Genomic DNA, 53,308 nt, shown 5'->3' on the forward strand with positions numbered 1-53,308 from the left:
CTGACGCGAACACCCATAGTCTTCAAAGTCTGGTGCAGCATGCGGCAATAGCCGCAATGGAAATCGCTGAAGACAGTCACGTGCGGGCCCGCTCCGCCCCACTCGATGGCCCCTGATGCTGGAAGTTCGGTCACCGAAACCTTCTGCGCCGGGCTTTGCACAGGGGATGGGGTTGTGCCGCTGCGGGGCTGGGGGGCATAGGCGGCGTCTTCGGCCGAACCATGGACTGATGCCGCACCGCCAAGAAGCAGATCCGGGTTGATTTCGAGCAACCTAGCCGCCGTAATGTCCTGGCGGGTTTCCATGTCATAGACCCGTCCCACGATCAGATATCGAGCGGACGGATCGACGTAGAAGACGTTGCTGCCTGCCTGCACCTCGCAGATGCCGGGTATCTTCGCACAATCCACATTCGAGACCTGCGTGCGCGGCAGCCGCGCGGCTATCGCGTGACCGACCGCCTGCGCGTTCATTGTCCCGGCCAGGTTCGGTCCAGCAAGACTCGGTGACGAATGCGTTGCCAGTGCGGCAAACGCGGTGAGGCCAAGGAATTTCAAACCTGTCATGGCAAACTTCCCTCAGTTGCGGATGAACACGCCGTCGAGGAACACCACCTCGACATCGAGGCCGGTCGGCATTTCGACGACTGGCTGGTACTGCTCGGCGCGCTCGATCAGATATTTGGAGACCATATCGGCGGACTGGGCGACGCCCTGGCCGAGGCCGCCTTGGGCGATGTCGGTCGGCGACAATGTCGAACGCTGTCCATTCACATTGACCGAAGGCGCGGTCAGAAGGCTCTGCGAATTGGCGGAAAATCCGCGCCCGAAACCGCCAAGTGCACCGGCGACAAAGGCCTGGGTCACGAGGTTGCCCGATCGGCTCACAACCCGTCCGCGTACGCCGGTCTTGCCGCCGAAGGCGATGAAGCCTTTGACCTCGCTCACCGCCACACGCCCGCCTGGCTGCGGGCAGGTCATGCGCTGGAGCTTCACGTAAACCTTCTCGGAGCTGAGGTCCGCCATGGCGGCGCCATTGACCATGCAGCCAACGATATTGGTCTTGAGCAGCTTGCCCTGCGCATAGACTGACCTGGCCTGCCCGGTGATCCGCAGGACCACCGGCAAGGGATCGGTCTGGCTCTTGGTGTTGGCCGTCGCATCGACGCCCACCACCACTTTTGCCGTCGCGATCGAGTTCGGCGGCAGATAATTCTCGCTGTCGGTGAACTGCGTGGTTTTCGCAGGGACCATGCGCGTGGCCGTTCCCGACGCATCACCGCTAAATGCGATCAGCCGGACTTCGCTTGCTCGCGTTGCCGGCGAAGCTGCCAATGGTTCCGCGCCCGCGGCTGGACCCCCGGGCCCTTGTGGCGCAGTACCAGCACGCTGATACGTGCCGGGCGCACCAGCACCATAGAGCGACGTCGGCCCGGCAGTTGCACGCTGCATTTGCGTCGAGAGCGCAGAAATTTGGGAGCGCAATTGGTCGTTTTCGGTCTGGTAGGCCGAGAGAACCTTCGTGCCGTCGGTCTTGAGCGACTGGTTCTGACCCTGAAGATCCTGAATCTGCTTTTGCAGTTGGTCGATGCGAGTGCTGTCGCTCTGGAGCGATTTGATCTCGGACCCTTGGGTGCTGATCTGGTTTTCCGAGAGCGCCATCCACTCCTTGTCGGCCATGGAGCGATTGACCATGTCGTCGGTGGAAATCTTCACCGACTTCGTCTGGTCGGTTTGTGCCGTCTGCGTCGGCTCGCTGGACGGCGTGCCAGTAATCCACCAGATGCCGGCAAGAACGAGTGTCCCGCCGAGCGCATACATCGCGATCCGCTGGCGCTTTCGGGTAACCGCGTTGCGATCGAGATCATCGCTTACCGAGGGCGCAGCTGTGTCGGCCAAACCTTTTCCGAGAGAATTCTTCATGGCCGATCTCCCGAACCGGCAGAGCGGACGATGACGAAGGCGGTTGTTTCCTGGCCTGCCTCAAGTTTTGGATTGGTGATGCTTACCGCAACCGCGTCGGCGGGTGCGACTTGATCTTCGCTCAGCACAATCGGTTTGCCGCTAGTGTTGGCAATTTTGAGCAGCTTGCCGGTGAACGAGGCCCCGGCATATTGCCCAACCAGTTGCACCTTGGTCGCCCCCATATTGACAGGGGCAAGCACGCGCCACGTGATGTCGTAGCCTTCGACGGGCTTCTGAGCATACATCGCCGCGATCAGCCGCGCTGCCGTCTCTTGAGCGGAAAGGTTGGCAGGCCAACGCTCACCGATGGATGCCGGCTGTTCGCTATCGGCATTGGCGACGAAGACCTGTTTGGCGTCAGCACCGGCAACGGTGCAGACGAATTTGTAGACGAAGCCTTTGCGCGTGGTGCCGAAGAACGAGATCGACGGCTTGGAGAAGCCCGAGCCCACCGACAGATAAATGTCACCGCGCAGCGGCTCGTTGACGACCTGGAAATCCTCGGCGGGATTGCCAGTCTGAACCTTTGATACCGAAGCGAACTGATCATCCTTCAAGGTGACGCGCGTCAGATCCTTGAGCGACGCATCGCAATGGACGGTGCCATTGTCTGCGGCGAGGACATTCTGATCGGCAAAGGCGGGCTCTGCCATTCCGCCCAAACCCAAACCCAATAGCGACACACCGATCAGGCTTGCGCGACACTTGACCCGGGCGGCAAGCGCCGTTCCGGCAGAAATTTCCAGCGATGCCATGAGGTTCAACCCTTGTGCGGTTCCGGCCGTCATTTTGCCGGGTCCGCCTTTGCAATCATGCCGAAGCCGACGAGTTTCAGGGACACGCCGTTATAGGACCAGGTGAAGCGGAAGGTCCGATGCGCGTTTGTGACCTCCTTGGAGGCAACGACAGTATGCACGGTGCCGCCCACGTCGCTTTGAAGATGGGCCGGGTCGACTTGCAGCATATCCGGTGTGAAAAACTGGGTGATTTGTGAGCCTTGTTGCTCAGCAACGATCTTCATCAGGTCCTTCTTGACCTGCCCTCGCGCCCGCTCGTCGGTCAGATCGAGGATGGAATTCATCCACCAGGCCAGCGATTCCGGCGAGCGGTTGAGCGCAACCGCGGCGACGTCCCGGGTGACCATCTCAAGGTATGCGGGCGAAACCGCCACGCTGCTCAGCGTCACCGGCGTGCGTAAGGTTGGCACCAGCACAATCTCACGGTCGCGCCGCTGCGCGACCACGAATGTCCCTGCCAGCAGCAGGCCGAGAGCGAGCGCAGCCACTGCCAGTGCATTGCGTTGCCGCAGTACGCGCTGTGCATGGCCGTGGGCGAGATCGAGATCCATGGCTCAGCCGGCCAGGACGCGAAGATGTGACGGGGGCAAACACTTCAGGCCGAAGAACTCACCCGGCAGATGCCAGTACCCAAAATGCAGGATCCAGGACATCGACCTGCCAGCTCGTAGCTTGCGATAACCGAACCAGGCCGCGGTGGAGATGATCAGCCCGATAACGATATGCTGGGCCATGATCCCCCAGACAAAGGGGATGACCATCACGAGGAATTCATCAAGCGTCCAGAACCCGATCAACTCGGGATCATCCAGATGCTTGGGAATAGCATAGCGTTCCATTGCTGCCCGCCGTCACATGAGTTTCGTGGGGGAAGGTGAGCCCGGTCCAGCCTCTGGGGGGGAAGGCGACTGGCCGGGCTTCTTGTCAGATGGTGGCAGTCACCATGGCGGTGACGATCGGCACGCCGGTGCCGGCAGCGACACCAGTGCCAACGGGCACGGCAACTTGGCCGAGCGAGAAGCGACCGGACGCGAGGCCCACGATGCCCCCGGCGAGGCTGAGCACAGTGATCACCTTGCCGCCCGAACCCGAAAGGAAGTTCGTGAACTGGGTGAGCGCGGTGCCAAACGTGGTGTCGGTGCCGGCATAGGCCGCCGGCGCGATCATGACTGCCGCCACAACGGCAGGCACGAGGTAGCTCAGGAGCGATGCGCGATTTCGCGCATCCAAAGACGCAGTCGACATGGGAATGTCCTTTCGGGGTTGAATGGCGGCATCACTCGTCTGCCGATCCCGAAATTCCGTTCGCCCGTGCCTATCCGGCAAGGTCGTGAGTCCTATTAAGATAATTATTTCGCCGAAAATTGTAGGATAAGCCTTCAACTGCTCGACTCGGCCCACCGCTGCGCGCGTTGCGCGCAACTCTGGGCGATGAGGGCCACCAAGGGCGCGCATAGCGCCCGCTACTGGGCGCAAAGCGCCCACCAATGGGCAGAAAAGGCATCACACGAAACAACTGGGCAGAGGCGTATGGGAAAGGGTGTTTCGAACGCAAAATCCCACGCGGCGGCCCCAGCCCAGGCGACACATCGCGTGCACGTAAACGCGCTGACATTTCGGGCACTCAGCGAAGCGCTGTTCAATATTTCCGTGCATGAGCATGTCACGTGTTCCCCACGACGGTTGCTCACCAAGGTTCTGACTGATCCCGACAATCACATTTTCAATCTGTCGGTCAATGAGTTGGAGGACATTTGCAATGCTGATGCGCTCATCGGCACGATCCGCCTCAACATTCGAATCGATTCCATCGTCAACGATCGGCTGCGCGAATTTCGTGAATATGCCGAAGCGCAACTTGGCCGCCCGGCCAGTGTGCTCGAAGCCATCAATGCCTGTATCTACGTGACCAACCGCAACTGATATTTGCTGCGAATATGGACCGTTAACAGTCTTGACAGACCCGTCACGTGATCCCGACTTTGGCTCACGGGGCGAGGAGGCGAGGGGTTTTATGGGCGAAGACAGACTGCCTGATTCCAAAAAACATACTATAGTATGCAATGAAGCCGAAACGCACAGAACGCCAGATGCGCGAGCCGATGCTTACCTTGCCCTGATCAATCACCATGTCGAGAAAGACCCTCGGCCGCATTGCGAAATTGCCGAGCTGCTGGGCGTCAGTCGGCGACAACTCGGGCGTATGCTTGGCGGTCAACGGCCGTTGCGACTTGCCGAACTGAAGGCCCTGACCGAGATGTTCGAGATAGATCATGCCCGCGCCACGATTGCCATCGAGGTGATGGGCGATTGGGAAAGCTATGACGACCCCGCCCTCAGCCTCGTCATCCGCCTGCTAAAACCCGTCGTGCTGAAACTTGGCGAGCGGGCCGATTTCCCGGTCGAGCCATTGACCAACCCGGCGCAGGACACGCTATCGGACTGGCTCGCGAACACGATCATCGCCAATGAAGAACAGATCCGCAATCGACGCGATGGCTTCATCAAGCTGCCGGAAATCTAGCCATCCGCCTAACCGCGACCACTTTGCGAACATGGATCCGTCATCATGGCCGGATGTTCAAGAGGTTGCGATCGCCGCCCTCGAGCCGACGCCTGAACTGGTCGCGCATGGTCATAAGAATGGACGAGACGTAATTTACGGTCTCCCGAATGTGAGGTACCTGGCGAGCAGCACGCACCCGGGCTTCGCCGGCGTTGTAAGCGGCAAGTGCCAGATCATATCGGCCGAATTCATTGAGGAGCGCCCGCAGATAACGAGCGCCGCCGCGCATATTCTCGATGGGATTCCACACGTTGCGCACGCCTAATATGTGCGCACTCGATGGCATCAATTGCGCCATTCCTGCTGCGCCTTTTGAGCTTGCCGCCACAGGATTGTAGCCGCTCTCCTGAATGATGAGGGCGTCGAACAATGCCACGGGAAGGCCCGCTTCGCATGATACCGAAGCCATGGCGGAATACCACGTCGCCCGGCGGCGTTCTGCCGCCATTGAAAGGGCAGGGTTGGGCATGTATTCCTCATTCGGGCAGCCGTCGGACCACGCCGGTGCAGCCAAGGGCATGGCGTATGCCTGCACCGCCAGATTGCGTTGGCGCGGCCGAACCGTGTCGGGCAAAAAGTTTGACGATGGCTCGGACGCAGGAACCGGTTGTTGGGCCGATTCTTCGCCCATCGCCACGAATTCTGTGGTCAGATCATGGTCACCACGGACGCGTATGTCCGGTGCTTCATCTGATTGAGGCGGCGTGCCAAGCACAAAGCTCGATCGCTTTAGCTGGCCAAAGTCCTGATATTCGACTCCGCGCGCATCGCTCATAATCGGCCAGGCTGCAGCAGCAGCCGCAAATCCTAAAATCAGAGTTTTCACGTCGTCAGTCCCGTTCTTGCGACCGGGCCTGGCTCAGTTATCGCGCAGCCACTGTTCTCCAGATTTCCAGGCTGCACAAGGGCTGGTGTTTTGGCGGGTAATAGGCGCGACTGATCAACGGGAGCCAGCTGGGCTGTTAAGGCGAGCTGTGAGCCGACCTAAGCCGCCAGTACCCATTCTGCCGAAGCCAATCCCTGCGGATCGATAATCAGCCCGGGTCCAGAAAACGAGTAAAGCGACCGGATGCACTTACCGTCCCATACGAAGCGGAAGTGATCGCCCTGGACCGCGCGTGCCAGTGCCCCCGCGTTGAGAATAGCGAAGCACTTCGCGCTCGGTCGCTCTGGGGGATTGTATAAAAGCCCGTCAATCGGTGTCGTTATATCTGCAATACGGCGGCCGACGGCAATACGCGCGTCGCGATCCAGATTGGGATCGAGATGTCGAAGGTCCGCGAACCGACCCGTGACCTTTCTGCTGAGAACACGCATATCGAGGTTGGTTCTGGCCTCGTCTGTACGGGAGAGGAAGGTTTCGCGCTTGCGTACGGAAATAGCGAGCGCGGTCTGCAGATCGTCTGCCAGTTCCAGAACCGCGGACTCTGGGCCGAAATAGCGGCTTCCCTCCGGATTCCGATAGGTGAACGGCGCGTGATTCCAGTTCTGGTATCGGGGCGCCGTCACATCGACGGCTTCGGTCTGCAAGGCGCGCTGACGATCGCGGAGGCGCGGGTTTGTGATTGTTTCGATCCGGGCGACGGCCGCGCCCTCGTCGTCGTTTGCGATCCGCTCGAAGAGGTCTATCGGCGGGAAACGGGAGGGAATGAGAGTATAACAGGTGTCGTCAATGTCGACGATCTCGATATCATCCGCCTCGCTGAGCATCGACATACTCCCGAACCTTGAAGAGATCGACTACCTGACCGCCCATCATCACGTCCAGTGCCGACCGTTCGCCAAAGTAACGATTTGGTCGTTTAATCCACGAGTTCGCGCTTTCCGGGTTGGGAAGAAGGATCTCGAGCGCCTTATAGATGCCGAATATGTAAGAAAGGCGTTCCAAGGTATCTCTCGGCGCGGATGACACCTCCTTTTTCCATTTGAAGAACGTCGATCGTCCTGGGGATCCCAGCAGACGGATCTGCTCGTCGGTGTTCAAACCCCACGCATCCGCTAGCCTGAAGAAGACGTCGAACGCGGTTTGAATCGGCATCGGCCCCTCGCCGTCTTCGACGAGTGGCTCACGGTTGGCCATCATTGGTCTCCTAGTCCAGAATCAACCTTGATTGACGCTATTGGTCCATATATGGATGATCCATATCGAGACTCATTCCTCTTCCTAGTCCCCGAATCGAGGGCGCGCAAGAGTCGGCGGGTCGGGCATGAGGAGTGAATTACGATGGCGAAAAACAGTAAGTTCGAATTCGAAGTCGAGGGGGTGGACTACCTGACTGGCGATCCAAAGGTGAAAGGGCGCGATATTCGCACGATGTCGGACCATAATCCGGCGGCGAAGTACCGTCTGATCGAAGTGATGGACCGCTACACGACCTCGGTCGGCCTTGAAGATCCGATTGAGTTCGTGGAGGGTGAGAAGCGGATCTTCCGCATCGCCGAAGGCGATCGAGATTTCGATTTCACTGTCGAAGATCTCGGCTGGGAATGGTGTAGCGGCTCGATCAACGAGGCGGATGTCCGCAAGTATGGTCGTATTGCCGACGATCGCGAACTGTTCATCGAGGGCCCCGTCGAACGCGTGGTACCGCGCGGTGGAACCGTCGACCTGACCGGTGACGACGTCGAGCGCATCTATTCGCGCCCGGCGGCGAAGCCGACCCATATCGAGGTGACCTTCATCATCAACGGCGAAGGTCATGCAGTGAAGGCGATGCCCGATGATCGCCTTGTCGACGTCCTTAACGAAGCGTTAAAGGAGACCGAGAACACGGGCCGTCCGGTGACGGACTGGATCGTGACGACTCAGCCGGGCGCAGTGCTCGACGTCGAGAAAACCCTCACCGAGCTTGGGATCGTCGACGGAACGTTGCTAGTTGCCAGCCTCAAGACGGGAGAGGCGGGTTGACCCAAGTCGCCGATCCGGCGGTGAGCCGTCGCAAGTTCGATGCTGAGGTCGGTAATCTCCGCGCCAACCAGGCCATGATGATCGACCGCGGCATCTGGATCATGAACGCTACCTTCCCATACGTGAAGGTAGCGTTCGCGACCGTGAACATGAAGCCGCGCATGATCGCGACGACGATCAAGGTCGACTTCACCGACTATGATGCGCGCCCTCTGTCCGTGAAGTTCGTCGATGCGTTCGAGGACCGCGAACTGATGTTTGGCGAGCTGTTGACGAACCTCCCGAAGAGGGCGCCATCGCCGATGCCGCAGATAATTGGTCCCGACGGTCAACCCCAAATTCAACTGACGACGCTCTGTCAGGCCTACGGCCCTGACAAGCCTGCGTTCCTTTGTCTGCCCGGCGTCCGCGAATATCATGATCACCCTGGGCATTCGGGCGACGCCTGGGAGCTGCATCGCGCCTCCGGCGAGGGCAGTCTGTTTTCGATCATCGACGTCGTATGGCGCTACGGCTCATCTCCGATCAATCAGCTCGGTATCCAGACGATGATCCAGATCACGCAAGCAGAATATCCGGCATGAGGCCGTCGCTGACGCAGGTGTCGTCGGTCGGCGTGCCGAAACCGGTCGCAGACGCGACGCACGCCGCCCTGTTCGCCGCCGGGCGCCGCGGTCTGGAGGGCATGGCTCTCTGGGCCGGCACCCAGGACGGAACAGCCTTCCACGTCCGAGAGGCGATCGTTCCGCAACAGAAGGGCATCCGGAGCGACCACGGTCTCGCCGTCATGGTGGATGCGCCGGAGCTCCAGCGGATCAATCTCCACCTTTACCAAGCCGAACTCCGCCTGCTCGCCCAGATACACAGCCATCCGACCCATGCGTTTCACAGCGAGATGGATGATGAATACGCGATCACGACAGCCTTGGGGTCGTTCTCCATCGTGGTGCCGGACTTCGCCGTGGATCCGTTCTCGATCGCCCGTTGCGCGACCTACCGGCTCTCGCCACGGCCTTGGTGGAAGCCCGGCTCGCGGCCCTATTGGGCTTCGGTCTCCGCGCGCGCCGCAGCGTCCATGATCACAATTTTGAAGGACTGATCCAATGGCTCTCGCACCCTTCTTCGACCGCGCCCGTCAAAGCGCTTCCCAGGTGATGCGGCATTTCGACGCGCAGGCCTTCGAGCGCCGGCTGTCCGAAGTCGTAGTGACCATAGCCTTCGACGCCACTGGCGAGGAGTCGATCGAAGGACAGTGCGCCCTCGATATGGCCGCGCGGCTCGTCGCCAGGTTGTATCCGAGGGTGGCCATCGTTCCGCTCTCCGGCACCGGGGAGCTGTCCGGCCAGTTGGCCGACTTGATGCGGTCTATCAATCCTGAGATCGAAATCTTCGCCGAAGGCGATGCAAGACATGGAGTCGCGCTGGTGGTGGGCACCACCGCGTTCAACGCCGACACGTTGATCTACATTGGCTCGGACAGATGGGTGGCCTCGGTATCAACGACTGCCCCTCGCGGATCCGGGAACAGCAACAATCCGCTCGGAGCGGGGGCCGCCGCATGCATCGGCACGGCCAACGTGTTCCGCGCAGTCTTCGCCGACTGCGTCGATCGGCCTGAGTTGGACCAAGACGCCAGGCTCTCGCTGCTCAACTTTGAGACGGGGTCGCGCTGCGCTAACGCCGATATGCCTAGAGCCGTCGACATGGGACTCGTTCAACTCGTAGGCGCTGGCGCGATTGGCAACGCGTTCGTCTGGGCGATGGCGCGCGCACCCAACCTGACCGGGACGCTTCACGTTATTGATCACGAACCGATCGAAATGACGAACCTGCAACGGTACGTGCTGGCATGCATCAAGCACGACAAGGCGTCCAAGGTCGAGCTAGTGGCGTCGACGCTGGCGCAAACCGGGATCGTCGTCCATCCGTTCCGGTGCACATGGGCCGGGTACGTGCAGGGCATCGGACACCACAGGTTCGAGCGCGTCGCGGTAGCATTGGATACTGCGCGCGACCGGATACAAGTCCAGAGCTCGCTTCCGCACCGAATCTACAATGCCTGGACGCAGACAGGTGATCTCGGCGTTTCCCGCCACGCCTTCGATGGCAACCACGCCTGCTTGGCATGCCTCTATCTTCCTGCCGGCAAGCGCCGGAGCGAGGACGAGATCATCGCGGAGGAGTTGCGTCTCATCGGCAAGGCCAATATCGAGCGGACTCGCGCCATGTTGTATCATGGCGAGCCCGTTGGGGAGGCCTTCGTCCGCGAGATCGCGGCTACAGCTGAAGCGGACGTCGACAGTCTTCTAGCCTTTGCCTCGCTTCCGCTGCGGGCGTTTCGCCAGCGCGCTATTTGCGGGAACGCCATATTGAAGGCGCACGACGGTAACGGATCCGACATCCAGGTGCCGATGGCTTTTCAGTCAGCGCTCGCCGGCGTAATGCTCGCGGCCGAAGTCGTCGCCTCGAGTCCCGGCGTTCGGGCGACAAAGCCTGGTACACGGACGGTCGTTGATCTCATGCGCCGTGTGCCGAGCTATGTGACCAGCGAAGTCCTAAAGGGCATCCCAGGACAGGCTCGTTGCATCTGCGAAGACGCTGTCTGGCAAGACATCTATCACGGGAAATTTACCATGGCGTGAATTCGCCAAGTGCATTTAATGAGTTATCGTTATCGGGATAGGTGATGCCTAGGGATGAATTGCCGCTAGTGCGATCGATGCCGAAAGTCCGTTGATCCGCGCGATCATGACCGGTTTTGTTAGTAGAAGATGTTCAAGTGCCGAGGGCCGAATGGTTTAGACTGGTCGATTCCGGCCAAGCAAAGCGGTGAAACAACTGTGTCCTGCTTTGCACCTACAATGTTTTCTTACAAAGGGATCAACAGTCTGCAGTCCGGCAGTTGAAATTTGGAGATTTCCCCAGGCGAACCTCCCACCGGCCGAACTCCTGTTCGGCTTGATCGACCAACCAAAGCGGTAGGAGCAAAGAGGCAAAGAGGGAGGCTGTGGCTTTGACCTCGAAGAGGCAGAAAAAGTAAGCTGCGGCGAGCGCGAGAAGCGTCAGGCCGGCTGCGCCGAGAGAAACGACCTTGGCGAACGCGATATAGCGAGGGATCAGGACTTCGCGAAAATTGCGGAGTTCATCAACTCGGCGCTGTCTGCATTCGAGTTCCAAATTGGCCTGCCGAACCTCGTGCCGTAGCGCAAAGCGTTCCGTCATGAGCTTTTCAAGCGGCGGGTTTACGGCCTGCATTGCTGCCAGGATGCGGACGTCGACGACCGAGATGTCAGAATTGTCGTTCATGTCATGCACTCAGGGACAGAAGCTTGTCGGTCATCGCGTCACTGATGTCGCCATGTTCGATGAGGTATTGAAACAGCGCGCTGCTCAGCTTGATCAGATTGTCCCGCTCGACCTCATCACCGCCGCGGGTGAGATAGGCCCAAGCGATATGGATCGACCGACTGTGTAAGTCGTCCAGACTGTTTTGCTCCGGACGACCTTCGCCCAGCAGCAGCCAAGTCGGATTGACCCCGTAGGTCTTACTAAAAGCGATGACCGCCGACGCTGGCGGCTCCCGGCCTTTTTCATAATTGACCAGCGCTCCGTGGGAAATGCCGATCGCAGCCGCGACGTCGACCTGGTTCAGCCCCCTGGCCTTTCTGATCTCTAGAAAACGGGCGCCGATGCTCACGCGGTACCTGCACAAGAATCCGCCTTGACGGAACTCACAAACATGAGTTACTCCAATGATCGTGAGTTTCAGTCGAACTCGAACCCTAAACTACTACAGAGGTGCTAGTCATGCAATTGCTGACCCTCCCAAAACTGGCCGCGCAAAGTGGCTGGCCGGAATCTCGCGTCCGTCGAATGGTCGCGCGTGGCCTGCTGTCGCACATCCGCGTCAATGGCCGGCTGCTACTGCCTGAAACTGCGATCGAGGATTATGTGGCGAACCATTTCGTCAAGGCGGCAGGGCGGTCAACACCGATGGGGCGGCTCATACTCGCCAATCCGGGGCAGGATCCAGAACCGGCGCGCTGAGAGCGGGGAGCTTTTGAAATGGCTGTTCTTTCGACCATCCTCGATTCCGGCAAACCACCCAGTGAATGGGTCGAACTGCTGTCCACACGAGGTTTGATCATCTCCGAGCGCTCACTGCGGGAAAAGGCGAGCCGTATCGGCGCCTGCCACCGGCTTGGCCGGACAATGATCATCACCGCCGATCAAATCGATCAAATTCTGGAAAGTCGCAATCCATGCCCCTCGAACCGTTTCGCAGAGGCCCAACCTGGTGGGCTCGCGGGCGCGTCGAATATTTCGGCGCCGCCATCACCGACTACTATCGATGCAGCACTGGCGCATCTGAGGAAGCGGGCGCTTGGGACTGGTGCCGCGCCGAAGAGGAAAGGCAGATTCGGCGCCACGTCCTAGGCGATGAACCGGATGCTCAACCCGATGCAATTTTCAATTTTGCCGACGCGGTCCTCATTTACAAGCCAAGCGCAGCCGACGCCGGGTATCTCGTGCCGATTCTTACAAAGCTCGGATCATTGCCGGTCGCCGCTATCACGCCGAAACTGGTACGCGACCTTGGCCAAGAGCTTTACCCTGACGCTTCAACCGATACCTGGGTACGCCATGTCGTCACACCTGTGCGGTCAGTAATCAATAACGCTCACGATCTCGGCCACTGCGCGCCAATCCGCATCAAGGGCTATTCGAAGGAAGAACGGGTCGCGCAAGATATCAAGCGCGGTCGAAAAAGCCGGGTCAAGAAGACCCCCGGAAGCTGGGAATGGCTCCTCAGATTTCGCCAGCATGCGCCCAAGCGTCACGCCGCCTTGGCAATGTTCATGTTTATGACCGGTGCACGCATCAGCCAGGCGGTGGCGATGCATCCGGATCGGCACCTGAAGCTTGATGAGATGCTGATCTGCATTCCTGCAGCGAAGGGTCACGATGATCGATGGATATCGGTCCCGCAGGAACTCGTCACTGAACTTGCGTCTCTCCCGCGGATCTATCCGCGAGGGTTTGACCGGACAGCAGAAAATTTGCGCGTCTTCGGCTTTGCGGATCGTTCAAGTCCAAGGAAAGGCTGGGCACGCGCGTGCAAACTGGCCGGGATCGACCTCCTGCCGTTTCACGCCGCCGGTCGCCACGGATTCGGTCAGGAGATGAATGTGCGGCAGGGCATCGATGAGAAGGCTGCCGGTGAATTCGGCGGTTGGTCCGATACGAGCCTGATGCGCAGAACTTATACCCACGCTGAGCAGACGGCTGAGAAAATTCACGAGGCCCAAATACGCGGTCTTCGCGCGGCCGAGCAGGCAACCAAGCTGACCCTGTTCAGTTCGGCAGAAGGCGAAAAGAAGGGGAAGGCATGATGTCCGTGTACGGGTTTTGTACGAGCGGGACGCGAAATGGGGCGTTTGTTCCCGTTATTTTCCGCATCGAAAAATTTGGGCCTCAAATGGGTCACCATAAAAACCCTATATTTCTGAGGGTTTTATGGTGGGCGCGGCAGGGATTGAACCTGCGACCCCACCCGTGTGAAGGGTGTGCTCTACCGCTGAGCTACGCGCCCGTCCGGTCGGACTTGCCTGTTGGACAGGGGCGGGCCTCTATCGCGACAGCGCATGATTGACAAGTGGGGGCTGCAAGATATTTGCAGGCGGCATGACCGATCAAGAATCTCCCTCGCCCGAAGCAACTTCGCCCGCCGTCGTCGCGGCTGCGGCCGACGTGCCGCCCGACCGTCTGGCGATCAATCCGCGCAGCCCCCATTTCGATGCGGATACGCTGCAACGCGGCATCGGCATCCGGTTCAAGGGCGTGGTGCGCAACAATGTCGAGGAATATTGCATTTCCGAAGGCTGGGTGCGGGTGCAGGCGGGCAAGACGCTTGATCGCAAGGGCAATCCGCTGACGATCAAGCTGTCGGGCCCGGTCGAAGCCTGGTTCGAGGATCTGGGCGAAGACGCGCCGGTTGCCAAGGCCTGAGGATTTTTACGCCACAGGCTGGGTGACATTCGTGGGCGTGCGGGTGGCCACGGCTTCGAACCGGTCGTGGTAACGCGGGTGCTCGGTGCCCATCCAGCGGTCCCACCAGGTGAAATAGAGCCCGTAATTGTAGCGACCTTCGCTGTGGTGCAGATCGTGGTGCGTGGTGGTGGTCAGCCAGCCGGTCCACGGGTTGCGGGTAAACCCGCTCCACGCCAGTTCGTGCCCCGAATGGCCGATCGCGTTGCGCGCGATCTGGTGGCCCAGGAAAATGAACACTGCCAATTGCTGCACCGGGGCCAGCAGGGCGATGATCAGGAACATCGCCGGAATGACCAGGGCCTCGGTCACCGCTTCGCCCGTGGCAAAGCTGTAGGCGGCCCACGGCGTTGGCGTGCGGCTGCGATGGTGGGCCAGGTGGGTCAGCCGGAACAGCGCACGCGTGTGCAGCGCACGATGCATCCAGTAGAACCACGCATCGTGCAGCACGATCAGCGCCAGCACTTGCCAGCCGACCGCGAAGGCATCGGCAGGGCCTTTGGCAATGCGGATCACGCCTGTCATCGCAAGTGCGACGGTCAGCAGGTCGACCACCGCGAACACCATGATCGTCCATAACGACTGGCGCAGTTCGCGCGCCACTTCGGCGGCTTTGGCGCGGCGGGTCTGGATGCGGCGGTGCGCGATCAGGCGCCCGGCGAGCCACACCACCATGGCCACGCCGCCGGCCCCTGCCAGATAGCGGATCAGTTCGATCTGCACCCCACCGGCCATATGGTGGGCAAAGCGGATCAGCAGCGGGGGTACGGCGGGGTAGCTGGGCATGCGGGACTCCATCGGCAAGCGCGAGGTCTCCCCCATGGCAGTACGGCCTCCGGCATGCTGCGCGCGCCCGGACAATGCCGGTCGTTTTCGGAATCGATCAGCTTATTCGATTGTCGGCAAACGCGGCCCGACGAAAATCGGTGGGGGTCTGCCCGGTCGCTTCGCGAAAGGCGCGGTTGAACGGAGCCAGCGAGCCATAGCCGAGGTCCATCGCGATGGTCAGCACGGGCAAGGCAACATGGTTTGGATCGGCCAGCCGCGCCTTGGCCTCGGCGATGCGATGCCGGTTGAGGAACGCCGAAAAGTTGCGATAGCCCAGCCGCTGGTTGATCAGCGCGCGCAGGCGGTGTTCGGGCACCCCCAATTGTGCGGCCAGATCGCCGATGGTCAGGCTTTGCTGCAACCACGCGCCAGCCGCCATCGCCGCGATCAGCCGGTCGCGCAACACGTGTTCCGCCGGGGCCAGCGCTGCGTCATCGATTGCGGGCGGCTGGTCCGGCACTGCACCGCCGATCAGATCGGCATCGGCTTCAAGCAAGGCGCCGCCGACCACCAGTCCCGCCGCCATGATCAGCAGCGCCTGGGTGATGCGCAGCGTCACCGGTTCTTGCGCATAGCCAAACCATGCCTCTGCCAGCACGATCACCAGCGCCTCTGCCGCCACGATCGCCACAAACGCCAGCGCAAAGCGGCGGCGTTTTTCGCTGAGGTCGTCCGACCGGCTGTTGACCGCCACGAGCACGGCATCGATCGCCAGCAGCGCCATCACCAGATGGCCCAGCCGGTCGAGCCATGGTCCGATGACCAGACACCACCCCCCGATCGCCGGCGTGATCACGCTGGCCAGCAGGATCGCCGTGGCGCCTGTGGCGATTCGCCGGTCGGGCGCACGCTCGAACAGCACGTGGGCAAACAGCCACAGCGCCAGCGGTGTCGCGGTCGCGCCGATCACGGCGACAAATCCCACCGGGGTTGCTGCGGCCAACGGCCCACCGACGGTGTGCGCCAGATAGGCGATGACACAGGCCAGCAACAACACGGTGCCGCGCCGGATCGCGGCACTGGCGCCGCTGCGTGCGACGACCAGCGCCACCATCAGCATTTCGCCAACTGCGATCAGGCGCAAGGCCCCGTCCAGGGGCGAAAGGTCGATGGATGCCATGGTCATCCCGACATTTATGGCCAAACCTGCCCGCGCCGTCCATTGCGCACGGTGCGCAGTTTTGTCATGGGCCGTGCTTGATGCATAGGAATGCTCTCAGGAATTCACCATGACCCAGTTGTTCAGCCTGACCGAAGACCAGATTGCCATCCAGGACATGGCGCGGCGGTTTACCGCCGATGCGATCACGCCCTTTGCGGCGGCGTGGGACGAGGATCACACGTTCCCGCGCGAAACGATCCGCGCCGCGGCGGAACTTGGCTTTGCGGCGATCTATGTCAGCGAGGAATCGGGCGGGATCGGGCTGGGGCGGCTTGAATCCGCGCTGATTTTCGAGGCATTATCGTATGGTTGCCCCGCCACGTCGGCGTTCATTTCGATCCACAACATGGCCTCGTGGATGATCGACCGGTTCGGCAGCGCCGAGGTGAAGGCCAAGTACCTGCCGCGCCTGGTCAACATGGAGCTGATCGCCAGCTATTGCCTGACCGAACCGGGCAGCGGGTCGGACGCGGCGGCGCTGCGCACCACCGCAGTGCGCGACGGCGATCACTATGTGGTGTCGGGCACCAAGCAGTTCATTTCGGGCGGCGGGGTGAACGATATCTATGTCACGATGGTGCGCACCGGCGAGGCGGGGCCCAGGGGCATTTCGTGCCTGGTGATCGAGCGCGATATGGCAGGCGTGTCGTTCGGCGCGCCCGAGCGCAAGCTGGGCTGGAACGCCAGCCCGACCGCGCAAGTGAACCTCGACAATGTGCGCGTGCCGGTGGGCAATCTGGTCGGCGCCGAGGGGCAGGGCTTTGCCATCGCGATGGCCGGGCTGGATGGCGGGCGGCTCAATATCGGCGCCTGTTCGCTGGGCGGGGCGCAGCGCTGTCTGGACGAGGCGGTGGCTTATGTGAAAACGCGCGCGCAATTTGGCCGTACCATCGCCGAGTTTCAGAACACCCAGTTCCAACTGGCCGACATGGCCACCGATCTGGAGGCGGCGCGCGCGCTGCTTTATCTCGCCGCCGCCAAAGTCAGCGCCGATGCGCCCGACAAGACCCGCTTTTCGGCGATGGCCAAGAAGCTGGCGACCGACAACGGGTCGTCGATTGTCGATCGTGCGCTGCAGATGTTTGGCGGTTATGGCTATCTGAAGGACTATCCGATCGAGCGGTTCTGGCGCGACTTGCGCGTGCATCGCATTCTTGAAGGCACCAACGAAGTGATGCGCATGATCATCGGGCGGGACTTGCTGAAATGACCGACGAGATTCTGGCCCGTATCGCCGGGCGAGTGGGGCATCTGTCGCTCAACCGGCCCAAGGCGATCCACGCGCTGACGCTGCCAATGGTGCGCGCGATGATCGCCGCGCTACTGGCTTGGCGCGACGATGCAGCGGTGGCGGCGGTGCTGATCGACCATGCCGAAGGGCGCGGCTTTTGCGCGGGCGGCGATATCGCGTTTTTGCGTGACTCTGCGCTCAACGATGGCGGCGCGTCGGGGCGGCAGTTCTTCTATGAGGAATATCAGCTCAACCACCTGATCCTGACTTATCCCAAGCCGGTGATCACCGTGATGGACGGCATCACCATGGGCGGCGGAGTGGGCATTGCCGGCCCGGCGACCATCCGCATCGCCACCGAGGCGACGCGGCTGGCGATGCCCGAAACCGGGATCGGCCTGTTTCCCGATGTCGGCGGTGGCTGGTACCTGTCGCGGCTGGCGGGGCGGCTGGGGCACTATATGGCGCTGACCGGCGCGCGGCTCGACGGGGCGGATTGCCTGTGGACGGGGCTGGCCACGCATTACCTGCCGTCCGCCGCGCTGGCCGAGGCGAAAGCGGCGCTGTTCACCGATCCCGATCAGGCGGCGGCCATCCTGCACCGGCTGGCGGCGGTGCCGCCCGAGGCGAAGATCGCCGCGCAGGCCGATACAATCGACCGCCTGTTCGCGTCCGACCGCTATGAAGATATCCTGGCCGCGCTGGCCGCCGACGGCGGCGACTGGGCCAGCGCGACGCTGGCGACGCTGGCCACCAAGAGCCCGCAGACCTGCAAGGTGGCGCTGCGTCAGTTGCACGACAGCCTGCATTGCGAAGACTTTGCCGCCAACATGGCGATGGAATACCGCATCGGCGCGCGCGTGCTGGTGCGGCCCGATTTTGCCGAAGGCGTGCGCGCGGTGATCATCGACAAGGATCACGCGCCCCGCTGGAACCCGCCCACCCCCGAGGCCGTGACGCCGGATCTGCTCGACGCGATCTTTGCCCCGCTGCCCGCCGATGAAGAATGGAAACCGCTATGACGTTTGAAACGATCCTGGTCGAAACCCATGGCGCGGTCACGCTGATCACGCTCAACCGCCCGCAGGCGCTCAATGCCCTGAACAGCCATGTGCTCGAAGACCTGATCGCCGCGTTCGCCGCGTTCGAGGCCGATCCGGCCCAACGCTGTGCGGTGCTGACCGGTTCCGGCGAAAAGGCCTTTGCGGCGGGCGCCGACATCAAGGAGATGGCCGACAAGCCCGCAGCCGATTTCTATGCACAGGACTTCTTCGCCCGCTGGACCAGCCACCTGGTCAAGACCACGCGCAAGCCGTGGATCGCGGCGGTCAACGGCTTTGCGCTGGGCGGCGGGTGCGAACTGGCGATGATGGCCGATTTCATCATCGCCTCGGACAACGCCAAATTCGGCCAGCCCGAAGTGAAGCTGGGCGTGGCCCCGGGCATGGGCGGATCGCAACGCCTGACCCGCGCGATCGGCAAGGCCAAGGCGATGGAAATGTGCCTGACCGGGCGCATGATGGACGCCGCCGAGGCCGAACGCGCAGGCCTGGTCGCGCGGGTGGTGCCGCTGGCCGATCTGCTGGCCGAAACGCTCAAGACCGCCGCCGCGATCGCCGCGATGCCTCCGCTGGCTGCCATCGCCAACAAGGAAATGGTCAACGCCGCGTTCGAAACCACGCTCGATCAGGGCCTGCTGTTCGAACGCCGCGTGTTCCAGGTGCTGACCGCCACGCAGGACAAGGCCGAAGGCATGGCCGCCTTCATCGAAAAGCGCCCCGGGGTGTTCACCGGGCGGTGAGCGCAAGCCGCCAAGGTGGATGACCCTACAACGCAGCGGCCTTGCGCAAGGCATCGTTCATGCGCGATTGCCAGCCGGGGCCGGTGGCGCGGTAGCTGGCTATGATGTCCTGATCGAGACGCAAGGTTACGCTGACTTTGCGGGCATCGGATTTGGGGCGTCCCCGCGTGCGGCGCTCGGTTTCCAGCTTTGCCGCAAGCTCGGGAAAGACATCGGCAAAGGGGCGTGCCCTGGCACGGTCCTGTTCGGTCAGTTCGGGACTATCCGAAACCGCGTCGAGGTCGTGCCGGGTGAATTTCTGTTCGGTCATCGCCAGATGGTCCTTTCCTTGCGGCTCGCCGGTCGGGCCGAGATGATCGAGATCGCTTCGCTGCCCAGGGTGGCAAAGATCACCACGATGACGCCATCGAGTTCGCCGATGGCCGTCCATCGGGCGTCTTTTGCAGGGACGATCTGTGCCGACAGGAAGAACTCCGGCCCGATCATCGCAAAGTCGATCCCGTGCTTGACGATATTCGCTTGCCGCTTCGGCTCGTCGCACACGATTATCATGATTTAATGTAGCTACCGAAAATAGCACTGTCAATATTTTTGTAGTTACAAAAATTGACGCTGCGGCAAACCGTCGCGTCGCGCTTGCTGGCGTGATAGGCACGGGCCAATGAAAATCTGGTTCGATGGCGGGTGTCGGCCCAATCCGGGCGTGATCGAAACGGCGGTGGTGACCGGCGGGCGGGTGTGGCACCGGGGCGATCATGGGCAGGGTGACAACAACGATGCCGAATGGCTGGCGCTGCTCGATGCCATCGCGGTGGCGCGCGATCTGGGGCTGCGCGATGTCGTGCTGTTGGGCGATGCGGTGATGGTGGTCGATCAGGCGTCGGGGCGCGCGCGGCGCGTGCCGGAACGGTTTCGCGGCTATCTGGCGCGGTTTCGGGCGCTGGCGGCGGGGTTTGCGCGGGTGCGGGTGCGCCATGTTGCGCGGGCGCACAATCTGGCCGGCATCGCGCTGCAAAAGGGGCATGCATGACCCGGCTGATCGCGTTCAACAAACCGTTCGGGGTGTTGTCGCAGTTTACCGACGGTGGCGCGCGCCCGACATTGGCGGGGTTTGTCGCGGTGCCGGGGGTCTATCCGGCAGGCAGGCTCGATCGCGACAGCGAGGGGCTGCTGCTGCTGACCGATGACGGGCGCCTGCAGGCGCGGATCGCCGATCCCCGGTTCAAGCTGGCCAAGACCTATTGGGTGCAAGTCGAGGGCATTCCCGAACCGGCGCAACTGGCGCAGTTGCGCCACGGGGTCATGCTCAACGACGGGCCGACTTTGCCTGCCGAAGCGGACATGATGGCCCCGCCCGCCTTGTGGCCGCGCGATCCGCCGGTGCGGTTCCGCAAATCGGTGCCCGATAGCTGGATCAGCCTGACCATCCGCGAAGGGCGCAACCGCCAGGTGCGGCGGATGACCGCGGCGGTCGGCCTGCCGACCCTGCGGCTGGTGCGCTGGCGGATCGGCGACTGGACGCTGGACGGGTTGCCCACCGGCGAATGGCGCCAGATCTGATCAGTCGTCGGCGTGTTTCATGTGTGCGGCGATGATCCGGCCGATCGGATCGTTACGCAGCGCAGGTGCGGTGGTGGCAGGCGTCGCGCTGTCGCGGTCTGCCGCCCGCGCAACCAGCCAGGTGCGGCGCGGGGTCGTCGTTGCAGCGCCCGATTCGGGCCGGATGCCGGCGAGGAAATTGCTGTCGATGTGCGATGGCGTTGCCGCATGATACGACAGTTGCGTCACGCGCGGGGCGTTTGCGCTGGCCAGGTGAATGCCATCGGGGGCCTCGCCCTTGCGCGGACGGGTCTTGTAGATGAAGCCGTTGACCGGCCAGCGCGTGGTGCCCAGATCGCCGATCGGGGCATACCATACGCGCACTTCGCTCCAGTCGTTGTCGGGCGAGACATCGACCGCGCGCACGTCGAGTTCGACATTGCCGCGCCGTCCGTCGATCGGCGACCAGTTGGCATGGCGCAGCAACACGGTGCGATCATCGATCACTTTGCTGACCATCGCGACGTGGCCCAGCGTCATCGGGCCATGCGGGCGAAAGCTCATCACCGCGCCCACTTTGGGTTCATGACCGCGCGCATAGTGCCCGACGGCCTGGTCCCACCAGGTGTGTGCATCGCCATAGAGCTGAATGCCCGACACCTGGCGCGCAAACGGCACGCATTGGCGATAGGGCAGCGCATCGTCATCGTCGCTGTCGTCCCCGGCATCGGCGGCAGGGACAAAACCCGCCGGACGCGCCTGCGCCGTGATCGGAGCAATCTGGGCTGATAAGGCCAGCACAGTTGCGAGCTGCCATCCCCCGGCTTTTAATACGGTCCATCCCTGCATGGCCGTTTACTTGCACGCACGGTGGTTAAGGCGCGGCGACGCAGCACGGTTAACGGCAGGTAATTGGATGTTGCGGGAGTGTGAAGACAGGCCCTGTGCCGCGCAATTGCTTGCCTTTCTGCCCGTAAACCGGCACGGCAAAATCCATGTCTGCCCCGCAATTACCCCAAGTTGTCATTATCGGTCGGCCCAATGTGGGCAAATCCACGCTGTTCAACCGGCTGGTGGGCAAGCGTCTGGCGCTTGTCGATGACCAGCCGGGGGTGACCCGCGACCGCCGATTCGGTGAGGCGGACTTGCTGGGTCTGGCGTTTACCATTGTGGATACGGCTGGCTGGGAAGACGATGATCCCGCCACGTTGCCGGGCCGCATGCGCATGCAGACCGAGGCCGCGCTGGCCGGCGCAAGCGTGGCGCTGTTCGTGATCGATTCGCGCGCCGGGCTGACCTTGCTTGACGAGGAAATCGGCCGCCATCTGCACGAATCGTCGGTGCCGGTGATCCTGGTCGCCAACAAGGCCGAAGGTCGCGCGGGCGACGATGGCGTGTTCGAAGCCTTTGCGCTGGGCTTTGGCGAGCCGATCGCGCTGTCGGCGGAACATGGTGAAGGCCTGAGCGATCTGTTCCAGGCGCTGCTGCCGCTGATCGGAGAGCCCGAGGAAGCGCCCGAGCGCGACCCCGACGAACCCGAATACGATCCCGAAAGCATCTTGAAGCTCGCCATCGTCGGCCGCCCGAATGCGGGCAAATCGACGCTGATCAACCGCATTCTGGGCGAAGATCGCCTGCTGACCGGGCCCGAAGCCGGGATCACCCGCGATTCGATCGCGGTCGACTGGACCTGGCACGATCCCGCCGGGGGCAGCCGGCCGGTGCGCCTGATCGACACGGCGGGCATGCGCAAAAAGGCGCTGGTGGTCGAAAAGCTGGAACGGCTGGCGGTGGCCGACGCGCGCCACGCCGTCGATTTTGCCGAAGTGGTGGTGCTGTTGCTCGATGCCACGCGCGGGCTCGAACACCAGGACCTGAAGATTGCCTCGCTCGTGCTCGAAGAAGGCCGCGCGCTGATCATCGCGATCAACAAGTGGGACATCGCCGAAGACCCCAGCGGGCTGTTCAACGGCGTGCGCGCCGCGCTTGAGGAAGGGCTGGCGCAAGTGCGCGGGGTGCCGTTGATCGCGGTTTCGGCGCGCACCGGCAAAGGTATCGACGCGCTGTTGGGCGCCGCGTTCGAATTGCGCGACGCGTGGAGCAAGCGTGTGCCGACCGCCGCGCTCAACCGCTGGTTCGACTCCGCGCTGTCGGCCAATCCACCACCCGCGCCGAGCGGTCGGCGGATCAAGCTGCGCTATATCACCCAGGCCAAGACCCGGCCGCCGGGCTTTATCCTGTTCGGCACGCGGCTCGACCAGTTGCCCGAAAGTTATCGCCGTTATCTGATCAACGGCATTCGCCGCGAACTCGGGTTCGATGCGGTGCCGATCCGCTTGACCTTGCGCAGCGCCAGGAACCCGTTCGACGACAAGAACGACAAGAGCAGATGACCCCCGACTTGCCGCAAACGGTGTGGGCGGCAATGCGCCGGGGGTTTACCGGCAAATGCCCGCGCTGTGGCGGGGCGCGCCTGTTCGCGCGGTTCCTCAAACCGGTCGATCGCTGCCCGTTGTGCGCGCAGGACTGGACCTTGCACGCCGCCGACGATTTCCCGCCTTATGTCGCGATCATCATCACCGGCCATGTGATGGCCCCGGTGATGATCGTGCTGGGCAGCGCGACGGCGATCCCGATGTGGGTGACCGTGGTGATCGCGGTGACACTGGCGGTGGTGATGCTGATGAACCTGCTGCAACCGGCCAAAGGCGCGATCATCGCGCTGCAATGGTGGATGGGCATGGCAGGATTTGCGCCGCGACCGGGGAAGGTTGAGGCGGGGGTGGAGTAGGTAGAACCAACCCTTTCGGGGGGCGGGTCCGGGGGTGCGATGCCTGCGCGTTGCGCGCTTTGGCGGGCTTCGCACACCCCTCCCCAACCCCTCCCCTGAGGGGAGGGGCTTTATAAAGTCAGAAGATTTCGAACAGGCCTGCGGCACCCATGCCGCCGCCCACGCACATCGTGACGACGGCGTGCTTGGCGCCGCGCCGTTTGCCTTCGAGCAGGGCGTGGATCGAACAGCGGGCGCCGGTCATGCCATAAGGGTGGCCGATCGAGATCGAGCCGCCGTTGACGTTGAGCAGTTCATCGGGGATGCCCAGCCGGTCGCGGCAATAGAGCACCTGCACGGCAAAGGCTTCGTTGAGTTCCCACAGACCGATGTCGGCGATGGTCAGGCCGAACCGGCTCAGCAGCTTGGGAATGGCATAGACCGGGCCGATGCCCATTTCGTCGGGTTCGGTGCCTGCGACGGCCATGCCGACATAGCGACCGAGCGGGGTCAGGCCCTTCTTGGCGGCGACGGCGGCTTCCATGATCACCACGGCGGCGGACCCGTCGGACAACTGGCTGGCGTTGCCGGCGGTGACGATCCCTTCGGGCAGCACGGTCTTGAGTGAGGCCAGGCCTTCGAGCGTGGTTTCGGGGCGGTTGCCTTCATCCTTGGTCAGGGTCACGTCGCGCATGCTGATTGCGCCGGTTTCCTTGTCCGCGACGGCCATCTTGGCGCTGACGGAGACGATTTCATCGGCAAACAGGTTGGCGGCCTGCGCGGCGGCGGTGCGCTGCTGCGACTGCAGGGCATAGGCGTCGCAGGCTTCGCGGCCGATGCCATAGCGTTTGCTGACCACTTCGGCGGTCTGCAGCATCGGCATATAGACCGCCTTGTGCATCGCCTGCAGTTCGGGATCGGGCTGCACGCGCATGTCCTTGGTCTGGACCAGGCTGATCGATTCCTGCCCGCCCGCAGCGACAATGTCCATGCGATCGAACACCACCTGTTTCGACGCGGTGGCGATCGTCATCAGCCCCGATGAGCACTGGCGATCCATCGACTGGCCCGCCACCGTCACCGGCAGCCCGGCGCGCAGCGCAACCTGCCGCGCGATATTGGGCGTTTGCGCGCCTTGCTGCAGCGCCGCGCCCCACACCACGTCATCGACTTCGCCGCCTTCGATGCCGGCGCGCTCGATCGCCGCGCGCAGGCTGTGGGCGCCCAGCGTGGCGCCGCCGGTGGCGTTGAAGGCGCCCTTGTAGGCGCGCCCGATCGGGGTCCGCGCCACTGCCACGATTACTGCATCACGCATGGTATGGTGTTCCTTCTTTTGCGAATTCTCAAGAAAAAGCGTGGGTTACCGGATTGCCGCCAAAGCGGTCGCGCAAACTTCGTTTCAGCACTTTGCCGATCGCGCTGCGCGGCAGTTCATCGACTACCGCAATCGCGCTGATCCGCTGGGTCTTGCCCAGATGCGCGTTGGCTTCGGCCAGGATCGCCGCCGGATCGGCGGTTGGATCGGCCAGCACGACCACCGCAAACGGGGTTTCGCCCCATTTGTCCGACGGCACGCCGATCACCGCCGCCTCGCGCACTGCGTTCTGGCAGGTCAGGTGTGCTTCAAGATCGGTGGGGAAGATGTTGAACCCCCCCGAAATGATCATGTCTTTCGACCGGTCCATCAAGATCAGGAAACCGTCTTCGTCGAACCGGCCCACATCGCCATGGCGGATATAGCGGCGACCTTCGGCATCGAACCATTCGACCTCGCGGGTCTTGGCATCCTGGCGGTGATAGCCGTTCATCATCACCGGCGAATGGCCGACGATCTCGCCCACTTCGCCCTGCGGCAGTTCGCGGCCATCTTCGTCGATGATCTTCATGATATGGCCGGGCGAGGGGCGCCCGACGGTGTGCAGCTTGTCGGGGAATTCGTGCGCGACCAGAATGGTCGAGGCGCCGCCTTCGGTCATGCCATAGGCATCGAGCAGCCCGCCCGGCCAGCGTTTGAGCACATCGGCCTTGAGCCAGGCCGGAAACGGCGCCGAAGTGCTTGATTTGAGCACATAGGACGACAAGTCGAAGCTGTCGAAATCGGGCAGTTCCATGATCCGGCGATATTGCACCGGCACCAGAATGGCATGGGTCACGCGTTCGGCCTGCGACAGTTCGAGAAACCGCCGCGCATCGAATTTGGCCATCAGCACGACTTTGCCGCCGCCGGTCAGCGCGGGGAAGAAACTGACCAGCGTGGTGTTCGAATAGAGCGGGGTGGAACTGATGATGCAGGTGTCGTCGCCATAGCCGCCCGACAGCGTGCGCCGGGCATATTCATGGCGCATCTTGTGGCTTTGCACGATGCCCTTGGGCGTGCCGGTGGTGCCCGACGAATAGATGATGTTGAACGGATCCTCGGGCGCGATATCGACCGGGGCGGCGCGCGTGCCGGCCGGCGGCAGCCACCCCGACAACGCGATCCCGGCATCGCTGTCATCGACCGCGATACGCAGGACATCGTCGGGAAACGGCAGGTCGGCAATCTTTTCCGCGATTGCCGCATCGAGGAACAGCACGCGCGCGGTGCTGTCGGCCAGCATCGCCATGACCGTGTCGCCCGCCGCCGACGATGTCAGCAGCGCCGCCGCCGCGCCCGCGCGCAAGATGCCGGTGAAGGCCAGCGCCGCCTCCACCGAATTGGTCGCGGCCAGTGCCACCGGGTCACCCGGCGCCACGCCCGCTGCCTGCAACGCGGCGGCCACCCGCTCGGTCAGATCGCCGAGCTCTGCCCAGCTTATCCGGTGGCGTTCGTCGGCCAGCGCGATGGCATCGCCGCGCCGGGCGGCATGCGCGGCCAGAATGGTGGGCAGCGGCAGGAACTCTGCCGCCACCACATCGGCGATGCTGATGGCGTGGGCGGCCATGTCAGTTGAACGTTTCGCCTGCCGCCGCCTTGGCGGCCAGCAACGGGGCGACCGGCTGGCCATGGCGGTTGAGCCCGTCGACCACGGTGGCCAGCCCGATATGGTCGGCCCAGTACATCGGCCCGCCGGTCCACGCCGGCCAGCCATAGCCGTTGAGCCACACCGTATCGATGTCACCCGCACGCTGGGCAATATGTTCGTCGAGGATCAACGCACCTTCGCTGATCATCGGATAGAGCAGGCGTTCGCGGATCTCGTCCTTGCCGATCGTGCGCTGGGGCTTGCCTTCCCTGGCGGCGAATTCGGCGATTATCGCGCTGACTTCGTCCGACGGCGTGCGCTGGCGGTTGTCGTCATAGTCGTAGAAGCCCTTCTTGGTCTTCTGCCCCCAGCGGCCCACCGCGCACAGCGCATCGCGCAAGGTTTCGATGCGCGCGGGATCGCGGTGCCAGCCGATATCGACCCCGGCCAGATCGGCCATCTGCCATGGCCCCATCGGAAAGCCGAATTCGAGCAGCGCCTCGTCGACATCCCAGTACTTGGCGCCTTCCATGATCAGCGCATGCGCGGCGGCCTGGCGCGGCGACAGCATGCGGTTGCCGATAAAGCCGTGGCACACGCCCGACACCACCGGGATCTTGCCGATCTTGACCGACAGCGCCATCACCGTTGCCAGTTCCGCCTTGCCGGTCGCCTTGCCGCGCACGACTTCGAGCAGTTTCATGACATTGGCGGGCGAAAAGAAATGCATGCCCAGCACCGAGGCCGGGCGGCCGGTCACCGCGCCGATCGCATCGACATCGAGATAGCTGGTGTTGCTGGCCAGGATCGCGCCGGGTTTGGCAATCGCATCGAGGCGGGTGAACACCTCGCGTTTGACATCCATGCTTTCATAGACGGCCTCGATCACCAGATCGGCGCTGGCCAGCGCGCCGAAATCGAGCGTCGGGGTCAACAGCGCGACCGCGCGTTCGGCATGCGCGGCGTCCATCTTGCCGCGCTTGACGGTGGCTTCGTAATTGCGGCGGATCGTGGCGACCCCCCGGTCGAGCGCGTCCTGGCTGGTTTCGACAATCGTCACCGGAATCCCGGCGGTCAGGAAATTCATGGTGATCCCGCCGCCCATCGTGCCCGCGCCGATCACGCCGACCGATGTGATGGGGATCAGCGGGGTGTCGGCGGGAATGTCGTCGATCGCGGCGGCGGCATGGCGGGCGGCTTCGATATGGTCGCGGGCGCCGGGGATCGGATCGGACATGGCAGTCTCCTTTGCAAGGGTCACGCGCGGCTCTCGCTCAGCGCCGCATAGATCAGGGTTTTCAGTTGCTCGCGGATGGGGAACACCACGCTCGGGAACACCTGGGTCAAAAACACCATCGACAGGCCTTCGACCGGGTCGATGAAGAACTTGGTCGAATGGATGCCGCTCCAGAAATATTCGCCGGCATTGCCCGGTGTCAGCGTGCGCACCGGATCGGTGGTGACGGCAAAGCCCAGGCCAAACCCGGTGCCCGCCTGCCGCGCATCGGCAAACAGCCCGCGCGCGATCTGCGGCAAATCGCCGGGGAGATGGTTGGCGGTCATCAGCCGCAGCGTCGCCGGGCTGATCAGCCGCACCCCGTCGCTGGCACCGCGCCCCACCAGCATGCGGCAGAACCGGTGATAATCGGCCATCGTCGAAACCAGCCCGCCACCGCCGCTTTCAAACCCGGGTTCGCGCAGCACGCTCGATTTTTCCGCCGGGTCAAACAGCTTTGGCGTGCCGCCGGGCACATGCATCCAGCCATCGGCCAGCCGCTGCGCCTTGTCCGCGGGGCAGTAGAACCCGGTATCGTCCATGCCCAGCGGGCCGAAGATATGCGTGCGCAGAAAGTCGCCGAGGCTCTGTCCCGACAGGCGGCTGATGATCACCCCCAGCACGTCGACCGACACCGAATAATGCCATGCCTCGCCGGGCTGAAACGCCAGCGGCAACTTGGCCAGCCCGGCAATGAAGGCATCGTTGCCGGCGAGGCTGGGATGCCCGTCGAGCCGCCCCTTGCGATAGGCGGCGTCGAGGTTGTCGCGGTTCTGGATGCCATAGGTCAGCCCCGAACGGTGGCTGAGCACATCGACCATGCGCATCGGCCGGGCACGCGGGCCGGGCACAAACGGCGCATCGCCGCCGCCGCCCGCATAGACCCGCAGATCGGCGAATTCGGGCACGACTTTGGTCACCGGATCGTCGAGCGCGACCAGCCCTTGTTCGACCAGCATCATGAACGCCACCGACACGATCGGCTTGGTCATCGAGGCCATGCGGCAGATCGTATCGGGCGCCCAGGGCGTGCCGTCGGCGCGCATGTGGCCCATCGTGGCCCGCCACACCGGCACGCCATCGCGCGCGATCAGCACGTCTGCGCCGGGAAAACGCCCCGGGCCGACATAATCGCGCTGAAGAAAATCCGCGATCCGCGCCAGCCGCGCAGGGTCAAAACCATGGTCGATCGGGTTTGCCAGTTCCAAGCTCTGCATCCTCTCCAGCCCCGTTGCGGGGTCTGTCATCATCCAAATATCGCCACCGACTGCAGGCCACGCATCACTTCGACCCCCTCGGTGTTCCACGCCCGCAGCGTTTCGCTGGAAAATCCGTCCGCCATGTGGTTCGACGCGGTTTCCAGCAGCCACCAGCCGTCGCGGGTGGTGATAGCATGGCCGAGCAATGTCAGCGACCAGTTGATCGAACTGATCGGGCCGCGTCGTTCCATCGCGCGCATCGATCCGGGCGGCAATGCATCGCCGATCGCGATCAATTCGGCCACCGGGTCAAGCCCGTCGCGGTCCCTCAGCCGCACCCAGCGGCGTACCACGGCGGATTGGCGGGGGCCTGCCGGATCGGCATGGCGCAAGTCCATGCGTTCGATAAAGGCGGGCGCATGGATATGTTCCCTGACCGGGCTGGCGTCTTCGGGCGGGGTGAACGCCTCCAGCCGGTCGGCGGCACGATGCCCGTTGCCAGGGCGCGCCGATCCGAACAGCCAGGTTGCGCGGTGGACCAGCGCATCGTCGCACCACAACGTGGTTTCGACATGGCTGACGCTCTTGCCGGTGCGCAGCATCGTGGCGCGTGCGGTCAGATCTTCGCCCACCGGGCCGATGAAACCGATCTGCGCCGCGCGCAGCGGGGGCAGATCGGGAAAGGCGCGCGTCGCAGCGATAAAGGCAATGAACGAGGACGCGCCGCCATACATCGTGCGCCCCTGCATCCAGCCCGCCGCGCCGTGGAGCGTGAAGCGATCGCCTGTCTGCTCCAGCCGTTCGGTCAGGTGTGTCAGCGTCAACGGCGCTGCCTGTTGTGCGTCCTGCTCCATCTGCGCGTGCATTCCCGACTCCATTTAACCGGTTGGTTAGGGGATTGGCGGGCGCTCGGAAAGGGGCTTTACGCACACGTAAACCCAACAATTTTGCAATGCGGCGCGCAACCGCGCGCTTTCCGTTACGGCATGGCGGGGGCGATCAGGCTCTGGCTGTCGGGCCCGGTCCAGTCGTGGGCGCCGACCATGCGCCAGACTTCGCGCCCTTGCGCATCGTAGAGCACGCTGGTCGGCAATTCGCCCGAATTGTAGAAGAACCCCAGCGTGTTGTCGGGGTCGAGCCAGGGGTGCAGGTGCCCGCTGCTGTGCGCCGCCAGCGCAGTGGCAACTTTGCCTGGCTGGCCCATGTCCTGCGACGCGGTGACGACCGTCAGGTGGCCGCTTTCGCGCGCAGCCAGCGCATCGAGCGTGGGCAGTTCCTTGACGCAGGGCCCGCACCAGGTCGCCCACAAGTTGATCAGCACCGGTTTGCCCTTCAGGCTCTGGATCGCCAGTTTGGCACCGCTGCCATCGGAGAGCGTCGCCTGCGGCATGGCCGAGCCCTTGTGGCTGCGGTCGATCTTGCCGACGAAGCCTTCGCCTGCGTCCGCAGCGGCGCTGTCGGTGGCGGCGGTGCTGGGCGGTTGCGCTGGCGCGCGCGGCTCTCTATCGCACGCGCTCAGGCACAACCCGGCCAGCGCAACGACCAGAGGCAGACGAAGAGACATGAGCGGCAATTCCGGTTCCAATCAGATGTGGGGCGGCAGGTTCGCGGCGGGGCCTTCGGCAATCATGCGCGAGATAAATGCCTCGATCCCGTTCGACAAGGCGCTGTGGGGGCAGGACATCGCCGCGTCAAAGGCGCATGTGGCGATGCTGGGCGCGCAAGGCATCGTTTCGGCGGCCGATGCGGCGACGATTGCCGCAGGGCTGGACCAGGTCGCGGCGGAATATGCCGCCAGTGGCGTGCCCGAAAACTGGGATCTGGAAGACATCCACATGACCACCGAAAGCCGCCTGGCCGAGCTGATCGGGCCGGTGGCGGGGCGGTTGCACACTGCGCGCAGCCGCAACGATCAGGTGGCCACCGATTTCCGGCTGTGGGTGCGTGATGCCATCGATCAGGCCGATGCCGGATTGCATGCGCTGCAAGTGGCGCTGGTGACTCGCGCGGGCGAACATGCCGCCTCGATCATGCCGGGCTTTACCCATCTGCAGACCGCGCAGCCGGTGACGCTGGGGCATCACTTGCTGGCCTATTACGAGATGATCCGGCGCGACCGGTCGCGGCTGGCCGATGCGCGGGTGCGGATGAACGAATGTCCGCTGGGCGCCGCCGCGCTGGCAGGCACCGGCTTTCCGATCGACCGGCAGGCCACGGCGGCGGCGCTCGGGTTCGACCGGCCCACCGCCAACAGCCTCGATTCGGTGTCGGACCGCGATTTCGCGCTCGATTTCCTGATGGCGGCGGCGCAGATTTCGCTGCACCTGTCGCGGCTGGCCGAAGAATTCATCATCTGGGCCAGCCAGCCCTTCGGGTTTGTCGTGTTGCCCGACAGCCTGTCGACCGGCAGTTCGATCATGCCGCAGAAAAAGAACCCCGATGCCGCCGAACTGGTGCGCGGCCATGCCGGGCGTATCGTCGGCAGCCTGACCGCGCTGATGATCACCATGAAGGGCCTGCCGCTGGCCTATTCGAAGGACATGCAGGACGACAAGCCGCCGGTGTTCGAGGCGGCCTCGCTGCTGGCGCTGTCGGTCGCGGCGATGACCGGGATGGTTGCCGAAGCCAAATTCCGCGAACCGCGCATGCGCGCGGCGGCCGAACTGGGCTATGCCACCGCCACCGATCTGGCCGACTGGCTGGTGCGTCAGGCCGATATCCCGTTTCGCGAGGCGCATCACATCACCGGCAGCGCGGTGCGGCTGGCCGAAAGCCGGGGCGTCGCGCTCGACCAGTTGCCGCTGGCCGACTTGCAGGCGATCGACCCGCGCGTGGACGAGCGGGTCTATGCCGCCCTGTCGGTCGAAGCCTCGGTGGCCGCGCGCGCCAGCCATGGCGGAACCGCGCCGTTGCAGGTACACCAGCGGGTGGCCGAGGCGCGTGCCGCGCTGGGGTTGGAGGACTGACATGCGTGTCCGCTCTACGCTGATTTTCGCTGGTCTGGCCGCGCTGGCGCTGGCCGGATGCGGCAATCGCCGCGTGCTCAAACCGCTGGCGGGCCATGCCTTGCCGCCGCCGTCCTATGGCAGCGGCTATCGCCCCAATGCCGACCAGTTGCTGAAAGAGCCAAGCCAGGCGCGGCCCGAACGCAATGTCGATGTGCGCGTCCGGTCCGAAGATCGCGCCGACGACCCCTACGACCTGCCCCCCGAACACTGATCCGAAAGACTGCATCGCGTGGACCATTTCGACTATTCCGACGGCGTGCTCCACGCCGAAGCCGTGGCCTTGCCGCGCCTGGCCGAAGCCGTGGGCACCCCGGTCTATGTCTATGCGCGCGCCACGCTGACCCGCCATGCGCGCGTGTTTCGCGATGCGCTGGCGGTGCTGCCTTCGGTGCAGATCGCCTTTGCGGTGAAATCGAACCCCAATCTGGCCGTGCTCAAAGTGCTGGCCGCCGAAGGCTATGGCGCCGATGTGGTTTCGGTGGGCGAACTGGAACGGGCGCTGGCCGCAGGGATGCCGCCCGAACGGATCGTCTTTTCGGGCGTCGGCAAGACCCAGGCCGAACTGACCCGCGCGCTGGAAGTCGGGATCGGCCAGTTCAATCTGGAAAGCGCCGAAGAAGGCCTGGAATTGGCCGAAATCGCGCGGGCACTGGGCCGCACGGCGTCGTGCGCGCTGCGCGTCAATCCCGATGTCGATGCCGGAACGCACGGCAAGATTTCCACCGGCAAGGCGGAAAACAAGTTTGGCGTGCCGTTTGACCGTGCCGCAGACATCTATGCCCGGCTGGCCGGCGAGCCCGGTCTGGCAATGCGCGGGCTGGCGCTGCATATCGGCAGTCAGTTGGCGCGGCTCGATCCGCTGGAGGCCGCCTTCACCAAAGTCGGCGGCCTGGTGCGCGCCATCCGTGCGGCGGGCCATGCGGTGACGCATATGGATCTGGGCGGCGGGGTCGGCGTGCCGTACAAGGCGGGCGAGGTGTTTCCGCAGCCGGCCGACTATGCCGCGATGGTGGCGCGGGTCACCGCCGACTGGGGCGTGACGCTGATGTTCGAGCCGGGCCGGGTGATCACCGGCAACACCGGGGTGCTGTTGACCCGGGTGATTCGTGTCAAGGACGGCGCCGGGCACCCGTGGGTGGTGGTCGATGCGGCAATGAACGATCTGGCGCGCCCGGCGATGTATGACGCCTGGCACGATTTCGCCGCCGTGACGCCCGACGGCACGCGGATGACCGCCAATATCGTCGGGCCGATCTGCGAATCGAGCGACACATTTGCGATGGCGCGCGATATCGACACGGTGGCGCGCGGCGATCTGGCGGTGTTCCGCACCGCCGGGGCCTATGGCGCGACAATGGCCAGCACCTACAATTCGCGCGCCATGGTGCCCGAAGTGATGGTCGATGGCGATCGCTGGGCGGTGGTTGCCGACCGGATTGCCCCGGCGACGATCCTGGCCGCCGAACGCGTGCCGGATTTTCTGGTGTGACGCTGCCCGCGCTGCCGCTGTTCCACCGTCTGGCGGGGCAACCGGTGGTCGTGCTGGGGCTTGGCGAGGCCGCGACGGCCAAGCGCCGGCTGGTCGAGCGCGCGGGTGCACTGGTGATCGACGATCTGGCGCTGGGCATCGACCAGGGCGCGCGGATTGCGTTTGTCGCGCATGACGATGAAACCGCCCTGCAGGCCGATGCGCTGCGCGCGCGTTGCGCCGGGTTGCTGGTGAATGTCGTCGACCGGCCCGACTTGTGCGATTTCACCACCCCGTCGCTGGTCGATCGCGCGCCGGTGCTGATCGCGGTGGGCACCGCCGGGGCCAGCGCGGGGCTGGCCAAGGCGCTGCGGCTGCGGATCGACGCGCTGTTGCCGCAAGGGCTGGGTGCGCTGGCCGAGGCGCTTTATGCCGCGCGTGCGGCCTTGCGCGCGCGCTGGCCCGATGCGGCGCTGCGGCGGCGCGGGCTCGATGCCGCGCTGGCACCGGGCGGCACGCTTGATCCCATGCGCGAACAGGCCGACGATGCCGTGGCGCGCTGGATCGACGGGGCCGCGCCCAATGCGACCGGGCGCCATGTCATCCACCTGACCAGTGCCGACCCCGAAGACCTGACATTGCGCCACGCGCGTCTGCTGGGCCACGCCGATGCGCTGATCATCGGCGCCGATGTACCACCCGCCATCCTGGCGCGCGCGCGCGCCGATGCCCTGCGGCTGGCACCGGGTGATCCGGAGCCCGACGGGATCGTCGTCGAGTTGCGGATTTAGGGTTTTTTTGGCGACAGCAGGAAATTCATCCAGCAGCTTGCCACCGGGCGGGTGCGGTCGGATTGCCAGGCCTCGATCCGCACATTGGCGACACGGCGGCCCGCCCGCACCACTTCGCCCCGCGCATAGAGCCGTTCGGGAAGCCCTGCGCGCAAGTATTCGGTGCTGATGTTGATCGGCTTGATCCGCACAGCGACACCCTGGCGTTCGAGTTCGGCGCTCAGCGCGGCAAACGCCGCCATTTCCAGCACGCCGCCGATTGCTCCGCCGTGAAAGAACCCGGGACGGCCCATCGCGCGTGGCGAAAAATCGATCGCGATCACTGGGCTGCCGTCATCGGTTCCGGCCAGTTCCATGCCCATCGCGCGGGCATAAGGGGGCAGTTCGGTGCTCTTCATTTCACCCACTCCTGCCCGTCGACCAGCATGAAGATGCCCGCCGCATGGGCGACCGGATCGGTGATGTCGCCGTCATGGGCAATCCCGCGCACAAACGCCATCGACCGGCGCACCTGATAGCATTCCGCGCGCGCGACGATCGATTTGCCCGGCGTTGCGGCGCGGGTGTAATCGATCCGCAAGTCCAGCGTCACTTGGGGGCTGAACCGGCCGACACGGGTCCACACCGACATCGAGGTGGCGTTGTCGAGCAGGCTGATGATCGGACCCGAAGCCAGCACACCGGTATCGGGATCACCGACCAGATCTTCGCGCCAGTCGAACCCCAGTTCGATCCAGATATCGCCATGGTCGCGATATTGCATGCCGATGAAACCGCTGTGGCCATTGGCATTCATGTGCGCGGTCCAGTCGCGCGGATTGAACCCGGCGGCGTTGATAAAACGGTCGAGCGGAGATTCTGGCGGGGATTGCGGATCATTCATCGCATCGTCCTGCATGGGCCGGTTGCGCAATGCAACCCTTCAGAACGCCGCCCCGGCCAGCGCGTCGATCGCGCCTTGCAGGATCAGCGCGGCGGCATGGGCATCGATGCGTTCGGCGCGGCGTGCGCGGCTCATGTCCTGATCGATCATCGCGCGGGTTGCGGCGACGGTCGACCAGCGTTCGTCCCACATCAGCGTCGGCAGGCCCAGATCGGCCAGATTGCGCGCCATGGCGCGCGCCGCCTGTGCGCGCGGGCTGTCGCTGCCATCCATGTTGAGCGGCAGGCCGATCACCAGCCCGCGCACGGCGCGCGCGGCGATCACCGCGGCAATCTCGGCCTTGTCGTCGCGGAACTTGCGCCGGATGATCGTCTTGGTCGGGCTGGCAAAGCGCCAGCCGGCATCGCACAGTGCCAGGCCGATCGTCTTGGTGCCGGGATCGAGCCCCATCAGCACGCCGCCTTCGGGCAATTCATCGCGGAACGGGCCGGTTGCCATGTGGATCATGATGCGTGGTGCTCCCGCCACCAGGTCGCCTCGCGCGTGGCCACATCGGCGCGCAAGGTGCGCCAGAACAGCGCGAAGTCATAGAATGTATAGTCGTTGCCGGGCAGGATGATATCGCCCAGCCGTGGTGGGCCGGTGACCAGCAGAATGCCGCGCGCAGGGTCGCAGCGCGCACCTTTGGAGGGCCACACGAGCGCGGGCAGGCGCAGTTCGTTGCCGGTGGCCAGGCTGCCCAGATTGGCGCTGTCGGGCGCATCGGCACTTTGCCCGCCGGTCAGCGGATTGGTGCACAGCGGCCGGTCGTCGGGATGGCGGCCATCGAGCGCGGGATAGTGCGAGGCCATGTTCAGGATCGCGCGCGGGTCGGCGGGATCGGCAAAGGTCATCCAGGCCATGATACAGCCGGTCTGGCCGGGGCGTGCGCAGGCGGCCATGCCGGTGCGCGGCAGATCGTGCGTGGGCGATACCGGCCAGCCCGCCAGATAGGCCGCGACCACGCGTGGGGCCAGTGCGGTGCCGTGCACCATGTCGCGCAGCAGATGCAGACCGATCAGTGCACCCTGGCCGTCGCCGACCAGCACGATCGGCGCGCCGGGCGGGATCTGGCGCACAAACACGCCAAACGCGGCGCGCGCGTCGCCTTCGGCAATCGCCAGAGCGGCGGGCGATTCCGCGCGATCGACCAGCAACGTGCCGAGCGCTGCCTGGCGATAACGCGGCGCCCATATCCCCGCCTGATCGTTGAACACGCTGGCCATCGACCGCACGGCAAGATCGGCCCGCATGCGCGAATCGGCGTGATCGAGCGGCGCGTTCCAGTGGTTGCGACCCATGAAGGTGGTCGGATGCAGAAAGAACACATAGGCCCGGCCCGCCGTGCCGTGCCCCACGCCGGGGGGCAGATAGCGCGCCGGATCGCGGGGGAGATCGGGCCGCGCGATCCACATCGCGGGGGCGTCATAGGCATCGGGTGGCAGCGCGGGCAGCGTTTCGAATGCCACGCGCGGGGCCATCCGCCGGGCCTCCACCAATGGCCAGGTCAGGTGCCCGACGACCACCGCAATCACGGTCATGACGATCATCAGCAGGCCGAACCCGGCCACGGTGCGCGTCACCGCCTCAATCCTCTCCGGATCGGGGCGCGGCGGGGGCGTTGGCCAGATTGCGCCGCGCCTGACGTTCCAGCGCGATCTTGACCATGGCCACCAGCGGATCGGCAAGCATCAGGCCCAGCAGGCCGAACAGCACGCCAAAGATCAACTGCGCGCCCAGCACCAGCGCCGGGGCCAGATCGGCGGTGCGTTTGGCGACCATCGGGACGACCACGTTGCCATCGACCAGTTGCACCAGCGCATAGACCACGATGCAATAGATCCCGCTGTGCGCCCCGGCCGAAAAGCCCACCAGGATCATCAGACTGCCCGAAATCGGCGCACCGATATTGGGCAGAAACGCCAGCAGCCCGGTCAACAGGCCCAGCAGTGCGGCCATCGGCACCCCCCACGCCGACAGCAGCAGCCAGGTCGCCAGCCCTTCCGACGCCATGCCGATCAGCCGCCCGAACAGCAGCCGCCGCAACGAACGGCCCATCACTTGCGCGGTGCCGTGCCAGTCCTGACGGCTGCGCGCGGGCAGCAGCCAGGCCACCCCGCGCTGATAGAGATCGGGCTCAGCCGCGAAATAGATGCCCAGTATGACGATCAGAAAGGCCGTGGTGAACCCGCCCAGCAGCCCGCCCACCGCGCGCGTGAACTGGCCCATGCCACCGGCAAGCTGTTCGGCAACACGCCCGGTCAGCGCGGGAATATCGATCGTGCGCGACAGCAGGCCATGCGCGCGCGCCAGATCGCTCAATCGCTGTGCCTCGGTGCGGACCAGTTCGGGAAAGGCGGCGGCCTGCGCGGCGATCTGGTTGCCCGCAAACAGCACCAGCCACACCAGAAAGGCGACCGCGCCCAGCAGCACCAGCGCGATGCGCAACCCGCGCGGCACAAACGGGATGACGCGCGCCAGCAGCCGTTGGCCGCCATCGATCATCGCGGCAAACACGATCCCGCCAAAGATCACCATCAACGGCTGTGCCAGATAGACCGCCAGCATGACCAGCGCGGCAATGCCGATCCACACCAGTGCGCGCTTGGCCTCGGTCCGCACCAGACCGTCGCGGATATCGGTCGGGCCGGTCGCTTGCGGTTCTGCGGCGTCCAGCCCGTCCATCAATGCCTCTGTCCGACAATCATCGGTCGCAATCTGGTCCATGCGCGCCCGGATCGCAAGGCATTCCACCAGCTTAGCGGATTCCACGTCTCGCTGCCGTCGAGCGAAAAGGTGATGAATTCGGCGCGCCCGCCGATGCTTGACAGCGGCACCGGGCCGCCCAGGCCGTTGCTTTCGATCGGTGCGCGGCTGTCGGCCGAATTGTCGCGGTTGTCCCCCATCAGAAAGACATGGCCGGCGGGCACACGGATTTCGGGATAGTGGTCGAGCGGTTCGTCGCGGTGGTCGATGATGCGATATGTCGCACCATTGGGCATCGTCTCGCGATAAATCGGCAATTCGCAATAGCCCCGCCCGTCGGGCCCGCGAAAGCGCAGCCCCGGAAAATCGTCGGGGTCGCACGGCTGGTTTGCGTCGATCGGCAGGATCAGCGGTGCCTGCGGCACTTGTGGCACGGGCTTGCCATTCAGCACGATCTGCCCGCCGACCACCGCGATGCGATCGCCCGGCAGGGCCACCACCCGCTTGATATAATCCTCGTCGCGGTTGGGCGGCACGGCGATGACGATGTCGCCATATTCGGGCGTGGCCGGAAACAGCCGCACATGCGAACGCGGCAACACGTGGAACGAGGCTGATACCCACGACCAGCCATAAGGGTATTTCGACACCACCAGCCGGTCGCCCACCAGCAGGTTGGGCATCATCGAAATCGACGGAATATAGAACGGTTTGGCCACCAGCGAATGAAACGTGATGACCGCGGCCAGCATCAGCACCAGCCCGCGCAGTTCAACCAGCCAGTCGGGGCCGGTCTGTTCGCGGGGGGTGGCGGGCGGGGTGGGGTCGGTCATGCCGGGGTTGCGATCGCGCGTGCCTCGATCACCACAAAGGCCTGTGCCCAGGGGTGGTCGTCGGTCAGCGTCAGATGCACCACCGCTTCGTATCCGGGCGGGGTGATCGCCGCCAGCCGCGCGGCCGCGCCGCCGGTCAGCGCCAGCGTCGGCGCGCCGGACGGGGCGTTGATCACGCCGATATCCTTCATGAACACGCCCGCGCGAAACCCGGTGCCGACCGCTTTGGAATAGGCTTCCTTGGCGGCGAACCGCTTGGCCAGCGTGCCGGCGCGGGTGAGTGGGCGACGCGCGGCCTTTGCGCGTTCGGCAGCGGTGAACACCCGCGCTTCAAACCGTTCGCCAAACCGGTCGAGCGAGGCCTGGATCCGCTCGATGTTGCACAAGTCCGATCCCAGTCCGATGATCACCGCGCCAGATCCATCAGTTCGCGCATCCGCCGCACCGCATCGGCCAGCCCTGTAAAGATGGCCTCGCCGATCAGGTAATGCCCGATGTTGAGTTCGGCCAATTGCGGGATCGCCGCGATCGGCTGCACATTGTCATACGTCAGCCCGTGCCCGGCATGGGGCTCGATACCGTTGCGCGCGGCCAGCGCGGCCATGTCGGCAATCCGTTTCAATTCGACCGCGCGCGCTGCGCCGGTGGCATGGGCATATTCGCCGGTGTGCAGTTCGACCACCGGCGCGCCGAGCCGTATTGCCGCCTCGATCTGGCGCGCCTCGGGGGCGATGAACAGGCTGACGCGGATGCCCGCTTCGCCCAGCCGCGTGATGATCGGGGCCAGCCGGTTGTGTTGCCCGGCCGCATCGAGCCCGCCTTCGGTGGTGCGTTCCTCGCGCCGTTCGGGCACGATGCACGCGGCGTGGGGACGGTGCTTCAACGCAAAGGCGACCATTTCCTCGGTCGCCGCCATTTCGAAATTCAGCGGCAGATCGGTGGCGGCCTGGATGCGCGCAATATCGTCGTCGCGGATATGGCGGCGATCTTCGCGCAAATGCGCGGTGATCCCGTCACCGCCGACGCTGGCGACGATTTCGGCCGCACGCACCGGATCGGGATGGTCGCCGCCGCGCGCGTTGCGCACGGTCGCGACATGGTCGATGTTGACCCCCAGCCGCAGCCGGGGCGGGCCGCCGGGCACGGTCATGCGGCGCGGCTGCCCGGCTTGATCGCGGGCGTGGTGGCAAGCTCGGCCGGCACCTCTTCGGGGGCGTATGTCGGAAAGCTGAGCGTGATCAGGGGGTGGAACGGCACGCCCAGATCGGCGCTGCCCGCCGAACGGTCGACCAGTGCGGCCGCCGCGATGACCACCCCGCCCGCGGCCTCGACCGCGCGAATCGCCTCGCGGCTCGACAGGCCGGTGGTCACCACGTCTTCGACCAGCAGCACGCGCTCGCCCGGTTGCAGGGCAAAGCCCCGGCGCAGTTCGAACGTGCCGGTCGGGCGCTCGACGAACATCGCCTCGACGCCCAGCGCGCGGCCCATTTCATGCCCGATGATCACCCCGCCCATCGCCGGCGAGACCACTTTCTGGATCTGCTGGCGCAATTCGCGCGGAAACGAGGCGGCCAGTGCCGAGGCCAGCCGGGTGGCGCGCATCGGGTCCATCAACACGCGTGCGCATTGCAGGTAATGCGCGCTGTGGCGGCCCGAAGACAGCAGGAAATGCCCTTCGAGCAGGGCCCCGCTGGCGCGGAATTCGGAAAGGATTTCGCTGTCTTGCATGGGTATCCGGTCGCTGGTGGCAGTCTGCCCGCACGTGCGGGCGGGGTGCATTGCGGGCAAATGGCGCGAGCGCGCGGCGGGGGCAAGCCTTTTTAGCCAATTCGCGCAGGTTCGCGGCGGGGCCAGAGGGGCAGTTGTGGCGCAGTTGCGCGTCACAAGGGTGAAAAAATGCACCCGCGGGCGCTTGAGCCCCCTGTGAAACACGCATATAGCGCCCAGCATAAACCTGTATAAGTTGGGTAGTGCCAGGTTGTGTTTGACCGGGCGCAAGAAGGGATCGGATCGTTCGACGATGAGGATAGCCGAAATTTCCCGTGCCGTAACAAAGGCCTTGTTCGCGGTCGGGCTGGCCGCTGGAATGGTCCTTGCGCCGTCACTGTCGCTGGCACAGACGGCGGCGCCTGCTGCCGCAACAGTCGCGGCGCCTGCACCTGCCGCATCACCTGCACCCGTCGCGTCGACGGCAGCTGCGGATGCCTATGTGCCGATGCGGCCGACCCCCGGCAAAGGCCAGCCGATTCCCGGTGCGATCGGTTTTCAGGACCAGTATTCGCCGATCGGCAAGGAAGCGCTGCGCATGCACGATGCGCTGTTGATGCCGATCATCACGGTGGTGTCGCTGCTGGTGCTGTTCCTGCTGATCTATGTGGTGGGGCGGTTCAACCGTCGTGCCAACCCGGTCGCATCGAAGACCAGCCACAACACCGTGATCGAAGTGGTCTGGACGTTGCTGCCGGTGCTGATCCTGGTGGTCATCGCGGTGCCGTCGATCCGTCTGCTCGCCCACCAGTACAAGGCCCCGCCCAAGGGCGCGCTGACCGTCAAGGTTACCGGCTATCAGTGGTACTGGGGCTATACTTATCCCGACAACGGCGGGTTCGAGGTGATCTCGAACATCCTGCCCCCCGGCGAAGCGACCAAGCACGGCGAACAGGAACAACTGGCGGTGGACAACCGCATGGTGGTTCCCGCGGGCGAAGATATCCGCCTGCAGACGACCGGATCGGACGTGATCCATTCCTTCTCTGTGCCGTCGCTGTGGTTCAAGCTTGACGCCGTGCCCGGCCGGATCAACGAGAAAGTGCTGCATATCGATGAGCCCGGCGTCTATTACGGGCAGTGCACGGAACTGTGCGGCGTTCGCCACGGCTATATGCCGATCGTGGTCGAAGCGTTGCCGCGTCCCAAATTCGAAGCCTGGGTAAAGGCCCAGGGCGGCACTGTCGGGGCGCCTGCCTCGGCCACGCCGAAGACTGCCGCCGCGGCTCCTGCCAAAACCGGCGCCTGACACCCATTCCCAATCGAGGGTCGTAGTTCCATGGCCACTATTCCTGCTGACCACGAAGGCTTCGATGCGCACGGTCACGATGCGCACGACCACAAGCCGAGCTTTTTCGCGCGCTGGTTCATGTCCACCAATCACAAGGACATCGGCACGCTCTATCTGATCTTCGCGATTTTTGCGGGCGTGGTCGGCGGTGCCGTTTCGGGCATCATGCGCGCCGAACTGGCCCATCCGGGCATCCAGTACCTTGGCCACGTGGCCGCGTTTCTGGGCGAAAAGAACCCCAGCTTTGACCAGCAGCTTCACTTGTGGAACGTGCTGATCACCGCGCACGGTCTGATCATGGTGTTCTTCATGGTCATGCCTGCGCTGATCGGCGGGTTTGGCAACTGGTTTGTGCCGATCATGATCGGCGCGCCCGACATGGCCTTTCCGCGCATGAACAACATCTCGTTCTGGCTGACCTTTGTCGGGTTCTGTTCGCTGATGATGTCGGCGTTCGTGCCGGGCGGGGTGGGCAATGGCGCGGGTACCGGCTGGACGGTCTATGCCCCGCTGTCGACCAACGGGTCGCCCGGGCCGGCGGTCGATTTCGCGATCTTCTCGCTCCACCTGGCGGGCGCGGGTTCGATCCTGGGCGCGATCAACTTCATCACCACCATCTTCAACATGCGCGCGCCGGGGATGACCCTGCACAAGATGCCGCTGTTCGTGTGGTCAGTGCTGGTCACCGCGTTCCTGTTGCTGCTGGCGCTGCCGGTGCTGGCGGCGGCGATCACCATGCTGATCACCGACCGCAATTTCGGCACGACCTTCTTCGATCCGGCCGGTGGCGGTGATCCGATCCTGTACCAGCATCTGTTCTGGTTCTTCGGTCACCCCGAAGTCTATATCATGATCCTGCCCGGTTTCGGGATCATCAGCCAGATCATCTCGACGTTCTCGAAAAAGCCGGTGTTCGGCTATCTGGGCATGGCCTATGCCATGGTCGCGATCGGCGTGGTCGGCTTTGTCGTGTGGGCGCACCACATGTATGTCACCGGTCTCGATGTCGACACCAAGATGTACTTCACCGCCGCAACCATGGTCATCGCGGTGCCCACGGGCATCAAGATCTTTTCGTGGATCGCGACGATGTGGGGCGGTTCGATCGAATTCAAATCGCCGATGGTCTGGGCGATCGGGTTCATCTTTCTGTTCACCATCGGTGGTGTGACCGGGGTGGTGCTGTCGAACGGCGGCATCGACGACAACCTGCATGGCACCTATTACGTGGTGGCGCATTTCCACTATGTGCTGTCGCTTGGCGCGGTGACCTCGCTGTTTGCCGGGTTCTACTACTGGTTTCCCAAGATGAGCGGCCGCTGGCACAGCGAATTCCTGTCGAACCTGCAGTTCGCGTTCTTCTTCGTCGGCGTGAACCTGCTGTTCTTTCCGATGCATTTCCTCGGGTTGCAGGGCATGCCGCGCCGCTATCCCGATTATGCCCCGGCGTTTGAACATTGGAACACGCTGGCCACCGACGGCTATATGATCATGTCGGTCAGCATCGTGATCTTCTTTATCAACATCGCCTATGCGTTCACGTTCGGCCGCAAGGCAGAGGCCAATTGCTGGGGTGAAGGCGCCACGACGCTGGAGTGGACGCTGTCCTCGCCGCCGCCGTTCCACCAGTTCGAAACCCTGCCGGTGATCGACACTGCCGCCGCGCACTGATCGCATCATCATTGTCATGCGCGACGCCCCGGCCGCAACGCCGGGGCGTTTTGCGTTTGCAGGCCCGGATCGGCGTGTTAAGTGATCGCTTAAATCAAACAGGGAGCGGACGATGCCGGAATTGCGGCGAATCGATCTGGGGCATATTGCCTTGCGCGTGGCGATTGAAGGGCAGGGCCCGCTGGTCATCATGGTCCACGGTTTTCCCGAAAGCTGGTATTCGTGGCGCCATCAGATCGGCCCTGTCGCGGCGGCAGGCTTTACGGTCGCGGCGATCGACGTGCGCGGCTATGGCGGGTCGGACAAGCCGCACGATGTGGCCGCCTATGCCATGGAACAGATCGTCGGCGATCTGGTCGCGCTAAAGGCCGCGCTGTCGCCCGATGCCCCGGCAATCCTGGTCGGCCACGACTGGGGCGCGCCGATCGTGTGGAATTCGGCGTTTGTCCATCCCGACCTGTTTCGCGCCGTGGCTGGGCTGTCGGTGCCGTTCACCGGCGCCCCATCGCGCCCGTTTACCGAAGTGTTTCGCGAAAAGTTCACTGCCAAGGGGCTGTTTTTCTATCAGGAATACTTTCAGCAGCCAGGCCGGGCCGAGGCTGAGCTTGAAGCCGACATCCGCCGTTTCCTGACGCTGTTTCTGACCTCGATCGGCGGGGAAGCGCCCGACGGCGCCTGGCCGGTCAAGCCGGTCGATGCCTTGCTGCTTGATGGCCTGCGTGCACCTGCGGCGTTGCCCGCCTGGCTGACCGAGGCCGATCTCGACTATTACACCGGCGAATTCACGCGCTCGGGCCTGCGTGGTCCGCTCAATCGCTATCGCAACCACGAGGCCGACTACGCCTGGCTGTCACCCTTGGCCGGGCGCAAGCTGGAACAACGCGCGCTCTATATTGGCGGCACGCGCGATCCGGCCAGCACGCTGTTCGGCCAGATCACCGACCCGGTGGCGATGATGCGCCACTTTGCCCCCCGCGTCGAAGGGCACATGCTGGCAGGATGCGGCCACTGGACCCAGCAGGAACGCCCGGACGAAGTCAACCGCCTGTTGCTTGGCTGGCTGGCCAGTCTCGACTGATCAGCCGACCCAGCTCGCCAGCCAGTCGGCCAGCGCCTGCGGCGACATCGACCGTGCATCGGCAAGCGCGGCGGTGTGCCCCTGGTTGATCAGCTTGTTGCTGTGCGGTTCGACCACCAACACCGACGGCACGCCCTGCAGGCGCCCGGTGATGCCATAGCGCGCCGCGATCTGCCCGTTCTTGTCGAACCGGCCGACATCCACCGTTACCACTTCGTAGTGGGCCTCGACAAACGCCTTGAGCCGGGGGGTTTCGATCGTTCCGGCCAGAATACGGCAATCGAGGCACCAGTTGCCGCCCAGATCGATCAGCAGCAGCTTGTGACCGGCAATCGCCCGCTGGCGCGCCTCGGTCACCGCGCGGTCGGCATCGGCATGGGTGTCATAGGGCAGCGGCAAAGGTTGGGCCAACTGGTCAAAGCTGGCCACGCCGACTTGCGGTGCGTGAACGGCGGCAGCGGCGGGAACAGCAGACAGCATCGCGGCGGCGGCCATCACGCAAAAGGTGCCAAACGGGCGCATCAGGGGAAAACTCCATCGATCGGATTGGGTTATGTTGGCGCGCTGCTCGGAAATTGCAACCACCTGTGCACACCGCTTTCGCTTTCCCTGCGCCGCGCGGGGGCTTATAGGCCCGCAGATCATGTCGACTGTCCAGCCATCCCCGATCGTTGCGCCAATGACCGCCGAATGGCGCGATTTTTTTGCGCTGACCAAACCGCGCGTGATGACGCTGGTGATCTTTACCGGGCTGTGCGGGTTGCTGGCCGCGCCGGGGCATGTGCATCCGGTGCTGGGCTTTACCGCGATCTTGTGCATCGCGGTGGCGGCGGGCGGTGCCGCCGCGCTCAACATGTGGTGGGAAGCCGATATCGACGCGGGCATGAAGCGCACGCGCCACCGGCCTTTGCCTGCCGGACGGATGGACCCGATTTCGGCGCGCGATTTCGGGGTTGCCCTGTCGTGCGGTGCGGTGATCACCATGGCGCTGGCGATCGGCTGGCTGGCCGCGGGCATTCTGGCGCTGTCGATCTTCTATTACGCGTGGATCTATACCGTCTGGCTGAAACCGCGCACGCCGCAGAACATCGTCATCGGCGGAGGGGCGGGCGCGTTTCCGCCGCTGATCGGGTGGATTGCGGTTACCGGGCACATCACGTTGATGCCGGTGCTGCTGTTCCTGATCATCTTTTTGTGGACGCCGCCGCACTTCTGGGCACTCGCGCTGTTTGTGCAGATCGATTATTCGAATGTCGGTATTCCGATGATGCCGGTGGTCGCGGGGGAACGTTCGACCCGCCATCAGATCCTGGGCTATGCCGTGGTGTTGCTGCCGCTGACGCTGTTGCCGTGGTGGCTGGGCTATACGGGGCGGATCTATGGCCTGTCGGCGCTCGGCCTCGGTCTTGGCTTCCTTGCGCTGTCGGCGCATGTCGGGTTGCGGCGGCCGCTGCCTGCCGATGATGCGATGACGCCGGAAAAGCGCCTGTTCAAATATTCCATTCTCTATCTGTTTGTTCTGTTTGGCATGCTGGTGGTCGACCACCTCGCCACCACGGCCGGAGCCTGATCGATGACACAGCCGATGACCCCGACCGAACTGGCCGCATTTCGCGCCCGGCAGAAATCGCGTTCGCGCGCGCTGGCGCTGGTCCTCGGTGCGCTGGTCGTGCTGTTTTTCGTGATCTCGCTGGTCAAGATCAAGAACGCGGCGGATCTGCGCCACCAGATGGCGATGACGCCACCCGCCGCCGAACCGACGGACTCGCACTGACCATGGCGACCAACCCCGATCGCACGACGCGGGCCAATCGCAAGGTCGGGGTGATCATGGCGGGCGTGGCGCTGGCCATGCTGGGAATGGGCTTTGCGGCGGTGCCGTTCTATCGCGCGTTCTGCCAGGCCACCGGCTATGCCGGCACCACCCAGCGCGCCACCAGCGAACAGGCCGCCAACGTGCGCGCCACCGGCCAGATGATCACCATCCGGTTTGACGCGAATGTCGCACCGGGCATGCCCTGGCTGTTCCGCCCCCTGCAAGTGACCCAGGACGGCCATGTCGGCGAACGCAAACTGGCGATGTTCTATGCCAAGAACACCAGCGATCATGCGGTAGTGGGCCGCGCGGTGTTCAACGTCACACCCGAACAGACCGGGATCTATTTTCACAAGATCCAGTGCTTCTGCTTCAACAATCAGCGGCTTGAGCCCGGGCAGGAAGTGCGCATGCCGGTGATCTATTACGTCGATCCGGCGATCCTGACGGACCCCAATGCCAACCGTATTCCCGAGATCACGCTGTCCTATACATTCCTTCCTGCGGCCAACGCTGCGGGTTGATCACGCAGGGCTTGTCCGACACCGACAGAGTCGCTAAGCCTTCGGTGAAAGCGGTCTGGCGCGGCTTGTCGCGGGGGCCAAGAATACCTCACACATTGGGGAAATGGGACGATCATGGCTGGCGCCAAAAATCACGATTATCATATCCTGCCGCCCGACATCTGGCCGATTGTGGGCGCGTTTTCGGCGCTGACCATGTTCACCGGACTGGTCTTTTCGATGCACAAGATGCCCGGTGGGCCCGGCATTCTGGCCGCGGGCGTGCTGGGCGTCGCGCTCACGTTCTTTTCGTGGTGGCGCAATGTCATCAAGGAAGCACACGAGGGGCATCACACCCCGGTGGTGCAGTTGCACCAGCGCTATGGCATGATCCTGTTCATCGCTTCCGAAGTGATGTTCTTCGTCGGCTGGTTCTGGGCGTTCTTCGACTTTTCGCTGTTCCCGTCCAAGCTCGCGCTTGAGGTGATCGGCGGGCAATGGCCGCCAAAGGCGATCAAGGAAGTGATGAACGCCTTTGATCTGCCCTTGCTCAACACGCTGATCCTGCTGTGTTCGGGCACGACGCTGACCTGGGCGCACCACGCGCTGATCCATGGCAACCGCGTCGATCTGAAACGCGGGCTGTGGGCAACGATCCTGCTCGGTATGCTGTTCACCTCGATCCAGGCATTCGAATATGCCCATGCGCCGTTTGCCTTTGGCAAGAACACCTATGGTTCGGTGTTCTACATGGCGACCGGGTTCCACGGGTTCCACGTGATCTGCGGCACGATCTTCCTGATCGTCTGCCTGGTGCGGGCCTATCAGGACGATTTCACCCCGCGTCAGCACTTCGGTTTCGAAGCGGCGGCGTGGTACTGGCACTTCGTCGACGTGGTTTGGCTGTTCCTGTTTGTCGCCATCTATGTCTGGGGCAACTGGGGCGCCGTGGTTGAATAACCCGCCCGACACGACTGCTGCTGCAAAAGGGCAGCCCGGGATCGACCGGGCTGCCCTTTTCGCGACGGACGCGGCACGGGACGATACGATGTTCGATGCTTCGCGCGTGCCGCCCCGGCGCGTGCTCTATCCCGTCGTGCTGACGCTGATCGTGGTGCTGGTGCTGGCCGCACTCAAGCTTGATGATACGCTGCATCCGCCGCTGTGGGTCCATGCGCTGATCTGGCCCCCGGTGGTCGTGGTGGCGATGGTTGGCGCGCTTCGGCTGGTGCGGAGGACCACGGCATGAAACGGCGTCCCCCGGTGCTGGCGACGCTGGTCGTGCTGCTGGCGGTGGCCGCGATGATTGGCCTGGGCATCTGGCAATTGCAGCGCAAGACGTGGAAAGAGGCGATGCTGGCGCGGTTTGCCGCCGCCGATGCGATCCCTGCGCCGCTGGTGATCGCCGGCGCCGATCTGCCGCAGGATGCGGGTTTTCGCCATATTCGCTGGTCGTGCCCCCAAACCAGTGCCGATCAAGTGGTCGGCGGGACCAATGCCGCAGGGCAATCGGGGTGGGCGCATGTCGTGCTGTGCATCCATCGGTCGGGCGATGCGGCCACCCTGCTGCCGGTGGTGCTGGGCTGGTCGATGAGCGTGGCGCCGGTGCAATGGACCGGCGGCGTGCTGACCGGGATTGCCGTGCCGGGGATCAAGTCCGGGGTGGTGCTGCCCGAAGCAAGCGCGCTGTCGCGCAATCTCGACTGGCACATCGTCGCCGATCCGCCGCTGGCCGGGCTGGCCGCCAATGCGCGACCCGATCTGCACGACATTCCCAACAACCATTTCGCCTATGCGATCCAGTGGTTCTGTTTCGCCGCGACGGCGCTGGTCATCTATCTGCTGGCGCTGCGCAAGCGGTGACCCGCTGATCGGTTGCCATTGGCGGCCATCGCGGCTAGTCGCCCCGGCGACCACACGGGGTTTGCGATGATCTATGTCAGCACGCGGGGGCAAGCGCCCGCGCTCGATTTCGAAGGTGTGACACTGGCGGGCCTGGCCGGTGACGGCGGGCTCTATGTGCCCGAAGCCTGGCCGCAGTTTTCACACGCCGATATCGCCGCGATGGCGGGCCTGCCTTATGCGCAACTGGCCCAGCGCGTGATGCAGCCGTTTGTCGGCGACAGCCTGACCCCCGAACGCCTGCTGGAGCTGACCACGGCGGCCTATGGACGGTTTGCCCATGCCGCCGTCACCCCGCTCAAGCAGCTTGATGAACGCCAGTGGCTGCTCGAACTGTTCCACGGCCCGACGCTGGCATTCAAGGACGTGGCGCTGCAATTGCTGGGGCTGCTGTTCGAGGAATTTCTGGCCCGCCGCGACGATCACCTGACGATCGTCGGCGCGACCTCGGGCGATACCGGTTCGGCGGCGATCGATGCGGTTGCCGGGCGTGCCAAAGTCGATATCTTCATGCTCCACCCGCAGGGGCGGGTGAGCGAAGTGCAGCGCCGCCAGATGACCACCGTGCTGGCGAGCAATGTGCACAACGTGGCGATCGACGGCAGCTTTGACGACGCGCAGGCGACCGTGAAGCGCATGTTCAACGATGCGGCGGTCACCGGCCGGTTCGGCATCGCGGCGGTCAATTCGATCAACTGGGCCCGGTTGATGGCGCAAGTGGTCTATTATTTCGCCGCCGCGCTGCAATTGGGCGCGCCGCACCGCAAAGTGGCCTTCGCGGTGCCGACGGGCAATTTCGGCGATGTGTTCGCCGGCTATGTCGCCGCGCAGATGGGGCTGCCGATCGAACGCCTGATCGTGGCGACCAATATCAACGATATCCTCCACCGCGCGCTGTCCAGCGGCGACTATTCGGCCGGGACGGTCACGCCGACCGCTGCGCCGTCGATGGATATCCAGGTCTCGTCCAATTTTGAACGCCTGCTGTTCGATGCCGCCGGGCGCGATGCCGGGCTGGTTGCGGCGCAGATGCAAACGTTCGAGACGACGCGCGCGCTGCAACTGACCAATGCGCAGCGCGCGGCGATGGCGCGGCTGTTCACCAGCGCGCGGGTCGATGCCGATGGCATGGTCGCGGCGCAACGCTGGGCCTTTTCGGCATGTGGCGAAGTGATCGATCCGCACACCGCGATCGCCTTGCAGGCCGCGCGTGACGAACAGGGCCTGCCCGCCGACGTTCCGGTGGTGACGCTGGCCACCGCGCATCCGGCCAAGTTTGGCGATGCGGTCCATGCCGCGATCGGCCAGCACCCGGCCTTGCCCGAGCGGATGGGCGACTTGCTCGACCGCGCTGAACGCTATGACCGCCTGCCCGGCGATTACGACACGGTGCGCGATTACGTCACCGCGCGCGCCACCCCGCGCCACGCCTGATGGCCACGCTGGTCCTCCAGCCCCGGTTGATGGTGGGCAGTGGGTGGGATCACTTCGCGCTGCTCGATTCGGGGCACGGGCGCAAGCTGGAGCGCTATGGCCCGCACCGGTTTATCCGGCCCGAGCCACAGGCGCTGTGGAGCCCGCGGCTGGCCGACTGGTCGGCCGATGGCGAATTCATCCCCGGTTCGGACGAAGACGGCGGCGGGCGCTGGCATTTTCATCGCCCGGTGCCGCGTGATGGCTGGCCGCTGGCGCGCGACGAGGTGCGGTTTACCGCCGCGTGCACGCCGTTTCGGCATCTGGGGTTCTTTCCCGACATGGCCCCGGTGTGGGACTGGATGGGCGAACGGCTGGCCGGATGCACCGATGCCGCCACGCTCAACTTGTTCGGCTATACCGGGGTCGGCACGTTGTCGCTGTCTCGCTTCGGCCCGGTCACCCATGTCGATGCGTCGAAGAAATCGGTGGCGCAGGCGCGCGTCAATGCCGCGCTGTCGGGGATGGAGGCACGCCCAATTCGCTGGATCGTCGACGACGCGGTCAAGTTTACCGCGCGCGAAGTGCGGCGCGCGCGGCGCTATGACGGGATCATTCTCGATCCACCCAAATTCGGGCGCGGACCCGATGGCGAAGTGTGGCGGCTGGAAGATGGCCTGCCCGGCCTGATCGCCGATTGCGCGCAAGTGCTGGACAAACACAGCCGCTTCCTGTTCTTGACGGTCTATGCCGTGCGGATGTCGTCGCTGGCGCTGGCCGGGTTGCTGAACGAGGCGTTGCAGCACTTGCCCGGCACGATCGAGCATGGCGATCTGGGCGTTACCGAAACGGGCGAAAACCCCCGTGTGTTGCCAACGGCGATCTTTGCACGCTGGTCGGGCGATTAGAGGAGATTATGATGGCCGAAATCGCCGTTTTGCGCGGGCATGATGCTGGACAAAGCCACCACCCGGTGTCAGAGGCCCGCGCCGTGCAAGACAGTCTGATCCTCGAAGTCGCCAATATCGAAACCGACGTGCTGACCGGGATTTACTCGGAAGAGACCGGACGGCCGCAACCCTTGCGCATATCGATCTGCGTGGCGCTGGCGCCCGAGGCGCACTTTTCGCCCGACACGCCGCTGGCCGCCAGCAAGAACTATATGGATCTGAAATTCGCGGCGACGCGCGGATTGCCGCAGGGCGTGCATTTCACACTGATCGAATCGATCGGTGACCACATCGCCGAAACGCTGTTCGTACAGGATGCGCGGATCGAACGCGTGACGGTGAAGATCGTCAAGCTGGCGATCAGCGAAGCGGGCGAAGAGATCGGCATGACGCTGACCCGGCATCGGCGGGGATGATGCGCGCGGGCGATCGGCCCCTGGCGCTGATAACCGGCGGCTGGCGGCGTATCGGCGCGGCGATTGCCCGCAAACTGGCGCAGGCGGGCTACGATCTGGCGCTGCACGCGCACCACGAACACAGCTTTGACCCCGCCTTCGTCGCCGAACTCGCCACGATCGGCGCGGCCGTGCATTCGCTCGCGGCGGATCTGGCCGATCAGGCGGCGGTCGACGCGCTGATCCCGGCGGCGATCGCGGCGGCGGGGCGTGTGCCGGTGCTGCTGGTGAATTGCGCCTCGGTGTTTCGCGATGACAGCGCGCAGACGTTCGATGCCGCCAGTCTCGACCTGCACTTTCGGGTAAATTGTCACACACCGTTGCTGCTCACCCGCGCGCTGGCCGATGCGCTCGCCACCGTGGGCGGCGAAGGCGCGGTGGTGCATATCCTTGACCAGCGGATACGCAATCCAGTGCCCGACCAGATCAGTTATACGCTGTCGAAGCAGGCGCTCCATGCCTCGGTACGGACGCTGGCGCGGGCTCTGGCGCCGCGTGTGCGGGTCAACGCGGTGGCGCCGGGGCTGACGCTGCCGACCGACGATTACGACGATGTGCAGTGGGACCGACTGCGCGCGCTGATGCCGCTCGGCCGGCTGTCGACGCCCGACGATATCGCCGATGCGGTGCTGCACCTGGCCACGGCGCGCGCGACCACCGGCGAAACCCTGTTTGTCGATGGCGGATCGCACCTTGAATCTTACCCCCGCGACTTCGTATATCTGTCGCGGTGAACCTGTACCAACCCCTTGAGCCCGCTGCGGCCCCGCTGATCGACCGATTCGCCCGATCGATCACTTATCTGCGGCTGTCGGTTACCGACCGCTGCGATCTGCGCTGTTCCTATTGCATGCCCGAACGCATGACCTTTCTGCCGCGCGCCGAAGTGCTGACGCTGGAAGAGCTCTATCTGGCGGCGCGCGCGTTCATGGCGCGCGGTGTGCGCAAGATCCGGCTGACCGGGGGCGAACCGCTGGTACGGCGCGACATGATCGATCTGGTGCGCGCGCTGGGCCGCCATGTCGGGCATGATCTCGACGAGCTGACGCTGACCACCAACGCCACGCGGCTGGCCGAATTTGCCGATGATCTGGCCGCTGCCGGGGTGCGGCGGATCAATGTCTCGCTCGATACGCTCGACCGCGCGCGGTTTGCCACGCTGGCGCGGCGCGACATGCTGGACGACGTGCTGGCGGGTATTGCCGCTGCGCGCGCGGCGGGGCTGGCGGTCAAGCTGAACACGGTGGCGCTCAAGGGCGTCAACGAAGACGAAATCCCCGATCTGGTGGCCTGGGCGCATGGCCAGGGCCACGCCATCACGCTGATCGAGGTCATGCCGCTGGGCGATGTCGAAGCCGACCGATTCGACCATTATCTGCCGCTCGATGCGGTGCGCCGCACTTTGGAACAGCGCTGGACGCTGGTGCCCAACGCCGCGCGCAGCGGCGGCCCGGCGCGCTATGTCGATGTGGCCGAGACCGGTGGGCGGCTGGGGTTCATCACGCCGTTGACCGGCAATTTCTGCGCCGGGTGCAATCGCGTCCGGCTGACCGCAACCGGGCAACTGTTCATGTGCCTGGGCGGCGAGGGGCAGGTCGATCTGCGCGCCGCGCTGCGTGGCGACAATCGCGAGGCGGCGCTCGACGCGGCCTTTGCCCGCGCGATGGGCGAAAAGCAGGAACGCCACGACTTTGCCATTG

General features: G+C 64.2%; 65 protein-coding genes, 1 tRNA gene and 1 pseudogene (2 of these 67 only partly in view). 34 read left to right on the plus strand and 33 right to left on the minus strand.

What is annotated here, in order from left to right:
• The 6 genes from AQZ49_RS08515 to AQZ49_RS08540 all read right to left on the minus strand — a co-directional run.
• On the minus strand, positions 1–566 hold the 5' portion of the coding sequence (locus tag AQZ49_RS08515) for a DsbC family protein (protein WP_067614850.1). Its footprint begins 268 nt before the window's first position; 566 of the gene's 834 nt are visible here — the first part of the coding sequence; its start codon is at positions 564–566; the stop codon falls past the left edge of the window.
• Between the two features lie 12 nt (positions 567–578).
• Positions 579–1,922, minus strand: coding sequence for a TraB/TrbI/VirB10 family type IV secretion system protein (locus AQZ49_RS08520; protein ID WP_067614851.1), 1,344 nt, complete (start codon positions 1,920–1,922; stop codon positions 579–581).
• Entirely contained in the window at positions 1,919–2,752 is an 834-nt protein-coding gene (locus AQZ49_RS08525; RefSeq protein ID WP_231739077.1) for a type-F conjugative transfer system secretin TraK, read from the minus strand. Before AQZ49_RS08525 ends, AQZ49_RS08520 begins: the two co-directional genes overlap by 4 nt.
• A complete protein-coding gene (locus AQZ49_RS08530; protein ID WP_067614852.1) occupies positions 2,749–3,312 on the minus strand; it encodes a type IV conjugative transfer system protein TraE in 564 nt (187 codons plus the stop codon). Before AQZ49_RS08530 ends, AQZ49_RS08525 begins: the two co-directional genes overlap by 4 nt.
• A gap of 3 nt (positions 3,313–3,315) precedes the next feature.
• On the minus strand, positions 3,316–3,600 hold the full coding sequence (gene traL, locus AQZ49_RS08535; RefSeq protein ID WP_067614853.1) for a type IV conjugative transfer system protein TraL: 285 nt from the start codon (positions 3,598–3,600) through the stop codon (positions 3,316–3,318).
• Positions 3,601–3,685: 85 nt separating this feature from the next.
• Positions 3,686–3,928 carry a hypothetical protein gene (locus tag AQZ49_RS08540; RefSeq protein ID WP_369819104.1) on the minus strand — a complete coding sequence of 81 codons (243 nt, stop codon included), beginning with the start codon at positions 3,926–3,928 and terminating at the stop codon, positions 3,686–3,688.
• Positions 3,929–4,192: 264 nt separating this feature from the next.
• On the opposite strand from AQZ49_RS08540, the gene AQZ49_RS22250 reads away from it, so the two are divergent.
• A complete protein-coding gene (locus AQZ49_RS22250; RefSeq protein ID WP_156428212.1) occupies positions 4,193–4,684 on the plus strand; it encodes a hypothetical protein in 492 nt (163 codons plus the stop codon).
• A 91-nt stretch (positions 4,685–4,775) separates the two neighbouring features.
• Positions 4,776–5,285, plus strand: coding sequence for a helix-turn-helix domain-containing protein (locus AQZ49_RS22760; RefSeq protein ID WP_231739079.1), 510 nt, complete (start codon positions 4,776–4,778; stop codon positions 5,283–5,285).
• Positions 5,286–5,328: 43 nt separating this feature from the next.
• Here the strand turns inward: AQZ49_RS22760 and AQZ49_RS22765 are convergent, their stop codons facing one another.
• From AQZ49_RS22765 to AQZ49_RS08565, 3 genes are all read right to left on the minus strand, one after another.
• Positions 5,329–6,153 (minus strand): lytic transglycosylase domain-containing protein, encoded by an 825-nt coding sequence (locus AQZ49_RS22765; protein ID WP_231739089.1) that lies wholly within the window; start codon positions 6,151–6,153, stop codon positions 5,329–5,331.
• A gap of 158 nt (positions 6,154–6,311) precedes the next feature.
• Complete coding sequence (locus AQZ49_RS08560) at positions 6,312–7,043, minus strand: RES family NAD+ phosphorylase (protein WP_067614856.1); 732 nt, start codon at positions 7,041–7,043, stop codon at positions 6,312–6,314.
• The gene (locus AQZ49_RS08565) at positions 7,018–7,410 is read right to left on the minus strand and encodes an MbcA/ParS/Xre antitoxin family protein (RefSeq protein WP_197410981.1); all 393 of its coding nucleotides are present in this window, start codon (positions 7,408–7,410) and stop codon (positions 7,018–7,020) included. Before AQZ49_RS08565 ends, AQZ49_RS08560 begins: the two co-directional genes overlap by 26 nt.
• A gap of 141 nt (positions 7,411–7,551) precedes the next feature.
• Between AQZ49_RS08565 and AQZ49_RS22255 the strand changes: the two genes are divergently transcribed.
• The 4 genes from AQZ49_RS22255 to AQZ49_RS08585 are packed head-to-tail and all read left to right on the plus strand — an operon-like array spanning position 7,552 to position 10,877.
• Positions 7,552–8,235, plus strand: a complete 684-nt coding sequence (locus AQZ49_RS22255) for a DUF2604 domain-containing protein (protein ID WP_067614857.1) — start codon at positions 7,552–7,554, stop codon at positions 8,233–8,235.
• Positions 8,232–8,819, plus strand: coding sequence for a putative metal-binding protein (locus AQZ49_RS08575; protein WP_067614858.1), 588 nt, complete (start codon positions 8,232–8,234; stop codon positions 8,817–8,819). The genes AQZ49_RS22255 and AQZ49_RS08575 overlap by 4 nt, the downstream gene beginning before the upstream one ends.
• Positions 8,816–9,334: a Mov34/MPN/PAD-1 family protein gene (locus AQZ49_RS08580; protein ID WP_067614859.1), complete on the plus strand. Its 519-nt coding sequence runs from the start codon at positions 8,816–8,818 to the stop codon at positions 9,332–9,334. The genes AQZ49_RS08575 and AQZ49_RS08580 overlap by 4 nt, the downstream gene beginning before the upstream one ends.
• A gap of 4 nt (positions 9,335–9,338) precedes the next feature.
• Positions 9,339–10,877, plus strand: a complete 1,539-nt coding sequence (locus AQZ49_RS08585; RefSeq protein WP_067614860.1) for an E2 ligase fold family C protein — start codon at positions 9,339–9,341, stop codon at positions 10,875–10,877.
• A 238-nt stretch (positions 10,878–11,115) separates the two neighbouring features.
• Here AQZ49_RS08585 and AQZ49_RS08590 read toward each other — a convergent pair whose 3' ends face one another.
• Together AQZ49_RS08590 and AQZ49_RS08595 are read right to left on the minus strand one after the other, a co-directional pair.
• Positions 11,116–11,541, minus strand: a complete 426-nt coding sequence (locus AQZ49_RS08590; protein ID WP_067614861.1) for a hypothetical protein — start codon at positions 11,539–11,541, stop codon at positions 11,116–11,118.
• Position 11,542: 1 nt separating this feature from the next.
• The gene (locus AQZ49_RS08595; RefSeq protein WP_067614862.1) at positions 11,543–11,932 is read right to left on the minus strand and encodes a helix-turn-helix domain-containing protein; all 390 of its coding nucleotides are present in this window, start codon (positions 11,930–11,932) and stop codon (positions 11,543–11,545) included.
• Between the two features lie 110 nt (positions 11,933–12,042).
• On the opposite strand from AQZ49_RS08595, the gene AQZ49_RS21780 reads away from it, so the two are divergent.
• Together AQZ49_RS21780 and AQZ49_RS08600 are read left to right on the plus strand one after the other, a co-directional pair.
• Positions 12,043–12,282: a MerR family transcriptional regulator gene (locus tag AQZ49_RS21780; RefSeq protein WP_082701654.1), complete on the plus strand. Its 240-nt coding sequence runs from the start codon at positions 12,043–12,045 to the stop codon at positions 12,280–12,282.
• Positions 12,283–12,497: 215 nt separating this feature from the next.
• On the plus strand, positions 12,498–13,628 hold the full coding sequence (locus AQZ49_RS08600) for a tyrosine-type recombinase/integrase (protein ID WP_067614863.1): 1,131 nt from the start codon (positions 12,498–12,500) through the stop codon (positions 13,626–13,628).
• Between the two features lie 125 nt (positions 13,629–13,753).
• Here the strand turns inward: AQZ49_RS08600 and AQZ49_RS08605 are convergent.
• A tRNA-Val gene (locus tag AQZ49_RS08605) sits at positions 13,754–13,828 on the minus strand.
• A gap of 92 nt (positions 13,829–13,920) precedes the next feature.
• Between AQZ49_RS08605 and AQZ49_RS08610 the strand changes: the two genes are divergently transcribed.
• Complete coding sequence (locus AQZ49_RS08610) at positions 13,921–14,244, plus strand: DUF3297 family protein (RefSeq protein ID WP_067614864.1); 324 nt, start codon at positions 13,921–13,923, stop codon at positions 14,242–14,244.
• 6 nt (positions 14,245–14,250) lie between these two features.
• Here AQZ49_RS08610 and AQZ49_RS08615 read toward each other — a convergent pair whose 3' ends face one another.
• Both AQZ49_RS08615 and AQZ49_RS08620 read right to left on the minus strand, forming a co-directional pair.
• The gene (locus AQZ49_RS08615) at positions 14,251–15,069 is read right to left on the minus strand and encodes a sterol desaturase family protein (protein ID WP_231739099.1); all 819 of its coding nucleotides are present in this window, start codon (positions 15,067–15,069) and stop codon (positions 14,251–14,253) included.
• A gap of 97 nt (positions 15,070–15,166) precedes the next feature.
• Positions 15,167–16,231 (minus strand): helix-turn-helix domain-containing protein, encoded by a 1,065-nt coding sequence (locus AQZ49_RS08620; protein WP_231739102.1) that lies wholly within the window; start codon positions 16,229–16,231, stop codon positions 15,167–15,169.
• 109 nt (positions 16,232–16,340) lie between these two features.
• On the opposite strand from AQZ49_RS08620, the gene AQZ49_RS08625 reads away from it, so the two are divergent.
• The 3 genes from AQZ49_RS08625 to AQZ49_RS08635 are packed head-to-tail and all read left to right on the plus strand — an operon-like array spanning position 16,341 to position 19,305.
• Positions 16,341–17,483, plus strand: coding sequence for an acyl-CoA dehydrogenase family protein (locus AQZ49_RS08625; protein WP_067614866.1), 1,143 nt, complete (start codon positions 16,341–16,343; stop codon positions 17,481–17,483).
• Entirely contained in the window at positions 17,480–18,526 is a 1,047-nt protein-coding gene (locus tag AQZ49_RS08630) for an enoyl-CoA hydratase/isomerase family protein (protein ID WP_067614867.1), read from the plus strand. The genes AQZ49_RS08625 and AQZ49_RS08630 overlap by 4 nt, the downstream gene beginning before the upstream one ends.
• The gene (locus tag AQZ49_RS08635) at positions 18,523–19,305 is read left to right on the plus strand and encodes an enoyl-CoA hydratase-related protein (RefSeq protein ID WP_067614868.1); all 783 of its coding nucleotides are present in this window, start codon (positions 18,523–18,525) and stop codon (positions 19,303–19,305) included. The genes AQZ49_RS08630 and AQZ49_RS08635 overlap by 4 nt, the downstream gene beginning before the upstream one ends.
• Before the next feature lie 25 nt (positions 19,306–19,330).
• Here AQZ49_RS08635 and AQZ49_RS08640 read toward each other — a convergent pair whose 3' ends face one another.
• On the minus strand, positions 19,331–19,615 hold the full coding sequence (locus AQZ49_RS08640; RefSeq protein ID WP_067614869.1) for a BrnA antitoxin family protein: 285 nt from the start codon (positions 19,613–19,615) through the stop codon (positions 19,331–19,333).
• Positions 19,612–19,857: a BrnT family toxin gene (locus AQZ49_RS08645; RefSeq protein ID WP_067614870.1), complete on the minus strand. Its 246-nt coding sequence runs from the start codon at positions 19,855–19,857 to the stop codon at positions 19,612–19,614. Before AQZ49_RS08645 ends, AQZ49_RS08640 begins: the two co-directional genes overlap by 4 nt.
• Before the next feature lie 109 nt (positions 19,858–19,966).
• On the opposite strand from AQZ49_RS08645, the gene AQZ49_RS08650 reads away from it, so the two are divergent.
• On the plus strand, positions 19,967–20,335 hold the full coding sequence (locus AQZ49_RS08650; protein ID WP_067614871.1) for a reverse transcriptase-like protein: 369 nt from the start codon (positions 19,967–19,969) through the stop codon (positions 20,333–20,335).
• Complete coding sequence (locus AQZ49_RS08655) at positions 20,332–20,865, plus strand: pseudouridine synthase (protein WP_067614872.1); 534 nt, start codon at positions 20,332–20,334, stop codon at positions 20,863–20,865. Before AQZ49_RS08650 ends, AQZ49_RS08655 begins: the two co-directional genes overlap by 4 nt.
• Here the strand turns inward: AQZ49_RS08655 and AQZ49_RS08660 are convergent, their stop codons facing one another.
• A complete protein-coding gene (locus AQZ49_RS08660) occupies positions 20,866–21,645 on the minus strand; it encodes a CHAP domain-containing protein (protein WP_231739106.1) in 780 nt (259 codons plus the stop codon).
• Between the two features lie 194 nt (positions 21,646–21,839).
• Here AQZ49_RS08660 and der point away from each other — a divergent pair, with 194 nt between their 5' ends.
• The gene (gene der, locus AQZ49_RS08665; protein ID WP_067614874.1) at positions 21,840–23,237 is read left to right on the plus strand and encodes a ribosome biogenesis GTPase Der; all 1,398 of its coding nucleotides are present in this window, start codon (positions 21,840–21,842) and stop codon (positions 23,235–23,237) included.
• The gene (locus AQZ49_RS08670) at positions 23,234–23,635 is read left to right on the plus strand and encodes a DUF983 domain-containing protein (RefSeq protein WP_067614875.1); all 402 of its coding nucleotides are present in this window, start codon (positions 23,234–23,236) and stop codon (positions 23,633–23,635) included. Before der ends, AQZ49_RS08670 begins: the two co-directional genes overlap by 4 nt.
• 118 nt (positions 23,636–23,753) lie before the next feature.
• Here the strand turns inward: AQZ49_RS08670 and AQZ49_RS08675 are convergent, their stop codons facing one another.
• The 6 genes and pseudogenes from AQZ49_RS08675 to AQZ49_RS08700 all read right to left on the minus strand — a co-directional run bounded on the left by AQZ49_RS08675 (position 23,754) and on the right by AQZ49_RS08700 (position 30,598).
• Positions 23,754–24,929, minus strand: a complete 1,176-nt coding sequence (locus AQZ49_RS08675; RefSeq protein WP_067614876.1) for an acetyl-CoA C-acyltransferase — start codon at positions 24,927–24,929, stop codon at positions 23,754–23,756.
• A 28-nt stretch (positions 24,930–24,957) separates the two neighbouring features.
• A complete protein-coding gene (locus AQZ49_RS08680; protein ID WP_231739108.1) occupies positions 24,958–26,538 on the minus strand; it encodes a class I adenylate-forming enzyme family protein in 1,581 nt (526 codons plus the stop codon).
• Position 26,539: 1 nt separating this feature from the next.
• A pseudogene (locus tag AQZ49_RS08685) lies at positions 26,540–27,775 on the minus strand (3-hydroxyacyl-CoA dehydrogenase NAD-binding domain-containing protein); the annotation flags it as partial.
• Between the two features lie 41 nt (positions 27,776–27,816).
• On the minus strand, positions 27,817–29,043 hold the full coding sequence (locus AQZ49_RS08690) for a serine hydrolase domain-containing protein (protein WP_067614950.1): 1,227 nt from the start codon (positions 29,041–29,043) through the stop codon (positions 27,817–27,819).
• Between the two features lie 38 nt (positions 29,044–29,081).
• On the minus strand, positions 29,082–29,900 hold the full coding sequence (locus AQZ49_RS08695; protein WP_067614951.1) for a thioesterase family protein: 819 nt from the start codon (positions 29,898–29,900) through the stop codon (positions 29,082–29,084).
• Positions 29,901–30,013: 113 nt separating this feature from the next.
• Positions 30,014–30,598 (minus strand): TlpA family protein disulfide reductase, encoded by a 585-nt coding sequence (locus AQZ49_RS08700; RefSeq protein WP_231739110.1) that lies wholly within the window; start codon positions 30,596–30,598, stop codon positions 30,014–30,016.
• 25 nt (positions 30,599–30,623) lie between these two features.
• On the opposite strand from AQZ49_RS08700, the gene argH reads away from it, so the two are divergent.
• The 4 genes from argH to AQZ49_RS08720 are packed head-to-tail and all read left to right on the plus strand — an operon-like array spanning position 30,624 to position 34,301.
• The gene (gene argH, locus AQZ49_RS08705; RefSeq protein WP_067614879.1) at positions 30,624–32,000 is read left to right on the plus strand and encodes an argininosuccinate lyase; all 1,377 of its coding nucleotides are present in this window, start codon (positions 30,624–30,626) and stop codon (positions 31,998–32,000) included.
• A 1-nt stretch (position 32,001) separates the two neighbouring features.
• A complete protein-coding gene (locus tag AQZ49_RS08710) occupies positions 32,002–32,253 on the plus strand; it encodes an argininosuccinate lyase (protein ID WP_067614880.1) in 252 nt (83 codons plus the stop codon).
• 18 nt (positions 32,254–32,271) lie between these two features.
• A complete protein-coding gene (lysA, locus tag AQZ49_RS08715; RefSeq protein WP_067614881.1) occupies positions 32,272–33,531 on the plus strand; it encodes a diaminopimelate decarboxylase in 1,260 nt (419 codons plus the stop codon).
• Positions 33,528–34,301, plus strand: a complete 774-nt coding sequence (locus AQZ49_RS08720) for a precorrin-2 dehydrogenase/sirohydrochlorin ferrochelatase family protein (RefSeq protein WP_067614882.1) — start codon at positions 33,528–33,530, stop codon at positions 34,299–34,301. The genes lysA and AQZ49_RS08720 overlap by 4 nt, the downstream gene beginning before the upstream one ends.
• Here the strand turns inward: AQZ49_RS08720 and AQZ49_RS08725 are convergent.
• Genes AQZ49_RS08725 through pyrE form a run of 9 tightly spaced genes read right to left on the minus strand, consistent with a single transcriptional unit; the run spans position 34,298 to position 40,490 of the window.
• Positions 34,298–34,699: a PaaI family thioesterase gene (locus tag AQZ49_RS08725; protein WP_197410982.1), complete on the minus strand. Its 402-nt coding sequence runs from the start codon at positions 34,697–34,699 to the stop codon at positions 34,298–34,300. The two genes, AQZ49_RS08720 and AQZ49_RS08725, sit on opposite strands and share 4 nt — an antisense overlap.
• Positions 34,696–35,184: a PaaI family thioesterase gene (locus AQZ49_RS08730; protein ID WP_067614952.1), complete on the minus strand. Its 489-nt coding sequence runs from the start codon at positions 35,182–35,184 to the stop codon at positions 34,696–34,698. The genes AQZ49_RS08725 and AQZ49_RS08730 overlap by 4 nt, the downstream gene beginning before the upstream one ends.
• A gap of 39 nt (positions 35,185–35,223) precedes the next feature.
• Complete coding sequence (gene ruvX / locus AQZ49_RS08735) at positions 35,224–35,691, minus strand: Holliday junction resolvase RuvX (protein WP_067614884.1); 468 nt, start codon at positions 35,689–35,691, stop codon at positions 35,224–35,226.
• Entirely contained in the window at positions 35,688–36,806 is a 1,119-nt protein-coding gene (locus tag AQZ49_RS08740; RefSeq protein WP_067614885.1) for a DUF3089 domain-containing protein, read from the minus strand. The genes ruvX and AQZ49_RS08740 overlap by 4 nt, the downstream gene beginning before the upstream one ends.
• Positions 36,807–36,810: 4 nt before the next feature.
• On the minus strand, positions 36,811–37,908 hold the full coding sequence (locus tag AQZ49_RS08745; protein WP_082701655.1) for an AI-2E family transporter: 1,098 nt from the start codon (positions 37,906–37,908) through the stop codon (positions 36,811–36,813).
• Entirely contained in the window at positions 37,908–38,762 is an 855-nt protein-coding gene (lepB, locus tag AQZ49_RS08750; RefSeq protein WP_067614887.1) for a signal peptidase I, read from the minus strand. The genes AQZ49_RS08745 and lepB overlap by 1 nt, the downstream gene beginning before the upstream one ends.
• Entirely contained in the window at positions 38,759–39,172 is a 414-nt protein-coding gene (gene acpS / locus AQZ49_RS08755; RefSeq protein WP_067614888.1) for a holo-ACP synthase, read from the minus strand. The genes lepB and acpS overlap by 4 nt, the downstream gene beginning before the upstream one ends.
• Complete coding sequence (locus AQZ49_RS08760) at positions 39,169–39,912, minus strand: pyridoxine 5'-phosphate synthase (protein ID WP_067614889.1); 744 nt, start codon at positions 39,910–39,912, stop codon at positions 39,169–39,171. Before AQZ49_RS08760 ends, acpS begins: the two co-directional genes overlap by 4 nt.
• Positions 39,909–40,490, minus strand: coding sequence for an orotate phosphoribosyltransferase (gene pyrE, locus AQZ49_RS08765; protein WP_067614953.1), 582 nt, complete (start codon positions 40,488–40,490; stop codon positions 39,909–39,911). The genes AQZ49_RS08760 and pyrE overlap by 4 nt, the downstream gene beginning before the upstream one ends.
• Before the next feature lie 292 nt (positions 40,491–40,782).
• Between pyrE and coxB the strand changes: the two genes are divergently transcribed.
• From coxB to AQZ49_RS08780, 3 genes are all read left to right on the plus strand, one after another.
• Positions 40,783–41,778: a cytochrome c oxidase subunit II gene (gene coxB / locus AQZ49_RS08770; RefSeq protein ID WP_067614890.1), complete on the plus strand. Its 996-nt coding sequence runs from the start codon at positions 40,783–40,785 to the stop codon at positions 41,776–41,778.
• Between the two features lie 30 nt (positions 41,779–41,808).
• Entirely contained in the window at positions 41,809–43,491 is a 1,683-nt protein-coding gene (gene ctaD / locus AQZ49_RS08775; RefSeq protein ID WP_067614891.1) for a cytochrome c oxidase subunit I, read from the plus strand.
• Between the two features lie 112 nt (positions 43,492–43,603).
• The gene (locus tag AQZ49_RS08780; protein ID WP_067614892.1) at positions 43,604–44,569 is read left to right on the plus strand and encodes an alpha/beta fold hydrolase; all 966 of its coding nucleotides are present in this window, start codon (positions 43,604–43,606) and stop codon (positions 44,567–44,569) included.
• Here AQZ49_RS08780 and AQZ49_RS08785 read toward each other — a convergent pair whose 3' ends face one another.
• Entirely contained in the window at positions 44,570–45,091 is a 522-nt protein-coding gene (locus AQZ49_RS08785; protein WP_369819099.1) for a thioredoxin family protein, read from the minus strand.
• A gap of 121 nt (positions 45,092–45,212) precedes the next feature.
• On the opposite strand from AQZ49_RS08785, the gene AQZ49_RS08790 reads away from it, so the two are divergent.
• The 11 genes from AQZ49_RS08790 to moaA form a co-directional block, all read left to right on the plus strand.
• The gene (locus AQZ49_RS08790) at positions 45,213–46,139 is read left to right on the plus strand and encodes a heme o synthase (protein ID WP_067614955.1); all 927 of its coding nucleotides are present in this window, start codon (positions 45,213–45,215) and stop codon (positions 46,137–46,139) included.
• A 3-nt stretch (positions 46,140–46,142) separates the two neighbouring features.
• Positions 46,143–46,343: a hypothetical protein gene (locus AQZ49_RS08795; RefSeq protein WP_067614893.1), complete on the plus strand. Its 201-nt coding sequence runs from the start codon at positions 46,143–46,145 to the stop codon at positions 46,341–46,343.
• A 2-nt stretch (positions 46,344–46,345) separates the two neighbouring features.
• A complete protein-coding gene (locus tag AQZ49_RS08800) occupies positions 46,346–46,909 on the plus strand; it encodes a cytochrome c oxidase assembly protein (protein WP_067614894.1) in 564 nt (187 codons plus the stop codon).
• Between the two features lie 114 nt (positions 46,910–47,023).
• On the plus strand, positions 47,024–47,848 hold the full coding sequence (locus tag AQZ49_RS08805) for a cytochrome c oxidase subunit 3 (RefSeq protein WP_067614895.1): 825 nt from the start codon (positions 47,024–47,026) through the stop codon (positions 47,846–47,848).
• An 88-nt stretch (positions 47,849–47,936) separates the two neighbouring features.
• Positions 47,937–48,137 carry a DUF983 domain-containing protein gene (locus AQZ49_RS22770; protein ID WP_067614896.1) on the plus strand — a complete coding sequence of 67 codons (201 nt, stop codon included), beginning with the start codon at positions 47,937–47,939 and terminating at the stop codon, positions 48,135–48,137.
• Entirely contained in the window at positions 48,134–48,751 is a 618-nt protein-coding gene (locus tag AQZ49_RS08815; RefSeq protein WP_067614897.1) for an SURF1 family protein, read from the plus strand. Before AQZ49_RS22770 ends, AQZ49_RS08815 begins: the two co-directional genes overlap by 4 nt.
• A gap of 66 nt (positions 48,752–48,817) precedes the next feature.
• On the plus strand, positions 48,818–50,224 hold the full coding sequence (gene thrC, locus AQZ49_RS08820; protein WP_067614898.1) for a threonine synthase: 1,407 nt from the start codon (positions 48,818–48,820) through the stop codon (positions 50,222–50,224).
• On the plus strand, positions 50,224–51,111 hold the full coding sequence (locus AQZ49_RS08825; protein WP_067614899.1) for a class I SAM-dependent rRNA methyltransferase: 888 nt from the start codon (positions 50,224–50,226) through the stop codon (positions 51,109–51,111). The genes thrC and AQZ49_RS08825 overlap by 1 nt, the downstream gene beginning before the upstream one ends.
• Before the next feature lie 83 nt (positions 51,112–51,194).
• A complete protein-coding gene (locus AQZ49_RS08830; protein WP_067614956.1) occupies positions 51,195–51,569 on the plus strand; it encodes a dihydroneopterin aldolase in 375 nt (124 codons plus the stop codon).
• Positions 51,566–52,342: an SDR family oxidoreductase gene (locus tag AQZ49_RS08835; protein ID WP_369819100.1), complete on the plus strand. Its 777-nt coding sequence runs from the start codon at positions 51,566–51,568 to the stop codon at positions 52,340–52,342. The genes AQZ49_RS08830 and AQZ49_RS08835 overlap by 4 nt, the downstream gene beginning before the upstream one ends.
• Positions 52,339–53,308 carry the 5' portion of a GTP 3',8-cyclase MoaA gene (gene moaA, locus AQZ49_RS08840; protein WP_231739112.1) on the plus strand. The gene runs 56 nt beyond the window's last position, so 970 of the gene's 1,026 nt are visible here — the first part of the coding sequence; its start codon is at positions 52,339–52,341; its stop codon lies beyond the right edge, outside the window. Before AQZ49_RS08835 ends, moaA begins: the two co-directional genes overlap by 4 nt.

Origin of the sequence: Novosphingobium sp. FSW06-99, from assembly GCF_001519065.1 — a bacterium.
GTDB lineage: Bacteria > Pseudomonadota > Alphaproteobacteria > Sphingomonadales > Sphingomonadaceae > Novosphingobium.

Bases quoted from the DNA above. Each gene is read 5' to 3' on its own strand.
- AQZ49_RS22255 (WP_067614857.1), top strand. From the start codon at position 7,552: ATGGCGAAAAACAGTAAGTTCGAATTCGAAGTCGAGGGGGTGGACTAC.
- AQZ49_RS08580 (WP_067614859.1), top strand. From the start codon at position 8,816: ATGAGGCCGTCGCTGACGCAGGTGTCGTCGGTCGGCGTGCCGAAACCG.
- AQZ49_RS08780 (WP_067614892.1), top strand. From the start codon at position 43,604: ATGCCGGAATTGCGGCGAATCGATCTGGGGCATATTGCCTTGCGCGTG.
- AQZ49_RS08560 (WP_067614856.1), bottom strand. From the start codon at position 7,043: ATGTCGATGCTCAGCGAGGCGGATGATATCGAGATCGTCGACATTGAC.
- AQZ49_RS08785 (WP_369819099.1), bottom strand. From the start codon at position 45,091: ATGCGCCCGTTTGGCACCTTTTGCGTGATGGCCGCCGCCGCGATGCTG.
- AQZ49_RS08680 (WP_231739108.1), bottom strand. From the start codon at position 26,538: ATGGCCGCCCACGCCATCAGCATCGCCGATGTGGTGGCGGCAGAGTTC.
- AQZ49_RS08610 (WP_067614864.1), top strand. From the start codon at position 13,921: ATGACCGATCAAGAATCTCCCTCGCCCGAAGCAACTTCGCCCGCCGTC.
- AQZ49_RS08725 (WP_197410982.1), bottom strand. From the start codon at position 34,699: ATGAAGAGCACCGAACTGCCCCCTTATGCCCGCGCGATGGGCATGGAA.
- AQZ49_RS08695 (WP_067614951.1), bottom strand. From the start codon at position 29,900: ATGCACGCGCAGATGGAGCAGGACGCACAACAGGCAGCGCCGTTGACG.
- ruvX (WP_067614884.1), bottom strand. From the start codon at position 35,691: ATGATCCACATGGCAACCGGCCCGTTCCGCGATGAATTGCCCGAAGGC.
- AQZ49_RS08540 (WP_369819104.1), bottom strand. From the start codon at position 3,928: ATGATCGCGCCGGCGGCCTATGCCGGCACCGACACCACGTTTGGCACC.
- AQZ49_RS22760 (WP_231739079.1), top strand. From the start codon at position 4,776: ATGGGCGAAGACAGACTGCCTGATTCCAAAAAACATACTATAGTATGC.
- der (WP_067614874.1), top strand. From the start codon at position 21,840: ATGTCTGCCCCGCAATTACCCCAAGTTGTCATTATCGGTCGGCCCAAT.
- AQZ49_RS22250 (WP_156428212.1), top strand. From the start codon at position 4,193: ATGAGGGCCACCAAGGGCGCGCATAGCGCCCGCTACTGGGCGCAAAGC.
- thrC (WP_067614898.1), top strand. From the start codon at position 48,818: ATGATCTATGTCAGCACGCGGGGGCAAGCGCCCGCGCTCGATTTCGAA.
- traL (WP_067614853.1), bottom strand. From the start codon at position 3,600: ATGGAACGCTATGCTATTCCCAAGCATCTGGATGATCCCGAGTTGATC.
- AQZ49_RS08530 (WP_067614852.1), bottom strand. From the start codon at position 3,312: ATGGATCTCGATCTCGCCCACGGCCATGCACAGCGCGTACTGCGGCAA.
- AQZ49_RS08520 (WP_067614851.1), bottom strand. From the start codon at position 1,922: ATGAAGAATTCTCTCGGAAAAGGTTTGGCCGACACAGCTGCGCCCTCG.
- AQZ49_RS08640 (WP_067614869.1), bottom strand. From the start codon at position 19,615: ATGACCGAACAGAAATTCACCCGGCACGACCTCGACGCGGTTTCGGAT.
- AQZ49_RS08700 (WP_231739110.1), bottom strand. From the start codon at position 30,598: ATGTCTCTTCGTCTGCCTCTGGTCGTTGCGCTGGCCGGGTTGTGCCTG.
- AQZ49_RS08620 (WP_231739102.1), bottom strand. From the start codon at position 16,231: ATGGCATCCATCGACCTTTCGCCCCTGGACGGGGCCTTGCGCCTGATC.
- AQZ49_RS08655 (WP_067614872.1), top strand. From the start codon at position 20,332: ATGACCCGGCTGATCGCGTTCAACAAACCGTTCGGGGTGTTGTCGCAG.
- AQZ49_RS08835 (WP_369819100.1), top strand. From the start codon at position 51,566: ATGATGCGCGCGGGCGATCGGCCCCTGGCGCTGATAACCGGCGGCTGG.
- AQZ49_RS08795 (WP_067614893.1), top strand. From the start codon at position 46,143: ATGACACAGCCGATGACCCCGACCGAACTGGCCGCATTTCGCGCCCGG.
- AQZ49_RS08745 (WP_082701655.1), bottom strand. From the start codon at position 37,908: ATGGACGGGCTGGACGCCGCAGAACCGCAAGCGACCGGCCCGACCGAT.
- AQZ49_RS08760 (WP_067614889.1), bottom strand. From the start codon at position 39,912: ATGACCGTGCCCGGCGGCCCGCCCCGGCTGCGGCTGGGGGTCAACATC.
- AQZ49_RS08650 (WP_067614871.1), top strand. From the start codon at position 19,967: ATGAAAATCTGGTTCGATGGCGGGTGTCGGCCCAATCCGGGCGTGATC.
- AQZ49_RS08670 (WP_067614875.1), top strand. From the start codon at position 23,234: ATGACCCCCGACTTGCCGCAAACGGTGTGGGCGGCAATGCGCCGGGGG.
- AQZ49_RS08630 (WP_067614867.1), top strand. From the start codon at position 17,480: ATGACCGACGAGATTCTGGCCCGTATCGCCGGGCGAGTGGGGCATCTG.
- AQZ49_RS08585 (WP_067614860.1), top strand. From the start codon at position 9,339: ATGGCTCTCGCACCCTTCTTCGACCGCGCCCGTCAAAGCGCTTCCCAG.
- AQZ49_RS08800 (WP_067614894.1), top strand. From the start codon at position 46,346: ATGGCGACCAACCCCGATCGCACGACGCGGGCCAATCGCAAGGTCGGG.
- ctaD (WP_067614891.1), top strand. From the start codon at position 41,809: ATGGCCACTATTCCTGCTGACCACGAAGGCTTCGATGCGCACGGTCAC.
- AQZ49_RS08805 (WP_067614895.1), top strand. From the start codon at position 47,024: ATGGCTGGCGCCAAAAATCACGATTATCATATCCTGCCGCCCGACATC.
- AQZ49_RS08635 (WP_067614868.1), top strand. From the start codon at position 18,523: ATGACGTTTGAAACGATCCTGGTCGAAACCCATGGCGCGGTCACGCTG.
- AQZ49_RS08590 (WP_067614861.1), bottom strand. From the start codon at position 11,541: ATGAACGACAATTCTGACATCTCGGTCGTCGACGTCCGCATCCTGGCA.
- AQZ49_RS08815 (WP_067614897.1), top strand. From the start codon at position 48,134: ATGAAACGGCGTCCCCCGGTGCTGGCGACGCTGGTCGTGCTGCTGGCG.
- AQZ49_RS08565 (WP_197410981.1), bottom strand. From the start codon at position 7,410: ATGATGGCCAACCGTGAGCCACTCGTCGAAGACGGCGAGGGGCCGATG.
- AQZ49_RS08710 (WP_067614880.1), top strand. From the start codon at position 32,002: ATGCGTGTCCGCTCTACGCTGATTTTCGCTGGTCTGGCCGCGCTGGCG.
- AQZ49_RS08675 (WP_067614876.1), bottom strand. From the start codon at position 24,929: ATGCGTGATGCAGTAATCGTGGCAGTGGCGCGGACCCCGATCGGGCGC.
- coxB (WP_067614890.1), top strand. From the start codon at position 40,783: ATGAGGATAGCCGAAATTTCCCGTGCCGTAACAAAGGCCTTGTTCGCG.
- AQZ49_RS22770 (WP_067614896.1), top strand. From the start codon at position 47,937: ATGTTCGATGCTTCGCGCGTGCCGCCCCGGCGCGTGCTCTATCCCGTC.
- AQZ49_RS08625 (WP_067614866.1), top strand. From the start codon at position 16,341: ATGACCCAGTTGTTCAGCCTGACCGAAGACCAGATTGCCATCCAGGAC.
- AQZ49_RS08825 (WP_067614899.1), top strand. From the start codon at position 50,224: ATGGCCACGCTGGTCCTCCAGCCCCGGTTGATGGTGGGCAGTGGGTGG.
- AQZ49_RS08790 (WP_067614955.1), top strand. From the start codon at position 45,213: ATGTCGACTGTCCAGCCATCCCCGATCGTTGCGCCAATGACCGCCGAA.
- AQZ49_RS08600 (WP_067614863.1), top strand. From the start codon at position 12,498: ATGCCCCTCGAACCGTTTCGCAGAGGCCCAACCTGGTGGGCTCGCGGG.
- AQZ49_RS08615 (WP_231739099.1), bottom strand. From the start codon at position 15,069: ATGCCCAGCTACCCCGCCGTACCCCCGCTGCTGATCCGCTTTGCCCAC.
- argH (WP_067614879.1), top strand. From the start codon at position 30,624: ATGTGGGGCGGCAGGTTCGCGGCGGGGCCTTCGGCAATCATGCGCGAG.
- AQZ49_RS08525 (WP_231739077.1), bottom strand. From the start codon at position 2,752: ATGACGGCCGGAACCGCACAAGGGTTGAACCTCATGGCATCGCTGGAA.
- pyrE (WP_067614953.1), bottom strand. From the start codon at position 40,490: ATGCAAGACAGCGAAATCCTTTCCGAATTCCGCGCCAGCGGGGCCCTG.
- AQZ49_RS08645 (WP_067614870.1), bottom strand. From the start codon at position 19,857: ATGATAATCGTGTGCGACGAGCCGAAGCGGCAAGCGAATATCGTCAAG.
- AQZ49_RS21780 (WP_082701654.1), top strand. From the start codon at position 12,043: ATGCAATTGCTGACCCTCCCAAAACTGGCCGCGCAAAGTGGCTGGCCG.
- lepB (WP_067614887.1), bottom strand. From the start codon at position 38,762: ATGACCGACCCCACCCCGCCCGCCACCCCCCGCGAACAGACCGGCCCC.
- AQZ49_RS08730 (WP_067614952.1), bottom strand. From the start codon at position 35,184: ATGAATGATCCGCAATCCCCGCCAGAATCTCCGCTCGACCGTTTTATC.